At 68.8% G+C, this 56,106-nt stretch carries 54 protein-coding genes and 1 tRNA gene (2 of these 55 cut by a window edge); 35 read left to right on the forward strand and 20 right to left on the reverse strand.

Translation table 11 applies throughout. The annotated features are described in order from the left end of the window. The 4 genes from WJM96_RS15985 to WJM96_RS16000 form a co-directional block, all read right to left on the reverse strand. A protein-coding gene (locus WJM96_RS15985) for a MarR family winged helix-turn-helix transcriptional regulator (protein WP_424813514.1) crosses the window boundary here: on the reverse strand, window positions 1-256 show its start. Its footprint begins 365 nt before the window's first position; the window shows 256 of its 621 coding nt (coding positions 1-256); its start codon is at window positions 254-256; the stop codon falls past the left edge of the window. 239 nt (window positions 257-495) lie between these two features. Next, window positions 496-975, reverse strand: coding sequence for a hypothetical protein (locus WJM96_RS15990; protein WP_424813515.1), 480 nt, complete (start codon window positions 973-975; stop codon window positions 496-498). A gap of 81 nt (window positions 976-1,056) precedes the next feature. Further along, window positions 1,057-1,737, reverse strand: a complete 681-nt coding sequence (locus WJM96_RS15995; protein WP_424813516.1) for a DUF1223 domain-containing protein — start codon at window positions 1,735-1,737, stop codon at window positions 1,057-1,059. A gap of 55 nt (window positions 1,738-1,792) precedes the next feature. Beyond that, window positions 1,793-2,494, reverse strand: coding sequence for a glutathione S-transferase family protein (locus tag WJM96_RS16000; RefSeq protein WP_424813517.1), 702 nt, complete (start codon window positions 2,492-2,494; stop codon window positions 1,793-1,795). Between the two features lie 163 nt (window positions 2,495-2,657). On the opposite strand from WJM96_RS16000, the gene WJM96_RS16005 reads away from it, so the two are divergent. The 4 genes from WJM96_RS16005 (at window position 2,658) to WJM96_RS16020 (ending at window position 9,131) form a co-directional block, all read left to right on the forward strand. After that, entirely contained in the window at window positions 2,658-3,605 is a 948-nt protein-coding gene (locus WJM96_RS16005) for a Bug family tripartite tricarboxylate transporter substrate binding protein (protein ID WP_424813518.1), read from the forward strand. A gap of 1 nt (window position 3,606) precedes the next feature. Beyond that, window positions 3,607-5,640 carry a hydantoinase/oxoprolinase family protein gene (locus tag WJM96_RS16010; RefSeq protein WP_424813519.1) on the forward strand — a complete coding sequence of 678 codons (2,034 nt, stop codon included), beginning with the start codon at window positions 3,607-3,609 and terminating at the stop codon, window positions 5,638-5,640. Continuing rightward, a complete protein-coding gene (locus WJM96_RS16015) occupies window positions 5,637-7,199 on the forward strand; it encodes a hydantoinase B/oxoprolinase family protein (protein ID WP_424813520.1) in 1,563 nt (520 codons plus the stop codon). The genes WJM96_RS16010 and WJM96_RS16015 overlap by 4 nt, the downstream gene beginning before the upstream one ends. 231 nt (window positions 7,200-7,430) lie before the next feature. Continuing rightward, a complete protein-coding gene (locus tag WJM96_RS16020) occupies window positions 7,431-9,131 on the forward strand; it encodes a DEAD/DEAH box helicase (protein WP_424813521.1) in 1,701 nt (566 codons plus the stop codon). Window positions 9,132-9,212: 81 nt separating this feature from the next. Here WJM96_RS16020 and WJM96_RS16025 read toward each other — a convergent pair whose 3' ends face one another. Then, window positions 9,213-9,398 carry a hypothetical protein gene (locus WJM96_RS16025; RefSeq protein ID WP_424813522.1) on the reverse strand — a complete coding sequence of 62 codons (186 nt, stop codon included), beginning with the start codon at window positions 9,396-9,398 and terminating at the stop codon, window positions 9,213-9,215. Between the two features lie 238 nt (window positions 9,399-9,636). Between WJM96_RS16025 and WJM96_RS16030 the strand changes: the two genes are divergently transcribed. Further along, a complete protein-coding gene (locus tag WJM96_RS16030) occupies window positions 9,637-10,959 on the forward strand; it encodes a L,D-transpeptidase family protein (protein ID WP_424813523.1) in 1,323 nt (440 codons plus the stop codon). Between the two features lie 137 nt (window positions 10,960-11,096). Here WJM96_RS16030 and WJM96_RS16035 read toward each other — a convergent pair whose 3' ends face one another. From WJM96_RS16035 to WJM96_RS16045, 3 genes are all read right to left on the reverse strand, one after another. Then, window positions 11,097-12,611 (reverse strand): DegQ family serine endoprotease, encoded by a 1,515-nt coding sequence (locus WJM96_RS16035; protein WP_424813524.1) that lies wholly within the window; start codon window positions 12,609-12,611, stop codon window positions 11,097-11,099. A 100-nt stretch (window positions 12,612-12,711) separates the two neighbouring features. Beyond that, window positions 12,712-14,034, reverse strand: a complete 1,323-nt coding sequence (locus tag WJM96_RS16040; protein WP_424813525.1) for a sensor histidine kinase — start codon at window positions 14,032-14,034, stop codon at window positions 12,712-12,714. Next, the gene (locus WJM96_RS16045; protein ID WP_424813526.1) at window positions 14,031-14,723 is read right to left on the reverse strand and encodes a winged helix-turn-helix domain-containing protein; all 693 of its coding nucleotides are present in this window, start codon (window positions 14,721-14,723) and stop codon (window positions 14,031-14,033) included. The genes WJM96_RS16040 and WJM96_RS16045 overlap by 4 nt, the downstream gene beginning before the upstream one ends. Before the next feature lie 100 nt (window positions 14,724-14,823). Here WJM96_RS16045 and WJM96_RS16050 point away from each other — a divergent pair, with 100 nt between their 5' ends. From WJM96_RS16050 to wecB, 6 genes are all read left to right on the forward strand, one after another. Then, window positions 14,824-15,966, forward strand: coding sequence for an alpha/beta fold hydrolase (locus tag WJM96_RS16050; protein ID WP_424813527.1), 1,143 nt, complete (start codon window positions 14,824-14,826; stop codon window positions 15,964-15,966). Window positions 15,967-16,319: 353 nt separating this feature from the next. Further along, window positions 16,320-16,847, forward strand: a complete 528-nt coding sequence (locus WJM96_RS16055) for a hypothetical protein (protein ID WP_424813528.1) — start codon at window positions 16,320-16,322, stop codon at window positions 16,845-16,847. A 7-nt stretch (window positions 16,848-16,854) separates the two neighbouring features. Next, window positions 16,855-17,673, forward strand: coding sequence for a cellulose synthase operon protein YhjQ/BcsQ (locus WJM96_RS16060; RefSeq protein ID WP_424813529.1), 819 nt, complete (start codon window positions 16,855-16,857; stop codon window positions 17,671-17,673). Then, window positions 17,673-22,163, forward strand: coding sequence for a UDP-forming cellulose synthase catalytic subunit (bcsA, locus tag WJM96_RS16065; RefSeq protein ID WP_424813530.1), 4,491 nt, complete (start codon window positions 17,673-17,675; stop codon window positions 22,161-22,163). Before WJM96_RS16060 ends, bcsA begins: the two co-directional genes overlap by 1 nt. An 18-nt stretch (window positions 22,164-22,181) precedes the next feature. Then, the gene (locus tag WJM96_RS16070) at window positions 22,182-25,970 is read left to right on the forward strand and encodes a cellulose synthase subunit BcsC-related outer membrane protein (RefSeq protein ID WP_424813531.1); all 3,789 of its coding nucleotides are present in this window, start codon (window positions 22,182-22,184) and stop codon (window positions 25,968-25,970) included. Between the two features lie 109 nt (window positions 25,971-26,079). Then, window positions 26,080-27,225 carry a non-hydrolyzing UDP-N-acetylglucosamine 2-epimerase gene (wecB, locus tag WJM96_RS16075; RefSeq protein ID WP_424813532.1) on the forward strand — a complete coding sequence of 382 codons (1,146 nt, stop codon included), beginning with the start codon at window positions 26,080-26,082 and terminating at the stop codon, window positions 27,223-27,225. Between the two features lie 121 nt (window positions 27,226-27,346). Here wecB and WJM96_RS16080 read toward each other — a convergent pair whose 3' ends face one another. Both WJM96_RS16080 and WJM96_RS16085 read right to left on the reverse strand, forming a co-directional pair. Next, window positions 27,347-28,108, reverse strand: coding sequence for an NAD kinase (locus WJM96_RS16080; RefSeq protein ID WP_424813533.1), 762 nt, complete (start codon window positions 28,106-28,108; stop codon window positions 27,347-27,349). Continuing rightward, complete coding sequence (locus WJM96_RS16085) at window positions 28,105-28,938, reverse strand: carbon-nitrogen hydrolase family protein (protein WP_424813534.1); 834 nt, start codon at window positions 28,936-28,938, stop codon at window positions 28,105-28,107. The genes WJM96_RS16080 and WJM96_RS16085 overlap by 4 nt, the downstream gene beginning before the upstream one ends. A 67-nt stretch (window positions 28,939-29,005) precedes the next feature. Between WJM96_RS16085 and WJM96_RS16090 the strand changes: the two genes are divergently transcribed. The 5 genes from WJM96_RS16090 to WJM96_RS16110 all read left to right on the forward strand — a co-directional run bounded on the left by WJM96_RS16090 (window position 29,006) and on the right by WJM96_RS16110 (window position 32,878). Beyond that, a complete protein-coding gene (locus WJM96_RS16090) occupies window positions 29,006-30,316 on the forward strand; it encodes a class I SAM-dependent methyltransferase (RefSeq protein WP_424813535.1) in 1,311 nt (436 codons plus the stop codon). Window positions 30,317-30,362: 46 nt separating this feature from the next. Continuing rightward, window positions 30,363-30,439: transfer RNA gene (locus WJM96_RS16095), tRNA-Pro, on the forward strand. A 163-nt stretch (window positions 30,440-30,602) separates the two neighbouring features. Then, entirely contained in the window at window positions 30,603-32,012 is a 1,410-nt protein-coding gene (locus tag WJM96_RS16100; protein WP_424813536.1) for a site-specific integrase, read from the forward strand. Between the two features lie 308 nt (window positions 32,013-32,320). Next, window positions 32,321-32,599, forward strand: a complete 279-nt coding sequence (locus tag WJM96_RS16105; RefSeq protein WP_424813537.1) for a hypothetical protein — start codon at window positions 32,321-32,323, stop codon at window positions 32,597-32,599. Between the two features lie 90 nt (window positions 32,600-32,689). Continuing rightward, window positions 32,690-32,878, forward strand: coding sequence for a hypothetical protein (locus WJM96_RS16110; protein ID WP_424813538.1), 189 nt, complete (start codon window positions 32,690-32,692; stop codon window positions 32,876-32,878). 307 nt (window positions 32,879-33,185) lie between these two features. On the opposite strand, the gene WJM96_RS16115 is transcribed toward WJM96_RS16110, so the two are convergent. From WJM96_RS16115 to WJM96_RS16135, 5 genes are all read right to left on the reverse strand, one after another. After that, a complete protein-coding gene (locus WJM96_RS16115; protein ID WP_424813539.1) occupies window positions 33,186-33,683 on the reverse strand; it encodes a hypothetical protein in 498 nt (165 codons plus the stop codon). 88 nt (window positions 33,684-33,771) lie between these two features. Further along, window positions 33,772-34,227, reverse strand: a complete 456-nt coding sequence (locus WJM96_RS16120) for a DnaB-like helicase N-terminal domain-containing protein (RefSeq protein ID WP_424813540.1) — start codon at window positions 34,225-34,227, stop codon at window positions 33,772-33,774. Window positions 34,228-34,248: 21 nt separating this feature from the next. Beyond that, entirely contained in the window at window positions 34,249-34,671 is a 423-nt protein-coding gene (locus tag WJM96_RS16125; RefSeq protein ID WP_424813541.1) for a hypothetical protein, read from the reverse strand. Continuing rightward, a complete protein-coding gene (locus tag WJM96_RS16130; protein WP_424813542.1) occupies window positions 34,668-35,117 on the reverse strand; it encodes a hypothetical protein in 450 nt (149 codons plus the stop codon). Before WJM96_RS16130 ends, WJM96_RS16125 begins: the two co-directional genes overlap by 4 nt. Further along, window positions 35,114-35,623 carry a hypothetical protein gene (locus tag WJM96_RS16135; RefSeq protein WP_424813543.1) on the reverse strand — a complete coding sequence of 170 codons (510 nt, stop codon included), beginning with the start codon at window positions 35,621-35,623 and terminating at the stop codon, window positions 35,114-35,116. Before WJM96_RS16135 ends, WJM96_RS16130 begins: the two co-directional genes overlap by 4 nt. A gap of 35 nt (window positions 35,624-35,658) precedes the next feature. On the opposite strand from WJM96_RS16135, the gene WJM96_RS16140 reads away from it, so the two are divergent. Beyond that, a complete protein-coding gene (locus WJM96_RS16140; RefSeq protein ID WP_424813544.1) occupies window positions 35,659-36,756 on the forward strand; it encodes a hypothetical protein in 1,098 nt (365 codons plus the stop codon). A gap of 43 nt (window positions 36,757-36,799) precedes the next feature. Here WJM96_RS16140 and WJM96_RS16145 read toward each other — a convergent pair whose 3' ends face one another. Continuing rightward, complete coding sequence (locus WJM96_RS16145) at window positions 36,800-37,471, reverse strand: Arc family DNA-binding protein (protein ID WP_424813545.1); 672 nt, start codon at window positions 37,469-37,471, stop codon at window positions 36,800-36,802. A gap of 395 nt (window positions 37,472-37,866) precedes the next feature. On the opposite strand from WJM96_RS16145, the gene WJM96_RS16150 reads away from it, so the two are divergent. Continuing rightward, on the forward strand, window positions 37,867-38,268 hold the full coding sequence (locus WJM96_RS16150) for a hypothetical protein (protein ID WP_424813546.1): 402 nt from the start codon (window positions 37,867-37,869) through the stop codon (window positions 38,266-38,268). Between the two features lie 127 nt (window positions 38,269-38,395). Here WJM96_RS16150 and WJM96_RS16155 read toward each other — a convergent pair whose 3' ends face one another. After that, a complete protein-coding gene (locus WJM96_RS16155; RefSeq protein WP_424813547.1) occupies window positions 38,396-39,130 on the reverse strand; it encodes a S24 family peptidase in 735 nt (244 codons plus the stop codon). An 87-nt stretch (window positions 39,131-39,217) separates the two neighbouring features. On the opposite strand from WJM96_RS16155, the gene WJM96_RS16160 reads away from it, so the two are divergent. Beyond that, a complete protein-coding gene (locus tag WJM96_RS16160) occupies window positions 39,218-39,460 on the forward strand; it encodes a helix-turn-helix domain-containing protein (protein WP_424813548.1) in 243 nt (80 codons plus the stop codon). Window positions 39,461-39,644: 184 nt separating this feature from the next. Here WJM96_RS16160 and WJM96_RS16165 read toward each other — a convergent pair whose 3' ends face one another. Continuing rightward, window positions 39,645-39,905: a hypothetical protein gene (locus WJM96_RS16165; protein ID WP_424813549.1), complete on the reverse strand. Its 261-nt coding sequence runs from the start codon at window positions 39,903-39,905 to the stop codon at window positions 39,645-39,647. A 146-nt stretch (window positions 39,906-40,051) separates the two neighbouring features. Between WJM96_RS16165 and WJM96_RS16170 the strand changes: the two genes are divergently transcribed. Both WJM96_RS16170 and WJM96_RS16175 read left to right on the forward strand, forming a co-directional pair. Next, a complete protein-coding gene (locus tag WJM96_RS16170; protein ID WP_424813550.1) occupies window positions 40,052-41,359 on the forward strand; it encodes an ATP-dependent DNA helicase in 1,308 nt (435 codons plus the stop codon). A gap of 5 nt (window positions 41,360-41,364) precedes the next feature. Continuing rightward, window positions 41,365-43,836, forward strand: coding sequence for a topoisomerase (locus WJM96_RS16175; protein WP_424813551.1), 2,472 nt, complete (start codon window positions 41,365-41,367; stop codon window positions 43,834-43,836). Window positions 43,837-44,050: 214 nt separating this feature from the next. On the opposite strand, the gene WJM96_RS16180 is transcribed toward WJM96_RS16175, so the two are convergent. Together WJM96_RS16180 and WJM96_RS16185 are read right to left on the reverse strand one after the other, a co-directional pair. Next, window positions 44,051-44,479 (reverse strand): hypothetical protein, encoded by a 429-nt coding sequence (locus WJM96_RS16180; RefSeq protein WP_424813552.1) that lies wholly within the window; start codon window positions 44,477-44,479, stop codon window positions 44,051-44,053. A 3-nt stretch (window positions 44,480-44,482) separates the two neighbouring features. Continuing rightward, window positions 44,483-44,851: a hypothetical protein gene (locus tag WJM96_RS16185; protein ID WP_424813553.1), complete on the reverse strand. Its 369-nt coding sequence runs from the start codon at window positions 44,849-44,851 to the stop codon at window positions 44,483-44,485. Between WJM96_RS16185 and WJM96_RS16190 the strand changes: the two genes are divergently transcribed. The 14 genes from WJM96_RS16190 to WJM96_RS16255 all read left to right on the forward strand — a co-directional run. Continuing rightward, window positions 44,850-45,437: a hypothetical protein gene (locus tag WJM96_RS16190; RefSeq protein WP_424813554.1), complete on the forward strand. Its 588-nt coding sequence runs from the start codon at window positions 44,850-44,852 to the stop codon at window positions 45,435-45,437. The genes WJM96_RS16185 and WJM96_RS16190 overlap by 2 nt on opposite strands. A gap of 95 nt (window positions 45,438-45,532) precedes the next feature. Further along, entirely contained in the window at window positions 45,533-45,856 is a 324-nt protein-coding gene (locus WJM96_RS16195) for an HNH endonuclease (RefSeq protein WP_424813555.1), read from the forward strand. Between the two features lie 169 nt (window positions 45,857-46,025). Further along, on the forward strand, window positions 46,026-46,475 hold the full coding sequence (locus WJM96_RS16200) for a P27 family phage terminase small subunit (RefSeq protein ID WP_424813556.1): 450 nt from the start codon (window positions 46,026-46,028) through the stop codon (window positions 46,473-46,475). Beyond that, window positions 46,429-48,237: a terminase large subunit gene (locus tag WJM96_RS16205; protein WP_424813557.1), complete on the forward strand. Its 1,809-nt coding sequence runs from the start codon at window positions 46,429-46,431 to the stop codon at window positions 48,235-48,237. Before WJM96_RS16200 ends, WJM96_RS16205 begins: the two co-directional genes overlap by 47 nt. Window positions 48,238-48,248: 11 nt before the next feature. Next, window positions 48,249-50,156, forward strand: a complete 1,908-nt coding sequence (locus WJM96_RS16210; protein WP_424813558.1) for a phage major capsid protein — start codon at window positions 48,249-48,251, stop codon at window positions 50,154-50,156. Between the two features lie 62 nt (window positions 50,157-50,218). Then, window positions 50,219-50,446, forward strand: coding sequence for a hypothetical protein (locus WJM96_RS16215; protein ID WP_424813559.1), 228 nt, complete (start codon window positions 50,219-50,221; stop codon window positions 50,444-50,446). Between the two features lie 2 nt (window positions 50,447-50,448). Next, the gene (locus WJM96_RS16220; RefSeq protein ID WP_424813560.1) at window positions 50,449-51,825 is read left to right on the forward strand and encodes a phage portal protein; all 1,377 of its coding nucleotides are present in this window, start codon (window positions 50,449-50,451) and stop codon (window positions 51,823-51,825) included. Next, window positions 51,746-52,897: a hypothetical protein gene (locus WJM96_RS16225; RefSeq protein ID WP_424813561.1), complete on the forward strand. Its 1,152-nt coding sequence runs from the start codon at window positions 51,746-51,748 to the stop codon at window positions 52,895-52,897. The genes WJM96_RS16220 and WJM96_RS16225 overlap by 80 nt, the downstream gene beginning before the upstream one ends. A gap of 5 nt (window positions 52,898-52,902) precedes the next feature. Further along, window positions 52,903-53,517 carry a phage head-tail connector protein gene (locus WJM96_RS16230; protein WP_424813562.1) on the forward strand — a complete coding sequence of 205 codons (615 nt, stop codon included), beginning with the start codon at window positions 52,903-52,905 and terminating at the stop codon, window positions 53,515-53,517. A gap of 53 nt (window positions 53,518-53,570) precedes the next feature. Beyond that, window positions 53,571-53,825, forward strand: a complete 255-nt coding sequence (locus WJM96_RS16235) for a hypothetical protein (protein ID WP_424813563.1) — start codon at window positions 53,571-53,573, stop codon at window positions 53,823-53,825. 1 nt (window position 53,826) lies between these two features. Further along, window positions 53,827-54,063, forward strand: a complete 237-nt coding sequence (locus WJM96_RS16240; protein WP_424813564.1) for a hypothetical protein — start codon at window positions 53,827-53,829, stop codon at window positions 54,061-54,063. A 10-nt stretch (window positions 54,064-54,073) separates the two neighbouring features. After that, window positions 54,074-54,691, forward strand: a complete 618-nt coding sequence (locus WJM96_RS16245) for a hypothetical protein (RefSeq protein ID WP_424813565.1) — start codon at window positions 54,074-54,076, stop codon at window positions 54,689-54,691. Continuing rightward, window positions 54,691-55,182: a hypothetical protein gene (locus tag WJM96_RS16250; RefSeq protein ID WP_424813566.1), complete on the forward strand. Its 492-nt coding sequence runs from the start codon at window positions 54,691-54,693 to the stop codon at window positions 55,180-55,182. Before WJM96_RS16245 ends, WJM96_RS16250 begins: the two co-directional genes overlap by 1 nt. A gap of 75 nt (window positions 55,183-55,257) precedes the next feature. Continuing rightward, window positions 55,258-56,106, forward strand: partial view of a phage tail tube protein gene (locus WJM96_RS16255; RefSeq protein ID WP_424813567.1) — the 5' portion only. It continues 357 nt past the right edge of the window; only the first 849 of its 1,206 coding nucleotides appear in the window; its start codon is at window positions 55,258-55,260; the stop codon falls past the right edge of the window.

Raw genomic sequence — 56,106 nt, forward strand, 5'->3', positions numbered from 1 at the left:
CGGTCGAGAGATGGGCGATGGAGATGAGCACCGTGTATTCGATGCCGGCCAGGCCGATGAAGGCGCCATGGCCTTCACGGATCGCTTCGTGCCGGGCCAGGAACCCGAAGAGGTTGTGAACCAGCCGCCGGAAATCGCGGTCGGACCCGTTGGCGAGCAGGGCGGGGGAGCTCACGGTCAACTCGAATCCCTCGCCCAGCCCCGGCTTCACCTTGGGCTCTGCCTTGGGTTTCCTCACGGCGGTCGGCTTCTTCACAATGCGATCCTGCTTCGGTTCGTCCGTTGTCGATAGGAGGGTGGACGAGGCGGCGTCAACAATCCCCGCGTCATCGGAGCGGGCCCGAGATTGCATGGCCTCTGGCCGAGTCGGGAACGGAAAAGAGGAAATGTCGCTCATCTTCAAGGCATTAATAGCTTAGAGAAAGAGCTTTGCGCGGTCAGCCTCGCAACATGGGGGAGACCACGGCGGCCGGCTCGGGCGGCCGCTATTGCGGCTCAGACCGGGGCGAGCCGGCGGCTGGCGCGCGTCGCGCCGATGCCGAGCCCGATGAAGAGAACCAGCACGGCCAGCTGCGCGATGGCAAAGGGCGGCTCGGATTGAGTCGGCGCCAGGACGTGCAGGGCGGGCACCTTCGCGAAGGCCTGGGCTACCAGCACGAAGACCAGGAAATAGAGGCTCGCGACCATCCCTGCCGCGTCCACCTTCCGCCAGCCGCCACGCAGGCCGAACAGGTAGCGGGCCACCAGGACCACCGCGAGGACCACGAGCGCGATCGCGCCCACGATGTGCGAGGGCAGGAGGCCGTTGAAGGGAAAGAAATAGCCCGTCACGCTCGTCAGAATGGCGGTGAGGAGGAACAGCCCGGTCCAGAACGGCGAGGGCCCGCTGCGCAGCAGTTCATAGACCACCACGACGCCGGCGCCGATCGCGATGAAGCTGATGGCGGTGTGGATGGTCACGAGATCGAAGGCCATGAGCGGTCTCCCGTCGCGAGGCGCCGCGAATCGCGGCGCTACGAAGGCTCCAGCTTTTGGCGCCCGAAGGCTACCAAAATCTCAGACCCGGGCCGCCCCGAGGATCACGCCGTCCAGCCCTTGCAGCAGCACGGCCACATGCTCGCCGGCGGGCTTCGGCTCCTCCGCGCGAAGCGCCGCGCCGGACCAGGCGCCGATGCGCTCGATGCTGCGGACCACATTCACGTCCACCAGCCGGCGGCCGGCATTCTCGCCGCGCTGGACCTGGGTCTCGTGCCGCGCGTCGTAGCCGATGAGCCAGAGCGTCCCGAGGCCTTCGCCGGCCCCGGCCTGCGCGACGACCCGCCCCTGATGCAACGCGGCGCTGAGCGCCACGCGGGGCACCTCGACCGCCGAGAGCGCCGCCAGGACGGCCTCCCGGTCGGATCCCACGACGTCCCTCCGCCCCTGCACGACAAGCTGCGGGGTATAGAGCTGTCCGCGCCCGTAGGCGCCGCTCAGGGTCGCGGCATAGCGGCGCTGGCGGTCCGTCGCTTCGGGCAGGGAGAACGGATCCCGCCATCCCGCCCGGTCCCAGTAGGTGACGTGGAAGGCCAGGGCCAGCACGTCCGGGCGCGCCGCGATCTCGCCCAGCAGCGCATCCGCGGGCGGGCAGGAGGAGCAGGATTGAGACGTGAACAGCTCCGCCACCACCAGCGGTGTCGCGGCGAGGGCGGGTGCGACGAGCAATGTCGGGGCTGCGAGAAATGTCCGGCGGCGCATGCTGGGGAGCTCCCGTTCTGATCCAGCCCTCATTTCGTCCGGGCTCGGGGAATGGTTAGCCGGCGGCCCTCCGCGCGGGCATGCCACGCGCCAGGCCGCCATGGAGGTCGAGCATCCGGTCCATCCAGGCCTGGACCGGGTCGTCGGCCTCCAGAAGCACGAGCGGGCTTACCACACGCGGCCACATGAAGCTGCCGAAGATGATGTAATCCGCGTAATCCGGCGCGGCGCCGGCGATGAAGGCCTGCTCGCGCAGCACGGCGCGCAAGGGCTGCAGCAGGTGCCGGAATTCGGGCAGGCGCTCCTCGCGCCCAGCGGTGACCTGGGCGAGGGGCATGCCGAAGCGCTTTTCGCGGCTCTCGATGAAGTAGGGCTTCTCGCTCTCCCGCAGCAGGTCGGTGATGTCGGAGACGACCAGGCTCGCCAGGGCAGGCATCAGCACGCGGTCAGCCCAGGAGGCGATGAAGCGCAGGCTCCCGGGTTCGCGGCCGGGAAAGAGCGCGGGCCGGTCGGGATAGGTGGCTTCCAGATATTCCGCGATGGCGTAGCTGTCGGAGATCGTGCGCTCGCCATCCTGCAGCACCGGCACGGTGCGGGAGCCCGCGAAGGCGATGGCCTCGTTCTGGGTGAAGCGCCAGGGAACCGTCTCGGCCTCCAGCCCCTTATGCGCCAGCGCCATGCGGATGCGCCAGCAATAGGGGCTGAAGCGGATATCCGGATCCGCGCCGCAAAGTTCGAAGAGCCTGCGTTGAGCCATGCGTGTTCCTCGCCTTCATCTGGCTGGATCATGGCCCCTGCGCGCGAGCTTGCAAGCAGGCGCCGCGCGCCGCGTGGTTTTTCGCGTGCCAATGGCCAGCTGAGGCATTGCCGCCGCGCCGAGCCTGTTCCACCGTTCCAGCCTTCGCGACGGAGAGGCTGGCATGGCGATCGCACGGCGGACGGCACTGGGACTCTTTGCGGCACCCGCGCTGGCATCGGCGCAAACATGGCCCGCGCGGCCCATCCGCCTGATCGTGCCGTTTCCACCGGGCGGCGGCGTCGATCTCACGGCGCGCCTCCTGGCGGAGCCGCTGGGGCGCAACATCGGCCAATCCGTCGTGGTGGAGAACCGCGGCGGCGCGGGCGGCGTGATCGGTGTGGAGGCACTCTCGCACGCGGCGCCGGATGGCTACACGCTGTCGCTGACCGGTGCGGGCACGCTCACCGTCGGGCCGCATCTGCGCCAGCTTCCGTATGATCCTCTGGCGCTCGCCAACATCACGCGGTTGGTGCGGATGCCCTTCATCCTCGCCGTGCGGACGGACCTGCCGGCGCGCACGCTGCCGGAATTCATCGCCCTCGCGCGGCAGGGCAGGCTTCGCTATGCGAGCGGCGGCGCGGGCACGAGCCAGCACCTGACCGGCGAACTCTTCAACCAGATGGCGGGCGTGCGGATCGAGCACGTGCCGTATCGGGGCACGGGGCCGGCGCTGAACGACCTCGCGGCCAAGGTGGTGGATGCCTATTACGGCGATCCCGCGACGCTCACGCTCATCAATGGCGGGCAGGCGCGCGCCATGGCGGTGACGTCGCCCGCGCGCTGGCCGCTGCTGCCCGACACGCCCGCGGTGGCCGAGGCGGTGCCGGGTTACGTCTCCGAGAACTGGTACGGGCTCGTCGCGCCCGCCGGCACGCCGGAGGCGATCCAGGACCGCATCCACGCCGAGGTAATGCGGGTGCTGAACGACCCGGCCACCAAGCGCCGCTTCGACGAGGCGGGCCTCCACCCCGCGCCCATGCCACGGGCGGAGTACGTGGCCTTCCTCCGCGCCGATACCGAAGTCTGGGGGCGCGTCGTGCGCGCCGGCAACATCAGGATCAACGACTGAGATGCAGCACCGCCTGGCCGTCGACATCGGCGGCACCTTCACCGACCTCGTGCTCGAGACGCCGGGCCGGAGCTTCTCCCACAAGCTGCTGACCACGCCCGACGCGCCGGAGCGCGCGGTGATCGAGGGCACGCGCGTCCTGCTCGGCTCCGCGGGCGTGGAGCCCGCGTCGGTGGCCCTCGTCCTGCATGGCACGACGCTGGCGACCAATGCGCTGATCGAGCGCAAGGGCGCGAAGACGGCGCTGATCACGACCGAGGGCTTCCGCGACAGCGTCGAGATCGCTTACGAGCATCGCTTCGCGCAATACGACCTGACGATGGAGCGTCCCGCACCGCTGACGCCGCGCGCGCTGCGCTACACCGTGCCCGAGCGCATCGCGGCCGATGGCGGCGTGCTGCTGGAGCTGGACGAGGCCGCGCTGCGCGCCGTCTGCGCGCAGGCGAGGGCCGATGGCGTCACCGCCATCGCCGTCTGCTTCCTGCATTCCTTCACCAACGACGCGCATGAGCGCCGCGCAGGCGAGATCATCCAGCAGGAGCTGCCGGACGTCTCCCTCTCTCTCTCCTGCGAGGTCTGCCCCGAGGTGCGCGAGTACGACCGCGCCAGCACCACCATCGCCAATGCCTATGTGCGCCCGCTGATGGACGGCTACCTGGCCGGGATCGAGGAGGGGCTGCGTGGCCTCGGCGTCGGCGCGCCCGTGCTGATGATGATGTCCTCCGGCGGGCTCTGCACGGTGGAGGCCGCGCGGCGCTTCCCGGTGCGGCTGGTGGAGAGCGGGCCGGCGGGCGGCGCGATCCTGGCGCGCCACGTCGCCGCGCAGAACGCGCTCGACCGCGTGCTGGCCTTCGACATGGGCGGCACCACGGCGAAGCTCACGCTCATCGACCACGGCAAGTTCCACATGGCGCGCAGCTTCGAGGTGGCGCGCGCCTATCGCTTCGTGCAGGGCAGCGGCCTGCCCATCCGCATCCCCGTGATCGAGCTGGTGGAGATCGGTGCCGGCGGCGGCTCCATCGCGCGGCGCGATACCATGGGCCGCATCCAGATCGGTCCCGACAGCGCGGGCAGCAAGCCGGGTCCGGCCTGCTACGGCCTCGGCGGGACGATGCCGACGGTGACGGATGCGGACCTGTTGCTCGGCCGCCTCGACCCGAACCTCTTCGCGGGCGGCACGATGAAGCTCGATCCCGGGGCGTCGGCACAGGCCTTCGCCGCGATGGGCGACAACGCGCCGCTCGGCGTGGCGGAGATCGTGGACGAGACCATGGCCAGCGCGGCCCGCGTCCATGCCGTGGAGAATGGTGAGGATACGGCCGGCCGCACCATGATCGCCTTCGGCGGCGCCGCGCCGCTCCATGCCGCGCGCCTCGCGCAGAAGCTCGGCATCCGGCGCGTGCTCGTGCCGCGCGGCGCGGGCGTGGGCTCGGCGCACGGGTTCCTGCAGGCGCCCATCGGCTTCGAGGTCGTCCGCACGCGCTACACCCGGCTCGACGCGCTGGACGCCTCCGCGCTGGAAGCCATGTTCGCCGAGATGCGCGCGGAGGCCGAGGAGGTCGTCCTGCAGGCCGCGCCGCGCGAAGGGCTGGCCGAGACGCGCACCGCCTTCATGCGCTATCGCGGACAGGGGCACGAGATCGCGGTGCCCATAACCGGGCCCATCGGCGGGCAGGCGCTGCACGACGCCTTCGTCGCCGCCTACCGCGGGGTCTTCGGCCGCGCCATTCCGGGCCTGCAGCCGGAGGTGATGACCTGGGCGCTCTCCCTCTCGCGCCCCGTGGCGGAACCCGCCGTGCTCGTGGAACTGCCCGCAGCCGAACCGCCGGCGCACGAGCACGAACGCGACCTGACCGACCCCGCCACCGGCCGAACCGACGCCGCCGCCATCCATGTGCGCGATGCCCTGCCGCCCGGCGCCACGCTGCGCGGCCCCGCGCTCATCATCGAGGATGAGACCACGACCGTCGTGCCCGCCGGATGGTCCGCCCGCATCAATGCCGCCGAGCAGATCCTGCTGGAGATCCTGCCATGAGCCAGAACGACGACATCCGCTACCAGGTGATGTGGAACCGCCTGCTCTCGGTCGTCGAGGAGCAGGCGCGCACGCTGGTGCGGACCGCCTTCTCCACCTCGGCGCGCGAGGCGGGCGACATCTCGGCGGGCGTCTTCGACGTGGAGGGCCGCATGCTGGCCCAGGCCGTGACCGGCACGCCCGGCCACATCAACTCCATGGCGCGCAGCGTGCGCCATTTCCTGGACAAGATCCCGGCCTCCGAGATGAAGGAGGGCGACCACTACTTCACCAACGACCCGTGGCTCGGCACCGGTCATCTCTACGACATCGTCGTGACCTCGCCCGCCTTTCACAAGGGCAGGATGGTCGGCCTCTTCTCCTGCACGGTGCATGTCGTGGATATCGGCGGCATCGGCCTCGCGCCGGACGGGCGCCAGGTGTTCCACGAAGGCATCCGCATCCCCATCATGCCGCTGGCGCGCGAGGACGAGGTGGATCGCTGGATCGTGGACCTCGTTCGCGCCAATGTCCGCGAGCCGGTGCAGGTGGAGGGCGACATCTACGCGCTCATGGCCTGCAACGAGACCGGCGAGCGCCGCCTCTCCGCCATGCTGGAGGAGAACGGCCTCGACGACCTGGATCTCCTGGGCGAGCACATCATCTCGCGCTCGCGCGAGGCGATGCTGAAGGAGATCGCGGCCCTGCCCAAGGGCACGTGGAAGAGCCACATGCGGATCGACGGCATGGAGGCGCCGATCGACCTGCACGCGGCGCTGACCATCGCCGAGGACCATATCGCGGTGGATTACGCGGGCACCTCGGCCCAGAGCCATTTCGGCATCAACTGCCCGCTCTGCTACACGGATGCCTACACGGCCTTCGGCGTTCGCTGCATCGTCGGCCCCGACATCCCGAACAATGCCGGCTCGCTCGACATCATCAAGGTGACGGCGCCGGCGGGCAGTATCGCCAACGCGCTCTTCCCCGCGGCGGTGAATGCGCGCAGCACCATCGGGCACATGATGCCCGACGTGGTCTTCGGCGCGCTGGACCAGGCGCTGCCCGGCCGCGTGCCGGCGGAGGGGACCTCGAACCTCTGGAACCTCAAGCTCGGGGCTGGGCAGGGGCTGACGGGCGACACCAAGCGCCCCTTCATGGTGACGATGTTCCATTCCGGTGGCGCGGGCGCACGGCCCTCCCAGGACGGGCTCTCCGCCACGCCCTACCCCTCGGGCGTGAAGAACGTGCCGGTGGAGGTGACGGAGACCGTCGCGCCGCTGGTCGTCTGGCGGAAGGACCTGCGCGACGGGTCTGGCGGGGCGGGGAAGTATCGCGGCGGGGACGGGCAGATCATGGAGGTCTCCCACCGCCACGGCGAGGCCTTCGGCATCTTCGCGACCTTCGAGCGCGTGAAGTATCCCGCGCGCGGCCGGCACGGCGGCGCGAACGGCGCCCATGGCGTGGTGCGCCTGGCCTCGGGCGAGACGCTCAAGGCCAAGGGCTTCCAGGTCATCCCGGCGGGCGACCGGCTGATCGTGGAAATGCCCGGCGGGGGCGGGATGGGCGTGAAGGACTGATTCGCCGGGAGGAGGTGCTGGATCAGCATCGCCAGGCCGATCCGATCAGGAGGGCGGTCCAGACAAATTTATCAACATGTGAATAGCTGTTTGAATATTTGCGCTCTCCCGCCCAACGCATTGCTTAGATGTGCGATCCGCGCTTTGCGCCGGCCCCCGGCGCGCCTATCTCCCGCCCTTGAGTATGCGCGCTGAGGCCGATGTGGGCTCGCGCCCCGTCAGGATTTCATCATGCCCTTCCCCTCGCTCGCCGCGCCCATCGCGGCTGCCCTTGCCGAACGCGGCTATGCCGAGCCCACCGCCGTCCAGGCCGCGGTGCTGGAGGCCGAGACCGCCGGCCGCGACCTTCTCGTCTCAGCCCAGACCGGTTCCGGCAAGACCGTCGCCTATGGCCTCGCCATCTCCGCCGACCTGCTCGGCGAGGCGGAGCGCCTCCCCCATGCCGGCCTGCCGCTCGCCCTCGTCGTGGCGCCGACGCGCGAGCTCGCGCTGCAGGTGCAGGCCGAGCTCGACTGGCTCTATCGCAACGCCGGCGGCCGTGTCGTCTCCTGCGTCGGCGGCATGGACCCGCTGGCCGAGCGCCGGCGCCTCGCCCATGGCGCGCATATCGTGGTCGGCACGCCCGGCCGCCTGCGCGACCATATCGAGCGCGGCAACCTTCAGACCTCCGCCATGCGCGCCGTCGTGCTCGACGAGGCCGACGAGATGCTGGACCTCGGCTTCCGCGAGGATCTCGAGGCCATCCTCGACGCGCTGCCGGCCGAGCGCCGCACGCTGCTCTTCTCCGCCACCGTGCCGAGGCCCATCGCCCAGCTCGCCAAGAGCTACCAGCGCGACGCGCTCCGCATCGAGGCGGCGGGCGAGGGCAAGCAGCACAGCGACATCGAGTACCGGGCGCTCGCCGTGGCCCCGGGCGAGATCGAGCGCGCCGTGGTGAACACGCTGCGCTACCTCGACCCGCGCACCGCCATCGTCTTCTGCGCCACGCGCGCGGCGGTGGCCCGCCTGCACGGCAACCTGGTGGAGCGCGGCTTCTCGGCCGTGGCGCTCTCGGGCGAGCTGTCGCAGGCCGAGCGCAGCCGCGCCATGCAGGGCCTGCGCGACGGCCGCGCCCGCATCTGCGTCGCGACCGACGTGGCCGCCCGCGGCATCGACCTGCCGGATCTCGCGCTCGTCATCCATGCCGAGCTGCCGCACGACCCCGAGACGCTGCTCCATCGTTCCGGCCGCACGGGGCGGGCGGGCAAGAAGGGCGTCAGCGCCCTGATCGTCCCGCACAACCGCCGCCGCATCGCCGAGCGGCTGCTGATGGGCGCCAAGCTCAAGGCCGAATGGACGCCCGCGCCCTCGGCCGAGCAGATCCACGCCAAGGACGGCGAGCGCATCCTGGAATCCGCGACCGCCATGCTGGAGGAGATGCCCGAGGACGCGGACCTCGCCCTCGGCCAGCGCCTGCTGGAGGGCCGCAACCCCGAGCTCCTGGCGGCTGCCCTGGTGAAGCAGCTGCGTGCCCCGTTGCCCGCGCCCGAGGAGCTGGCCGAAGGCCGCCCGGCGCCGGCTCCGCGCCCCGAGCGCGGCCCCGATGCCGTTGGCGAGGGCGTGTGGTTCCGCATGAATGTGGGCCGCAACGGCCAGGCCGACCCGCGCTGGATCCTGCCCTTCCTCTGCCGCCGCGGCCATGTGACGCGCGACGTGATCGGCCGCATCCGCATCATGGACCGCGAAACGCGCTTCGAGGTCGCGCCCCATGCGGCGCAGCGATTCGCCCATGCCGCCTCGCGCCCCGGCGAGGATGACGCGCATATCGTGATCGAATCGTCGGTGCCGATGGGTCCGGCCCCGCGCGCGCCGCACCGGCCCGATACCAAAGGCAAGCCGCGCTCGCCCTATCACGCCGCGCGGGCCAAGGGGCAGCGTAGCCAGCGCCACTAAAAAAATCGCGGGGCACCGAGCGATTCGGTGCCCCGCGACGATATCGATCGGAGCCTGGGGCGCGGCGAGGCGCCCCGGCGATCAGCCGCGCGCGCGCGGAACGGGCGCGGGGGCCGGCGGCGGCGAGGCCGGGGCCATCACCGGCGTCGGCGGCGGCGGCGGATCCTGGGCGCAGCCCGCGAGGAAGGCGACGGGAAGCACGAAGGCGACCATCGCCGCCATGCGGGCGAGTTTGCGGCTAGCCACCATCTTCGAAACGGCGAACATCTGCTTCTCCTTGCGTCAGTGGTACATAGACAACGCCAGATTGTAGGGGCAATTCTTGGCGCGAAGTCAAACACCTAATTGGAGCGGTCGACAAAAATCGATCATGAGGCATCAAGTATGCATGCTGCATCGCAAGGCCGGAGCTGGTCGTTAAATGCTAACGATTCTCACTTCGACTGAACTGACCCGTCGTCAGACCCTGCTGCGTAGTGCTGCGACGCTTGCCGCCGCCTGCGGCGTGAGTGCCTGCGCCGGGCAGCCCGAGACGATTCCGGTGCTGGTGGACCGCGGGGGCAACGAACTTCAACAGCGGATCGCGGGCGGCGCCGAACTGGCCATCGGTGGCGAGGCGCTGAACACGGAGAGGCTGCGGCGCTTCTATGCCCGGCACGATTTCGAAATGATCTGGCCCAGCCGCGAGGAGCAGGCGACCTCGCTCATCGCCTCCGTGACGCGCGCGCGGGATCACGGGCTGGATCCTGCCCTCTTCCACGCGGACCTGTTGCGGCGCCGGACGACATTGGCCCCGCTCGATCGCGATCTGCTGATGTCCGACGCGTTCCTTTCCTATGCCGATGCCCTGGCGCACGGCGCCGTGCTCACCGATCGCCGCAGGGACAACGAGACGCTCGCGCCGGAACCGGTGGATGTCGTGGCCCGGCTGGACCAGGCGATCGGCAGCCCCGATCCGGGGGCGGCGATCGAGGCCCTGGCGCCCGCGACCACGGCCTATCGCGTGCTGCGTCAGTCGCTGCCCCGCTACAGGGCGGGCGCGGCGGCCGGCAACCGCGTCGCGCAGGCCCGCCTGCGCGCCATCGAGGTCAATCTCGAGAGGCTGCGGTGGCTGCCGCGGCCGCTTCCGGCGGATTTCGCCTGGGTCAACGTCGCCGATCAGCGCCTGGTCCTGTATCGGACCTATCGGCCGGTCTTCTCGACGCGCGTCGTCGTCGGCGACGATGCCGAGCGGAACCAGAGCCCGGAATTCCGCGCGGTGATCGAGGCGAGCTTCGTCAACCCACCCTGGGTGATTCCGCGCGACATCGTGGATGCGGAGATCCTGCCGAGGCTCAGCCGGGACCCGGACTACCTGACGCGAAACAACATGGTCCTGCACGTGAATGGCGAGATCGAGCAGGCGGCGGGTCCCGAGGCGGGGCTTGGCTTCATCATGTTCGACATGCCGAACCGCTTCGACGTCTACCTGCACGACACGCCGAACCGGCGCGTCTTCGCCCGCGACAACCGACGCATCAGCCACGGCTGCATCCGGGTGGAGAATCCCCGCGAATTCGCCGCCATGCTGATGCAGGAACCGATCGAGACGATCGATCAGTGGATCGCGACGGGCAGCACCACGCGCAACACCCTTCCCATTCCGGTGCCGGTCTTCGTGACCTACCAGACCGCCTTCGTGGACACGGAGGGCGCCGTGCAGTTCCGCCCGGATTTCTACAACCGCGATTCCGCCATCTGGCAGCTTCTGCAGCGCCGTCCCCAACCGGCTCCGGCTCCGGCTCCGACGCAGGTGGACAATCGCCCGGTATCGCCGGGGCCTGCGTAGCCCGCAAAAGAAAACACGCGGACCGTTTCCGGTCCGCGTGTTGGGCCCCCGGGCAAGTTTGGGGGGAAACCCGGAGGCCCGGCCGTCCCAGGGGCCGTGAGAGAGGCGGGGGATGGCCCCGGGGACGGGTCGTCGCGTCAGCCCTGGCCGGGCATCTGCACCGCGATGTAGGCGCTCTGCCCCTCGCGGACGATGCGCAGCGCCAAGGCGGAACCCGGCTGGCGGCCCGCGTCGCGGATCGCGCTGACGGCCTGGTTGACGTCGGCCACCTCGCGGTTGCCCACGCCCACGATCACGTCGCCCTCGCGCAGGCCGGCCTCGGCGGCCGGGCTGTCCGGCCGGATGGAGGCGATGACGGCACCGCCGCGCACGCTCTCCGGCAGGTTCAGCTGCTGGCGCACCTGGTCGTTCAGGGGCGCGAGGCCCACGCCGACCGCGCCGCCGCGCGAAGCCTCGCGCTGCTCCCGGCCCGGCTTGCCGCGCGCGCCGTCATTGTCGCGCAGCTCGGCCACCGTCACGCTCAGGTTCCGCGCCTGGCCCTCGCGCTGCACCGTCAGCTGCACCGTGCTGCCGGGGCGCGAGGCCGCGATCAGCCGGGCCAGGTCACGCGGGTTGGCGACATTCTCGTCGCCCACCTTCGTCACCACGTCGCCGGAGCGCAGGCCGGCGCGGGCCGCCGGGCTGTCCGGCTGCACCTCGCCCACCAGGGCGCCCTCGGGGCGGGGCAGCTGCATGGCGCGGGCCAGCGTCGGCGTCAGGTTCTGCGTGGTGGCGCCGAGGAAGCCGCGCTCCACATGGCCGTTCGCCTGGATCTGCGAGACCACCTGCCGGACCATGTTCGACGGGATGGCGAAGCCGATGCCGACCGACCCGCCGCTGGGCGAGAAGATCGCCGTATTCACGCCGATGACCGAGCCGTCCAGCCCGAAGAGCGGGCCGCCCGAATTGCCGCTGTTGATCGAGGCATCGATCTGCAGGAAGTCGTCATAGGGGCCCTGGCCGATGTTGCGGCCGCGCGCCGAGACGACGCCCGTGGTGACCGTGCCGCCCAGGCCGAAGGGGTTGCCCACGGCCACGACCCAGTCGCCGACGCGGGCGCGGTTGCTGTCGCCCAGCTCCAGGAAGGGCAGGGCCTGGCCGGCATCGACCTTCAGCAGCGCGATGTCCGTCCGCTCGTCGCGGCCGACCACGCGGGCGTTCAGCTCGCGGCCGTCCTCCAGCGTCACCTTCACGGAGCCCGCGTCGCGGACGACGTGGTTGTTGGTCACCACATGGCCCTCGGCATCGATGATGAAGCCCGAGCCCAGCGCGCGGCCACGGGGCTGCTGCTGCTGCTGCTGGCCGCGGTCACCGAAGAAGCGGCGGAACATCTGGTCCTGCTCGCTGCCCTCGGGGAAGGGCGAGCGGCCGGAGGCCTGGGCCACGCGCTCGGTCGCCGTGATGGTCACGACGGCGGGGCGCACGCGGTCCACGAGGTCGGCGAAGCCGGGCAGGGCCACGGCCTGGCGGGAGACCGCCGGCGGATTGATCGGGGCCGCGCTCTGCGCGCCGGCCGAACCCTCCCAGAAGGCCAGGCTGCCGAGGGCGGTGCCGGCCATGAGCACGGCGGCGAAGCCGGCGCGGCGGCGGCGGGTGGAGGGGGAAGTCGTCATGAAGCGTCTCCGTCTCATCAATTCGATGGGCGGAGCTTCCCCCTTGGACGCTGGAGGGGACCGGGAACGACCATGACAAGTTTGTCAGAGTCCGGGGAGGCTAGGCGGCGCCGAGCTCCAGCCTGGCCTTCAGGCCCAGCCCGCCGCTGCCGTCCAGGAGCACCAGCCGCCCCCCATGCGCCTTGGCCGCCGCCGCGACCAGCGCGAGGCCCAGGCCGGTGCCGGGGGTGGAGCGGCTGCGGTCCAGCCGGTGGAAGCGGCGGGTGGCGGCCTCGCGCTCCCCGGCGGGGATGCCGGGGCCGTCATCCTCCACCTCGATCGCGGGGCCGGGCAGAAGCCTGAGCGCGATGCGGGTGCCCCCGTGGCTCACCGCGTTCTCGATGAGGTTCACCACCGCCTGGCGCAGCAGGGCCGCGTCACCTTCCATCCGGATTCCGGGCGCAATCGCCATGTCGAAGCCCTTGCCCGCCTCCTCGGCCACGGGGGCGTAGATCTCGGCGCAGCTTTCCACCAGCGCGGAGAGGTCGAGCTCCGCGAAGCCCTGGCGCAGCACGCCGCTCTCGGCCCGCGCGATGCGCAGGAGGGCGGAGAAGCTGGCCAGCACCGCATCCAGCTCGGCCATCGCGCGTTCCAGCGTCTCGGCATCGGCGGCCGGGTCGCGCGGCCGGGCCAGCGCGCCCTCCAGCAATTGCCGCAGGCGCGACAGCGGCGAGCGCAGGTCGTGCGCGATGTCGTCCGTTACCTGCCGCTGCGCCACCATCAGCGCCTCGATGCGGCCGAGCAGGACGTTGAAGGTCTCGGTGAGGCGGTCGAACTCGTCGTCGCGACCGCTGAGCGGCAGGCGGCGGGTGAGGTCTCCCTCCATCACGTCGCGCGCGGCGTCCGAGGCCTGCGCGAGCCGCCGCTCCATGCGCGCCGCGCCGATGAGGCCCACCACCAGCGCCAGCAGCGCCGCCGCGCCGCCCGCCATGGGGGGCGTCCAGGCCAGGGCCATGGCGGCCTCGTCCACCGGGGTCAGGTCGGCCGCCACCAACAGCGTGGCGCCGCCGGGCAGGGTGCCGCCCAGCACGCGCAGCGCCGGGCGCTCACCCGTGCCGGGCAGGTTGGCGAAGCCGCGCAGCGGCGGCGGCGGCTGCGGCAGGCGTCCCGCGATCAGCCGGCCGTCCGGCGACAGCAGCGCCACGAAGAGCGGCCCGCGGCGCCGCGAATAGGCCTCCACCTCCGCCGCCAGGCCGCGCAGGCCGAAATCCTGGAACTCGCGCAGGAAACCCTCGGCCTCGGCCGCGATGGCGAGGTCGAGCTGCTGGCGCAGCGCCCCCTCCGCCCGCCACCAGCCCCAGTAGGAGCCGAGCAGCGAGAGCACGAGCATCACCGCCGCCGAAGCGGTCGCGACGCGGACCGCGAAGCTCGAGAGCGACCTCACACCTGCACCGGCTCGGGCGCCTCCAGCGCGTAGCCTGCGCCGCGCACCGTGCGGATCATCGGCGCCTCTCCCGGCAGGTCGAGCTTTCGGCGAAGGCGGCTCACATGCACGTCCACCACGTTGGTCGTGGGGTCGAAGGAGAAGTCCCACACCTTCTCCAGCAGCATGGTGCGCGTGATCACCTGGCCGGGATGGCGCATCAGGAATTCCAGCAGCCGCCATTCCGTGGGCAGCAGGTCCAGCTTGCGCGTGCCGCGCGTGGCGACCCGCTGCAGCAGGTCCATCCTCAGCTCGCCCAGGCTCAGCGTGGATTGCTCGGCCGGCGGGCCGGCGGGGCGGCGGGCCAGCGCGCGGATGCGCGCGCGCAGCTCGGCGAAGGCGAAGGGCTTGGCGAGGTAGTCGTCCGCCCCGGCCTCCAGCCCCTCCACCTTCTTCTCCACCTCGCCCAGCGCCGTCAGCATCAGCACGGGGGTCGTGATCTCCGCGAGGCGCAGCGCGCGCGTGATGGCGAGGCCGTCCGGCCCCGGCAGCATGCGGTCGGTCACGATGACGTCGAAGGGCTCGTTCATGGCGAGGAACATGCCGTCCCGGCCATTGGCGGCGTGGTCCACCACATGCCCCTCCTCGCGAAGGCCCTTGATGATGTAGCCCGCGGTGGTCTCGTCGTCCTCGATCAGGAGGATGCGCATGCCTTGCCCTTGTCCGTCATGGGCAGGCTGCCACGGATCGGGGGGCCAAGACAGGGTGGCGCGGCCCGCCTATCCTCCCACCGAACACGGAGGAAACACCATGACGGCACCGCTCGACGCGGCCCATCTGCCCGAGGGCGTCAGCGCCCGCATCGTCCGCAATGTGAACGGGCTCGACATGCACGTGCTGGAGGCGGGCGAGCCCGGCCGGCCGCTCCTGCTGCTGCTGCACGGCTTTCCGGAGCTCGCCTTTTCCTGGCGCCACATCATCCGCCCGCTGGCGGATGCCGGCTATCGCGTCGCGGCGCCGGACCAGCGCGGCTATGGCCGCACCACCGGATGGTCCGCGGATTATGACGGCGATCTCCGCAGCTTCGGCCCGCTGAGCTACGTGCGCGACGCGCTCGCGCTGGTGGCGGCGCTCGGATACGACGAGGCCGCGGCCGTCATCGGCCATGATTTCGGATCGCCTGTCGCCGGAAATTGCGCCGTCTCGCGGCCCGACGTGTTCCGCAAGGTCGCGATGATGAGCGCGCCCTGGCCCGGCCCGCGCCCCTATCCGAAGGGCGAGCAGGCGGAGGGCGTCACGGGCCTTGCCTCCGGCGGGATGAACGAGGCGCTGGGCCGTCTCGACCCGCCGCGCCAGCATTACCAATGGTACTACTCGACGCGCGGCGCCAACGAGAACATGTGGCGCGCGAAGCAGGGCCTCGCGAACTTCATCCGCGCCTACTACCACCACAAGAGCGCCGACTGGGCCGCGAACAAGCCCTATCGCCTCGCGGGCTGGGAGGCGTCCGAGCTCGCGAAGATGCCGACCTACTACATCATGCCCGCCGACCGCGGCATGGCGGAGACGGTGGCGCCCGAGATGCCGGGCCCCGCCGAGGTCGCGGCCAACCGCTGGCTCTCCGAGGCCGCGCTCGCCGTCTATGCCGAGGAGTATGGCCGCACCGGCTTCCAGGGCGGGCTGCAATCCTATCGCGTCACCACGACCGGCCTCGCGGAGGAGGAGATGCGCCTTTTCGCGGGCCGACGCATCGAGGTGCCCGCCTGCTTCATCGCCGGCGCATCTGACTGGGGCATCCACCAGAAGCCCGGTGCGCTGGAAGCGATGGAGCAGCGGGCCTGCGCGGATTTCCGCGGCATCCACCTCATCCCGGGTGCGGGCCATTGGGTGCAGCAGGAGCAGCCCGCGGAGGTGGTGCGGCTTCTGCTGGAGTTCCTGCGCGGCAGAGATTGAATCTTCATGCCGATACATACTTAAGGTGCAGGGCGGGACGACCTACCCTCCCGCGGGACGCGAGGGGGATCGGCATGGGGCGGCTGTCGGTCAGGTGTGAGGCGGCCCTGGCCGCATGGTCCTGCTGTTGTCGAGGCGCACGCCCCCGCCGAGCTGCGCGGCCCGGATTCCGAAGATGGGAATCCCGGCGGCTCGAACCTGCCGCGGCGCCGCTTCGGCCCGGATGGGCTGAACGGGCGCAAGCTTCCCAGTCGCGGAAACCCGCAAGACATTGCAGGCGTTTGTTGACTCGCGCGAATCCACCAAACCGGCAAAGGTACTGAGGGCGAGCCGAAAGAGGAGGTTTTTGGCGAGTGCAGCGCGAGATCGCCAACATCATGGCCGCCTGCCACATGGCCGGGATGCGCTACGTTTCGTTCCCGCCGGTGGATTTCGATGCGGTGCCCGCGCCGGTCGCCCCGGTCGCGGCCGAGGAGACCCTGCCCCCGGACCCGGCCGCCGAATTGGCGGCCGAGGAGACCGGACGAATCAATGCGCCTGAGCGCCAATTGCCCGTCTCGCTGCACGCCGATCCGCCGCTGCCGCAAATCGCGCCCGAGCCGCCTCCGCCCCCGCCGGCGCCGAGCATGCCCGCCGCGGCGCGGGCGCCTGCCGTGCCGCCGCTGCCACCCGCGCTGCCCGAGCCTTCCGCGGCACCCGTGGCCGCGCGCTCAGGCTCCGGCCACCCCGGCCTGCGCCGCCTCTCCGAACTCGCGCAGGAGCCGAGGGAGGCGCCGCGCGGCGGCCAGAGCTACGCCCTCCTGGACGAGATCCGGCGCGAGTTGCGCCCCCGCCGCGCGCGCACCGGCCGCGCCCCCTTCCGCGAAAGCGACCCGAGTTGAGAATGCCATGCCGCTGATCGCCTTCGCCTCGCCCAAGGGGGGCGTGGGCAAGACCACCGTCACCGCCCATATGGCCGCGCTCTTCGCGCGGCGCGGGCGCCGCGTGATCGCGATCGACCTCGACCCGCAGAACGCGCTGCGCCTGCATCTGGGCGTGCCGATGCGCGAGGAGGGGGGCTTCGTCACCAGCCTGCGCGAGGGGCGGCCCTGGCGCGAGTGCCTGCTGCCGACGCGCTTTGGCGTGGAGATGCTGCCCTTCGGAGCGGCCGACCCGCTGCGCGTCATGGAACTGTCGCACGAATTGCTGACCCAGCCCGCCCGCATCGCCGATCCCGTGCGCGAGATGTTGGCCGAGCCGGACACCATCGTGGTGGTGGACAGCCCGCCGGGGCCGAGCGGGCCGCTTGCCGCGCTGACGCCGCTGGTGGACCTGATGGTCCTGGTGCTGCTCGCCGATGGCGGGAGCGCCGCCATCATCCCGCACGTCGCGGGCAACCGCTTCCTGGGCCGCGGCACGCTGGCCTCCCGCATGGCGGATCGCGCGGTGGTCGTGCTGAACCAGCTCGACGAGGCCGAGCCGCTTTCGGATGCCGTGTGGAACATGGCGCAGCAGGCGCTGGGCAAGCGCCTCGTCGGCGCCGTCTGCCGCGACCAGGCGATCGCCGAGGCGTTGGCCGACAAGCGCCTCCTGCTGGAGGAGGACGCCGGCGCGGCGGAGGACCTGCAGGTCCTGGCCGACACGCTGCTGCGCCTGCTGCCCGAGCCCCGGCAGGACAAGCCGCGCGGCGGGCGCAATTTCTCCGCGCTGAACGACTGGGGGGGCTGATGCGGGTCGAGCGTTTCACCGTCCGGCAGACCTTCCCGGGCGAGGCCACGCCATGGCGCAAGGCGCAGCGCGCGGCTTCCGTGCTGCTGGGCCTGCTCTTCGCGGTCTTTTTCATCACGACGCCCCTGCAGGGCGAGGACCAGGCCTGGCTGACGCTGGGCGGCGTCGCGATGTTCCTCATCATCAACCGCAACCCGTCGCGGCTGGCGGGCATCGCGCTGGCCGCGATCTCCATCATGGTGACGAGCCGCTACCTCTTCTGGCGGGCCACCGAGACGCTGGGCTTCGAGACCGCGCTGCAGACCATCCTCGGCCTCGGCCTCTTCGCGGCGGAGCTCTTCGCCGGGCTCCTGATGGCGCTTTCCTACGTTCAGACCGTCTATCCGCTGAACCGCAAGCCGGTGCCGCTGCCCGCCGACCCCGAGGAATGGCCGACGGTGGACGTCTACGTCCCGTCCTACAACGAGAGCCTCGACCTCGTGCGCCCGACGGTGCTGGCCGCGATGAACATGGACTACCCGCGCGAGAAGCTGAGCGTCTGGATCCTGGATGACGGCCGCCGCCCGGAATTCCGCGAGTTCGCCGAGCAGGCGGGCTGCGGCTACATCATCCGGCCCGACAACAAGGGTGCCAAGGCGGGCAACCTCAACCACGCGCTGCAGCACACGACCGGCCAGTACATCGCCATCTTCGACTGCGACCATGCGCCCACCCGCGCCTTCCTGCAGATGACCCTCGGCTGGCTGGAACGCGACAAGCGGATCGGCATGGTGCAGACGCCGCACTACTTCTATTCGCCCGATCCCTTCGAGCGGAACCTCGTGCGCCAGCACCAGGTGCCGAACGAGGGCCTTCTCTTCTACGGCGTGATCCAGCCGGGCAACGACCTGTGGAACGCCGCCTTCTTCTGCGGCTCCTGCGCCGTGCTCCGGCGGGAGGCGCTGGAAGAGGTGGGCGGCGTGCCGCACACCACCGTCACCGAGGATTGCCACTGCTCGCTCAAGATGCAGCAGCGCGGCTGGCACACGGCCTATATCCGCATCCCGCTCGCCGCCGGCCTGGCGACGGAGCGGCTGGCGCTGCATATCGGCCAGCGGCTGCGCTGGGCGCGCGGCATGCTGCAGATCATGCGCGTCGAGAACACGCCGCTCGCCGAGAATCTGAGCTGGCCGCAGCGCTTCTGCTACTTCATCGCGGGGTTCGGCTTCCTTTTCGCCCTGCCGCGCATCGTCTTCCTGACCTCGCCGCTCGCCTTCCTCTTCTTCGGCGTCAGCGTGATCGCGGCCTCGCCCCTGGCCATCGCGGCCTATGCCGGGTCGCATATCATCCATGCCATCGCGACGACCGCGCGGCTGAACGGGCCGCACCGCCATTCCTTCTGGTCGGAGATCTACGAGGCCTCGCTCGCCGTGCCGCTCACGCCCGTCACCGTGCTGACGCTGCTCGACCCCAGCAAGGGCAAGTTCAACGTGACCGACAAGGGCGGCATCCTGGAATCGGGCTATCTCGATTTCCGCGCGGTGCTGCCGAACCTCATCATGCTCGGGCTCATGACGATCGGCGTCGTCATCGGCATCTGGGGCATCAGCGTGCACGAATGGGGCACGATCGAGTCCAACGCCTATTTGCTGAACACGGTCTGGGCGGCGCAGTGCCTGATCTCGCTCTCCGCCTCCGTCGCCGTGGGTCGCGAGCGGGAGCAGTCCCGCACCCGCGCCCGCGTTGAGGCCGACCTTCCCGCCTATGTCGTCCTGCCCAATGGCGACCGGCTGGAGGCGCACAGCGCGAACCTCTCGCTGTCGGGCGCGCGCATGGTGCTGGCCGGCGCCGTCGGCGTGGCCGAGGGCGACCACGTGACCGTCGCCTTCGAGACGGGCGATGAGGTCCTCACCCTCAAGGCGGAGGTGATCCGCTGGGAAGGGCAGGAGGCCTATCTGCAATTCGTCATCGAGAAGATCGCCGACGAGGCCGCGATTGTCCGCGCCTTCTTCGGCCGGCCGGATGCCTGGCTGCACTGGGACCATTTTCCAAAGGACCGCCCCCTGCGCTCGCTTGCCAACGTCCTCGCCTGCACGCGGGATGCCGTCTTCCGCAAGTACCGCTTCGGCCTGCTGCGGCCCGCCGCGCGGCCCATCGCGGCCGCGCCCGCCGCCCAGGCGCCGCGCGTCTCCGACGTGGTGGCGCCGCGCCGTCTTCCTGCCGCCCGCGTCAAGGAGGTGGCGGCGCTGCTGCTGGCCGCAGGGCTCGCCTTCGCCGCGCCCGCCGCTGCCCAGACGCCCGCCGCGCCGGCGATGTCCCCGCCCGCCGCCGCGCCGACGGCCGACGCCTTGCCCCCGGGCGCGCGCATCGTCACGCGCAACCTCCGTGAGCTCGGCATCACGGGGCCCATGCAGCTCCGCGGCATCTCGGACCTTCAGGGCGTCGTGTTCGGCCTGCGCGCCGATGAGGTGGTGACGCAGGCGCGCATCAACATCTCGGGCGCATCCTCGCCCGCGCTGATTCCGAACCTCAGCCAGATCGCGATCACGCTGAACGATCAGCCGGTGGGCACCATCCCCATGGATCCGGCGCGGCAGAGCTTCGGACCGCTCGAATTCCCCCTGGACCCGCTCTATTTCAGCGAGATCAACCGGCTGAACTTCCGCTTCAGCGGGCGCTACGCCGTCGAGTGCAACGACCCGCTCTCGGGCCTGCTCTGGGCCACCATCACGGATCTCTCGACGGTGGAGCTGCGGATCGAGCGGCTGCCGCCGCAGCGCGACCTAGCCCGGCTCCCGGAGCCGATCTTCGACCGCCGCGTGCTGCGGACCGCGGCGACGATCCCGGCGGTGCTGCCCGAGGCGCTGGGGCCGCAGGGGCTGCGCGCGGCGGCCATCGTCGCCTCATGGTTCGCCGTGCAGGCGGATTATCGCGGCGCGACCTTCCCGGTCTCGCGCGCCGTGCCCGAGCAGGGTGACGCGATCGTGATCGCGGCCGGCGTGGACGCGGTGCCCGGCCTCGCCCTGCCGCGCATCGATGGCCCGACGCTCAGCCTCGTCGCCAATCCGTCCGATCCCTTCGGCACGCTGCTGGTCATCGCCGGCCGGAGCGAGGCCGAGGCGGTGACGGCCGCCCAGGCGCTGGTCGCGGGGCGCGGCACGCTCTCGGGCGAAACCGCGCGCGTCGTGCCGCCCACGCTGGCGGCGCGCGAGCCTTATGACGCGCCGCGCTGGATCCGCACGGATCGCCCGGTCCAGATCGGCAGCCTGATCCCGCGCGAGGAGCTGACCTCGGAGGGGTATTCGCCCGGCGCCATCCGCGTGCCGCTGCGCACCGCGCCGGACATCCTGACCTGGCGCCATCGGGGATTCCCGGTGAGCCTGCGCTACCGCTCGCCGCCGGGGCCGGTCGTGGATGTCTCGACCTCGCGGCTCGATGTCTCGGTGTCCGATGTCTATCTGCGGAGCTTCCGCCTGGCGGATCCCGAATATTTCCCGCTGTTGTCCTCGGCGGCGGAATGGGTCTGGGATCGCATCGGCTTGCAGACCGGCTTCCGCAGCGGCCGCGCCATCATCCCATCCTACCTCGTGCAGGGGCGTGACGAGCTGCAGCTGCGCTTCGACATGCGGCCGATGGCACGCGGCGAATGCGTGGCCGTCCCGGCCGAGCTGCGCGCGACCATCGACCCGGACAGCACCGTGGACCTCCGGCGCGCGCACCGCTACGCGCGGCTGCCCAATCTCGGCTACTTCGCTTCCTCCGGCTTTCCCTTCACCCGGCTCGCGGATCTCTCCAACACCGCCTTCGTCCTCCCCGAGCGCCCGAGCACGGTGGAGCTGACCTCCTTCCTCGACCTCGTGGGCCAGATGGCCGCCATCGTGGGCCTGCCCGCGACGGGCGTGCAGGTGGCGTCACCGGGCGCGGTGCCGACGGTGGCGGGCAAGGATCTGATCGTCATGGGCGCGCTTGGCCGCAACCCGGCGTTGCCCGGGCTGGTGCGGGAGAGCCCGGTGAAGCTGGAGGGTAACCGCGTCACCCTCGCTTTGCCGGACATGCTCCAGGACGTGCGCGGCCTCTTCGTGTCGGTGCCGGCCGCATCGGAGGTCACGCGCGCCAGCGCCTATCTCGCGGACCATACCGGCGAGGGCTTCGCGGCGCTGCTCGGCGCGCAGAGCCCGCTCGATTCGTCGCGCTCCATCGTCGCGTTCACGGGCGCCACGCCCGTGGCTGTGCAGCGGCTGGTGGCATCGCTGCGCGATCCCGAGCTCGCGCCCCGCATCCAGGGCGACGTCGCGATCTTGTCGGAAGGGAGGATGTCGGGCTTCCGCGTGGGAACGACCTATGGCGTCGGGCGGCTGCCGCTCTGGCTGGCACCGCAGGTCTGGCTGGATGCGCGGCCGGAGCGGCTTCTCATCCTGCTCGGCGCCGCGGGCTTCCTGATCGGCGCGCCGATCTTCTGGATCCTGCGACGCCGCGCGCTTTCGCGGTTGCGCGCCCGCATGCGGACGTGAGATTCTGCATGCCGGGGGATGACTGACATGCGTGCCGTGCCCGTGGTTCTGCTGATCGGCGGCGCCGCGCTGGGAACACACCCGGCGGGCGCGCAGCCGCCTGTGCCCAGCAGCCAGCTTCCGCCGGCTGCCGTCGCCCAGGGCTTGCTGGGCCAGACCCCGGCCGCGGCGCCCGCCGCGCCGGCGCCCACGGTGACGGCCCAGGCCGGCAACAACCGTGCCGTGGATGTCTTGATCCGCCAGGCCGAGCGGTGGCTGGCGATGGAACGCTACGACCTCGCGGCCTCCTCCATCGAACGCGCGCTGGCGGCCGAGCCGCGCAACGTGCAGGCGCTCACGCTCGGCGCGCGCATCGCGGCTGCGCAGAACAACCGCACTGCCGCCCAGAGCTACGCGACGCGCTTGCGCGAGGCCGGCGGCACGCCCGCCGAGACCCAGGCGGTGACCGAGGCCCTGCGGGGCGCCGCCATCGACCGTAATGCGCTGGAGGAAGCCCGCAGCCTTGCCCGCGCCGGCCGCGCCGACGAGGCCGCGCAGCGCTATCGCGCCATCTTCGGCAGCCAGGGTCCGACGCCCCAATACGCCCAGGAATACTACGCGGCGCTCGCCGCCTCGCGGACTGCCGGCGCACAGGGCAGGGCGGGTCTGGAGCGCCTCGCCGACGAGCCCGGCGCGACCTCGCGCGCGCGGCTCGTCTTCGCCCAGAACCAGACCTACCAGCCCGAGACGCGCGCCGACGGCATCCGCCGCCTCCAGGCCCTGACCGGCGACCGCGAGGTCGGCATCGAGGCGCGTGCCGCACTGCGCCAGGCGCTGGCCTGGAGCATCGGCGACCCCGCCTATGCCGCCGCGACGCAGGCCTTCATCGACCGCTACGGCGCGGATGAGGAGCTGAGCCGCGGCCTCGCCGCCACGCGCCAGGCGACCGGCCCCGCCGCCGTGGCCCGGCAGGAAGGCTTCGCCGCTCTCGAGGCCGGCGGCCTGCAACGCAGCGCCCAGCAGTTCGAGGCCGCGCTGGCCGCCAATCCGAACGACGCGGATGCGCTGGGCGGCCTCGGCATCGTGCGCCTGCGGCAGAACCGCCCGGCGGATGCGCGCCAGCTTCTCGAGCGCGCCATCGCGGCCGATCCATCCAAGGCCCAGAACTGGCAGCAGGCGCTGGATGCCGCGATCTACCCCGCCGAGATCGCCGAGGGTCGCGCGGCGCTCCGCCGCAACGACATCGAGGCCGCCGATCGCATCGCCCGCTCTGCCGCCCGGCGCGCCGTGCAGGACCAGACGGATTCCGAGGTCCTGCTGGGCGAGATCGCGCTCCGCCGCGGCGACGCGCCGGCGGCGGAGCAGCGCTTCCGTACGGCGCTCGCCCGCCGCCCCGGCTTCGGGCTGGCGCGCGACGGCTTGGCCCAGGCCCTGCGCGCGCAGGGCCGGCTGTCGGAGCTGCCGCGACTCGCGGGCCCCGCGCCCTCCGGCGGCGGCGCGACGACCGGCCCGGGCTCGCAGCTCCGCGCCGAGGCCGACCGGTCGGGTGACCCCGTGGTGGCCGAGGCGCTGTTGCGCCAGGCCATGGCCCAGGCGCCGGGCGACCCCTGGATCCGGCTCGACCTCGCGCGGGCCCTGCGCCGGCAGGGCCGCGCCCAGGAAGGCCGCGCTCTCGTCGAGGAAGGAGCCGCGCGCGGCGGGCGGGACGGCACCTATGCCGCCGCCCTCTTCGCCGACGAGGACGGCCGCTACGCCGATGCCGAGGCCTATCTGAACCAGATCCCGCCCGGCAGCCGCACCGCCGACATGTCGCGCCTGCAGTCGCGGCTGCGCGTGCAGCGGGACGTGTCGGCCGCGGCCGCCATGCTCCGCAGCAGCCCGGCCGTGGGCCGCACGCAGCTCCTGACCATCGCGGCCCGGCCGGACCCCACGGGCGCGACCGCCGCCGCCGTCATCCGTGCCTTCGGCGAGGCCGACGACCGCTTCGGCGCCGCGGAGGCCGCGCGCGTGGGCGCAGCCGCCAACCGCGTCTCCGGCACGCCGGCGCGGCTCGCCATCGCGGGCGCGCTGCTCGGCGCGGGGCTGGATGCCGAGGCGCTGGCCATCGCCGATCAGGCCGAGGCGGGGAACCCGACGCCCGAGCAGCGACGCGACATCGCCTCGTTGCGCTCGGGTGCCGCGATTCGCGCCGCCGACCGGCTGAACCAGGACGGCCGCCAGGCCCAAGCCTTCGAGCGGCTGCGCCCCGCCCTGGAGCGTAATCCGGACGACCCCGACGCCAACCTCGCCCTCGCGCGGCTCTACCAGGGCGCGCGCCAGCCCGAGGAGGCGCAGCGCGTGGCCGAGGGCATGCTGGCGCGCAACCCGCGCAGCTTCGAGGCACGGCAGGGCGCCATCGACGCGGCCATTGCGCTGCGCCAGCGTGCCCGCGCCGAGGCGCTGCTGGCGGAGGCGCGCGAGCTCTTCCCGCGCGACAGCCGCGTCTCGCTGCTCGATGCACGGGTGGCGCGCGCCTTCAACGACGATGCCCGCGCCCGCCGCTCGCTGGAGACGGCGGCGGCGCAGCGCGCGGCCGAGGTCGGCCAGCTCGCCGGCCGCCCGGGCGGCGTGGCGGCCGAGCCGCGCCTGGCCAATCCCTTCGTGCGCCCCGGCGCGGCCCAGCCGTTGCCAAGCGTGGACGGCGTGCCCGTCGCGGGCGACCGCGTCTCGCGCGAGATCGCGCAGGAGCTCGCCGCGCTGGAGCGCAATACCGGCCCGCGCCTCGCGGCCCAGCCGGGGCTGCGGCTGCGTTCCGGCAGCTCGGGCCTGGACCGCTTGCAGGAGGTCAATGCGACCGCCGAGGGCGAGATCTCCCCGGCCGCGATCGGCGGGCGCCTGATGGCCACCGTGACCGGCGTGACGCTGGAGACCGGGCGCCTCGCCTCGGACGCCAATTCGCTGCAGCGCTTCGGCACCAACGCGGCCTATGGAACGCGCGCCCAGCCGCGCACCACAGCCTCCGGCGCCATTCTCGGACTGAGCTACACGCGGGGCGACAGCTTCCGCGCGGATATCGGCTCCTCGCCGCTCGGCTTCCCGACGACGACCGTCATTGGCGGGCTGGAGATCGCGCCGCAGATCGGCGGCATTCGCCTGCGCCTGACGGGCGAGCGGCGCACGGTGAACGACAGCCTGCTCTCCTGGGCCGGGCAACGCGATCCGGTCACCCAGCGGAGCTGGGGCGCGGTGACGCGGGCCGGCGGGCGCGCGCAGGTCGAGCTGCCCCTCGGCCCCGGCTACGCCTATGCCGGCGGCGGCTACTACATGTTCGAGGGCGAGAACGTTCGCGACAATGCGCGTATCGAGGCGGGGGCGGGTTTCTCCTATCCGTTCTGGCGCCGGCCGGATGGCGAGCTCTCGGTAGGCACCGACCTTGTCTACTTCGCCTATGACCGGAACCTGCGGTACTTCACCCTCGGCCATGGCGGCTACTACAGCCCGCAATCCTTCGTGGCGCTCAACGTGCCGGTGGATTACCGCGGCCGGACGGGCGATTTCAGCTACCGGCTGGGCGGCACGGCGGGCTACGCGGTCTGGCGCGAGCAGACGGCGCCGCTCTACCCCAACGACTCCAACCTGCAGGCCCTGGCCCAGGCGCGGGCGGCGGCAGACCCGACCGCGATGGCCTTCTACCCCGGCCAGAACAAGCAGAACTTCGTGGGCGGCGTGCGCGGCGACATCGACTACGCCGTAACCCCGAACCTGAACCTGAGCGCCGGCTTCCGCTACGACGTCTCGGCGAACTGGGACGAGATGCGCGCCTTCCTGCGGCTCAACGGCCGCTTCTGACCGCGGGAAATAAATTCATTATTTTCTGAGGCATAGGCCGGTCGATTTATCGCTGGTGCACGCAGAAGTTGCGTGACGCGGCGCGAAAGCTCGCCTTTAACTTGTGCCCATGCGCGTCACCTGCGTGCTCGGCACGCGTCCCGAGGCCATCAAATTGGCGCCCGTCATTCTCGCGCTCCGCGCGGCCGGGGCGGGATGCCGCATCGTGTCCACGGGCCAGCACCGGGACCTGCTGGGCCCGGCGCTGGAGGGGTTTGGGCTGGCGGCGGACCAAGACCTCGGCCTCATGCGGCCGGGGCAGGGCATGGCGGAGCGGCTGGCCGGGATGCTGATGGGCCTCGCCCCCCTGCTGCGCGAGGCGCCGCCGGACTGGGTGCTGGTCCAGGGCGATACGGTCAGCGCCGTCGCGGGGGCGCTGGCGGGCTTCTATGGCGGGGTGCCGGTCGCGCATGTCGAGGCCGGGCTGCGGAGCGGCAATCCCCTGGCGCCCTGGCCGGAGGAGGCGCATCGCGGCCTCATCGCCCGGGTCGCCGCGCGCCATTTCGCGCCCACCCCCGCGGCGGCGGCGCAGCTCCGGCGCGAGGGGGTGGAGGACGCCCGCATCGAGGTCACCGGCAATACCGGCATCGACGCGCTGCACATGACGGCGCGGCGCGGCGAGGGCGACGTGGCGCTCGCCTGTCGCTTCGCCTTCCTGGATCCCGCACGGCGGCTGGTTCTGGTCACGGGGCATCGGCGCGAAAGCTTCGATGGAGGGCTGGATCGCGTGGCGGGCGCCGTCGCGCGGCTGGCGCGTCGGGCGGATGTGCAGGTGGTCTTCGCCCTGCATCTCAACCCGCAGGCGGAAGTACCTGCGCGGGCGGCTCTCGGGCATCTGCCGAACGTGCATCTGCTGCCGCCGCAGGATCATGCGGGCTTCGTCTGGCTGATGCGGCGGGCCTATCTCGTCGTGACCGACAGCGGCGGCGTGCAGGAGGAGGCACCGAGCCTGGGCCGCCCCGTGCTGGTGACGCGGGAGGAAAGCGACCGGCCCGAGGCGATCGAGGCCGGGACCGCCCGGCTGGTGGGCACGGACGGGGAGGGGCTGCTGCGCGCGGCCGAGGAACTGCTGGACGACGAGGGCGCCTGGCGTGCCATGGCCCGCGCCGGATGCCCCTATGGCGACGGCCGCGCCGCGCCGCGCATCGTCCGCTCGTTGATGGGCGAGGTGGCTCCGAGCCTCGGAACGCTTGAATTTGAAGGACAAATTTCCTAGTATCGGGTCGCCAACAGCCGTGCTGCGCCCTGAGCAACGGCCGGTAAGATAGTAAGATAGTAAGATAGTAAGGCGCGCCTCGGCCCGGCCGGAGGGTGGCACCCGGCGCCTGAGGGACGAATCAAACCGTAAACTGCTCCTTGATGATGCGCTCGGACAGGTTGTGGTCCGGGTCGAAGAGCATGGTCATGGTGATGCTGCGGTCCTCGCGCACCTCCACGCGGCGAACGTCGCGGACCTCGGTGTAGTCCGCGGTGGCGGACACGGGGCGCTTCTCGGCCTCCAGCACCTCGAACACCACCTTGGCGGCGGAGGGCAGCAGGGCCCCTCGCCAGCGGCGCGGCCTGAAGGCGGAAATGGGGGTGAGGGGCAGGAGGTTCGCGTCCAGCGGCACGATGGGCCCGTGGGCCGAGAGATTATAGGCGGTGCTGCCCGCCGGGGTGGAGACCAGGATACCGTCGCAGATCAGCTCCGGCAGGCGTTCCTTCCCATCCACGATGATGCGGAGCTTGGCGGCCTGGCGCGTTTGCCGCAGCAGTGAGACCTCGTTGATGGCGAGCGTGGCGTGGGTCTTGCCGTCATGGGAATGCGCCCGCATCCGCAGCGGGTGCAGCGCCGAGCCCTGGGCGGCCGCCAGCCGGGCCGGCAGGTCCTCCTCGCGGTAGTCGTTCATGAGGAAGCCGACGCTGCCCCGGTTCATCCCGTAGATCTGGGCGTTGCGGCCCAGGAAGCGGTGCTGGGTCTCCAGCATCACCCCGTCGCCGCCGAGCACCACGATGAACTCCGCCTCCTGCGGCGCGGCATCGCCATACATGGCGGCGAGCCGGTCGCGCGCGGTCTGCGCGACCTCGGTGGTGGCCGCGATGAAGGCGATGCGCGTCAAGCGAGGCGCCGGTGCTCGAGCACGGGCATGTCGCGCCGGACGCGGGCCGTGACGGCCGGGTCGATGCGCGCGGTGGCCCAGCCGGTGCCGTCGCTTGCCTTGGCGACGACATGGCCCCAGGGGTCGGCGATCAGCGAATGGCCATAGACCTGCCGCATGGCCCCGCGCTCCTCATAGGAGCCGTGGGAGGCGGCGGCGACGATCCAGCACTGGGTCTCGATGGCGCGCGCGCGCAGCAACACCTCCCAATGGTCCTTGCCGGTCATCAGCGTGAAGTTGGACGGCACGAAGATGACCTCGGCGCCGGCGCGGCGAAGCGCCAGATACTGCTCCGGGAAGCGCATGTCGTAGCAGATGGTGCAGCCGAAGGTGGTGTCACCGGCCCGGAAGGTCACGATGTCGCTGCCGCCGCCATAGAGGGCGCTCTCGCGGTAGCCGGTGCCGTCGGGCCCCGTGATGTCGAAGAGGTGGATCTTGCGGTAGCGCGCGATCTCGGCGCCTGTCGGGTCGAAGACCACGGTGGTGTTGAAGAGCTTTTCCTCGCCCTTCTCGATGATCGAGCCGCCATGGATGTGGATGCCCGCGCCGCGCGCGATCTCGCGCATCATCTCGTAGGCCGGGCCGCCGGCCTCGTTGGAGCCGACGGGCGGGAGGATCTCGGCCGCGTTCATGCGCGAATCGCGGCCGCCGCCGAGGTTGGTCCATGTCTCGGGCAGGGTGACGATGTGCGGGCGGTCGGCCGCCAGCGCGCCTTCGATGAGGCGGCGGGCCTGGCCGAGATTGGCGGGCTTGTCGCTGCCCTGGTTCATCTGGATGGCGGAAACTCGCATGGCGCGCATCAAGCCACAGAATGCCCGGGCCTGGGAGGGGCCGCGTTCCTGGCTTAGGTTCCGATCCATGCAGACCGATTCACGCCTCGCGCGGCTCCGGGACCTCATCGCGGGGGTGGCGCCGAAACTGGACCTCGACCTCGCGCTCCGCCTCTGGGATGGGCAGGCGATTCCCCTGGGCCCGCGCTGGAGCGGCGACCTCGCGATCGCGGTGCATGACCCGCAGGTGGTCACGCGCCTGCTGCGCCGGCCGCGCCTGCCCACGCTGATCGACCTGCTGGCCGAGGGGCTGGTGGAGATCGAGGGCGGCACGCTGCTGGACCTCGCGGCCCGGCGTGGTGAGAAGGGCACGCGGGGCCTGGCGCGCTCGGTGAACAAGCTGGCGGCGGCGCGGGCCGTGCTGCCCTTCCTCTTCGGCCCGGGCGCGGCGGATCCGAGCCACGCCTATGCCGGCGCGCAGAAGGCGAGGGCGGAGGAGGGGCGGGACGACAAGTCCCAGGTGCAGTTCCACTACGACCTGTCCAACGCCTTCTACTCGCTCTTCCTCGACCCGGAGATGGTCTACTCCTGCGCGTATTTCCCCGATTGGGAGGCCGACCTCGCGACGGCGCAGAAGGCCAAGCTGGAGATGATCTGCCGCAAGCTGCGGCTGGCCCCCGGCGAGCGGTTCCTGGACATCGGCTGCGGCTGGGGCGGGCTGGTCTGCCATGCCGCCCAGCATCATGGCGTGAAGGCCCACGGCGTGACGCTGAGCCAGGCGCAGTTCGACTTCGCGCAGGAAAAGGTGAAGCGCCTAGGCCTGCAGGACCGCGTGACGCTGGAATTGCGGGATTTCCGCAGCCTGGACATGGAGTTCGACAAGATCGCCTCCATCGGCATGTTCGAGCATGTGGGGCTCGACAACCGGGACGGCTATTTCCGTCATATCCGCTCCCTGCTGCGGCCGCGGGGGATCTACCTGCACCACGCCATCGCGCGGCCGATGAAGAAGGACGAGCGGGAGTTCCGGAAGAAGCGGCCGGAATTCGCGGCGCTGGTGAACTACATCTTTCCGGGCGGGGAGCTGGACCATATCGGCGGCACCACCGACGCCATGGAGCGCAACGGCTTCGAGATCCACGATACCGAGGGCTGGCGGGAGCATTACGGCCGCACCTGCCGCCTCTGGACCGAGCGCCTCCACGCGAATCGGGCGGCGGCCGAGGCCGAGGTGGGTCCGGCCAAGACGCGAATCTGGCTGATCTACCTGGCCGGCTGCGCCCTGGCCTTCGAACGCGGCAGCGTGGGCATCTTCCAGACGGTCGCGACGAAGAAGGCCCGGGGCGGCGCCGGACTGCCGCCAACGAGGGGCGACCTCTATGCAACCCCGATTGTCTGAGGCACCCCTTTGACATCCGCGCCGCCGGTGGTAAGGCAGCGCCCGTCGGAGTGTAGCGCAGCCTGGTAGCGCATCAGTCTGGGGGACTGGGGGTCGTGGGTTCGAATCCCGCCACTCCGACCATTATTCGGCGGATAACCGCCATTTCTGCCCCAATTCATCCCCCTCCATAGCCTGCGATAGTCGAGGAAGATCGCGCATTGTTCGCGGTGGTTTGGTAGCCATGTGGTAGCCCGATGGTCCCGTTTCGTTCTATGTTCTCCCCGAATGCAAGGCGGAGGGCCGCGTGCGAATCAACAAGCGGGCCATCGAGGATCTGGATCGGCAGCCTCTGCCGGAAACGCGACAGGTCTTCTGGGACGACAAGCTGGCAGGCTTCGGTCTCCGCCGCACGCCCAAGGGCAAAATCGCCTACGTGCTGAAATACCGCGTCCGTGGCGACGTGCGGCAGCGCTTCGAGACCTTGGGCGACTGGCCAGCCATGTTGCCGGACGATGCGCGGGCCGAGGCCGAGGAATTTCGCAGCGCCGCTTCGCGAGGGCGCGACCTCGCAGCAGAGCGCGATGCGGCTGCGAAGGCAGAGCGGCAGGCCGCCCTCGATGAATCGCGCCGGGCCATCCCAATCACCGAGCTGCTGGACGGGTGGCGGGCCGCAACCCAGGCGGCCCTCGCGTCTCGCATCGCGGCAGAGCAGACAGGGAGCTATGAGCGCGAGCTGCTGCGCCTTGAGGCGCAGATCCTACGCCCCTCCATTGGCGCCACGACGGTCGGCGCGTTCGACCCGGCGCAGTTCAAGACCCTGCTCGCCAGCCAGGCGTCCGCGAGCACGGCCGGCAACCTGCGATCCCTCATTCTCCGCTTCTCGGCTCATGTGTCCGAGGAGATGGATCGGCGGGGCATGCCGATCAGCTGGCCGGACAGCTACAAGCTCAAGAAGGGACGGGGCCAGCGCTGGCAGCGCTACACCCTCGACGAGATCGCCCGCCTCTTCATAGCGGCAGGCGCATTCGGGCGGCGTGGCGCCCTGCTGCGCTTCATGATCCTGACGGCCTGCCGGAAGAGCGAGGGCGTGCGGGCGAAGCGCTCCCGGATTGTCCTAGATGACGCAGTGGTGGGTCCGTACTGGCTCCAGATCGGTGGCACGACCAAGAACAGGCAGGAACACCGCGTGCCCCTCTCCCCGGCCGCTGTGGCGCTTCTGCGCTGGCTCCCGGATCGCTCCACCCGCACTACGCCGGAAACCGATCTGATCTTCTCCGGCCGGGGCGGAAAGGTCATGTCTAGCTGGTCCGATCTGGCGACCTCGGTTTTCTCGGCGGCGGGGATCGCTGGCCGGACCTTCCATGACTTCCGTCGCACAGTCGTGTCGGTGCTGGGCGATCACGGCTTCGATGCGGTGGTTACCGACAAGCTCCTGAACCACGCCGCCTCGAGCTCCATGACGGGTGTAATGGCCGTCTACCAGCGCGCAGAGATGCTGGCGCTGCAGCGGCAGGCAATTGAGCGCTGGGCGGAGCTGCTGTTTGCGGAGATCGACCGCCAGGGAGCGGCAAATGGAAAGCCCCAGATCTCGCGAGAGACCTGGGGCTTTGACGTGCCGTTCGAGGAAGCGCGGATCAGGCGGCTCGTGCAGCCCCGCCGCGCCGTCGCCGCGGCTCCGCGCTCCTCAGGATCTCGGCGGCGAGCCACGTCTTAAGCTCGTCCTGCTTGTAGTAGACGTACTTGCCGACCCGGAAATACTTGGGCCCCTTCCCACGCGCGGCGAGCGCTTCCAGGTGCTCGTTGCTGATGTGCTCGTAGCCCTGGGCGGCGAACCAGTCCGCTGCCGCTGAACGCGAAAGGTTCGGTCGATTGAGCCTCTCGTCCATCAGTAGCCGTTCCATCGAGTTCCGGGCGACTCCACGCCTGAGAGGTAATCGGCGTAGCCGGGCTGTGGAGTCATGCCCCGTCCCCTCTTGAACCGCCGGCCATGCGACTGCACATGCGCGCCCGAGAGGGAAGGGCATGATGGCTGATCCGCGGACCCAGATCGTCTACGCGCCAGGCGGCAAGGTGGAGTTGCTCCTCCGAGAGGAGGAGAAGAACCGCAGCATTCCGATCGACATGACTGATGCACCCTGGGAGGCCTCGACCCTGGCCGACCCATCGGTTAGCGCTGCCGTCGAAGAGTGGGTCTTCTCCCACGACTTGCCCGCGACCCTCGACTGGAAGCAGCTGCAGGCCATCCTGCTGAGGTGCGACGTGGACCTGCATCGCGTCGCTGCGAAGCGCCCGAAGGGCTGAAGCTCGCCTACGAAGACGCTCCAGGCCATCCCGCCACGCGACCCGCGAAGATCGCGCCTCGTTCAGACGCTGTGTTTTTCGGAGCGCCAGATGTCGGACACCATTCCCCGGTTCTCCGCCGCCCTGTTCGAGGCCAGGGAAGAGCTGCGCGCCAAGCTGGATCGTGAGGCGGTCCGCCGTCAGTGGTGCGACTACTTGCATGGCCCGCTGAGAGAACGGCTCAGCGAGATTTTGGAGGTCGCGAAGCCGACGCTTGCAGATATGGCCGTGCAAATGTAGCTCGGGCCTAGGGCCACCGGGCGCGACAGCCCTTCCGCCGATCTCGCCACCTTCGCGAAGTCCGAAGGACAGACCTGGGAATTCGCCATTCAGATGAGCGACGCTGGGTTCAATCTCGTCAGACGGCCGGGGTTCGAACCGGTTAGCACCGTGCCCTTCGACATGGACGGCAAAGGCTGGCCCACCCTCTTGGCGAGCTGCGCGGCGTTCGCGTACCGCAAGGTGCAGGGCTTGGTGCAGTAAGTCTCCGGCCGCATCGCGTGGCGGATCGGATCGGCGCATGCCGCGACATACCCGCAGCGGCGTCTCAGTTTTGATCTGAAGCACCGGCTTGGCCCCTCTCCTTGATATAGTGAGCCAGCACTTCCCGCTTCGCCTCGTCGAGCGTCTTGTAGTCACCGCGCTCCTGCGCGAACCAAGTGCCATCGGGCTTCGCGAGAAACACATGCTGGTTCGAGCAAGGCGTGTCCGCGAATATTGGCTCGATGCCGAAGGCCGGCCCATAGTTGGTGTCGATGCCCCACGCGATAATCTTGACGTGCTGCTCCCACACATCGGCGATCGCTGGGCTTTCCTTGTCCTCGTCGACCGAGAGGAAGCAGGCCACGTCGCCGGGTGTCGCTGGGACAAACCTCTGACACAGCCGCTCTAGCGCATGCTCGGAGAGGAAGACGGGCACCTCCGGACCATCGTCCGGGACCGCGTAGTGCGTTGTCGAGCCATCGGGTCGGGCTTCCTGGCGGAAGCGTCGGACAAAGCGCAGGTTGAGGGCGCCAAGAGCTGTTCGAATGAAGGTTTCGGTCACTTGAGGCGTTCCTCCGTGCTAGCGCGATCCGTTGGACGGGCGGCCACGTGGCTCAACTGAGGGCTGTTGCCGGCGGCCGACCGCAGCATTAGTGCACCGCCCCCGAAGGTGAGGCTGGCAGACCTCCCATTGGATCTGCCGGCGGTGCCAGGAGGCCCGTCAGCAGGCGTTCAACCCATAGGTCATGGACCGCACGGGCGAAGCCCATAGCTGCGGTCAGCGGCAGGTCGACCGCAGTGGCCATGAGGTCGTCCAGGTAGGACGTGCCGACAGCCTTGATCTCGCCGCTGCGTTCGAAATACGCCTTGAGCATTCCGACATCCCGCGACTTGAAGCTCTCCATCGTGGCGTAGATCGTGCCATGCACCTGATCGACGAAGTGCTGCTCCCCGAGGAAGTCAGGGCAGGGAGCCCCGCGCAGGACGAGGCCGAGGTACATCTGCTCGATCGTGGCAGCGCCTCGTGTGGATTTGCTGCGGCGGTCGGGGGCCGGCGTGGACTGCTTCACGGAAGCGGCGATCTCGGGGCGCGTGGCCTTGTTCATATTCGTGGGCCTTGCTTGAGGTCAGGCGATTACGGCTTGCAGGTTGGCGACCTGCCCGCGGAAGTCGCGTTCAAGGGCATCGAGCACCTCGTCCACGACCACTTCGGAAACGTCCTGACTGCGGAGGCGCCCAAGGAGGTAGGTGACCTTCGCGTCGTACTCCTGAGGACCGTTCGGCGAGCGTGCCGCGATCCGCGACGTGATTTCGTCGTCGAAGCTGGCCAGCACTTCCATCTCATGGTCCCGGGTCTCGTTCGGGACGTCCGGGTCTTCGGGGCGGCTGTTGACGACCGCAACATATAGGCGCCCGAGCGTGACAAGTTCACTCATGCTGGCCGCGTCAACGATGGACGCAGCCCTGGAGGGGGCGGTCCCATATTCCTCCGGAGCGGCCGGCGTCATCGCCTCCGTTGCTTCGGCAGCGGGCAGGGTAGTGTCGTTCATGGAGTGCTCTCCTTCTTGGTGTTCAAGCCGAGGGCGAGCAATGCGTCGGGGTAGAAGTAGCTCCACGCCCCCAGTGGCACGATGTTGACACTCAGCAGCAGCGCCAGCGCGACGGTGGTTCGCTCCAACTGACCACCGATCGTCGCGAGGCGAGCGGGCGTTTTGGGGTCCGCATCCTCACTCGCCATGCGGATCTGATTGACGAGCAGCACCAGCTGCGCCAGGCAGTCGCTGACTTTCGTGGGCTCACCAGCGAGGACGACGTCCTCGAGCGCGTATGATGTCTGGAGAGCACGATCGTCCTGGGTGCGCCGATCCGGGGTCATCCCGCATGGCGAGCGATTTCCCACTTCCTTGACGATGCATTGTGCCTCCGCGGCAAGCGCGGTCAGGTCGATGGTGCTGGCGGCCAGGTTCAGCTCACAGATGGGCGAACGGGCGTTCACAGCGGCACCTCCGGATTGGTCGGCCGCGGTGCGTAGGTTGAACGCAGCACCGCCCGACCCAGCGTCTCTATGAAGCCGATCAGCAGGTGGGGCTGACGCTGGGCCTCGTCCTGACGTGAAATCGCGAGAAGCACTGAGTTGAGGATGTGACGGTCGGAGTGAAGCTGGATGTGCTCGATCAGCAGATCCGCGTAGGCAGCGCCGCGCCGTTCGTCATCGAGACACATGACCATCGTGTATTCGCCGGGAGGCCGCGGCCCTGGCGACCAGAAGTTTATCGCGGATACGCGCGGCTTTCTGAGCCTCTTGGCCTCAGCCATCTCCTTGCGGCTGCGCAGGCGGACGAATGGGAGAGCAAGGAAGCTGGACTGCTTCGGAGACATCTTGGGGTCGGCGCTCTCCAGCGGACCACGGCGGTGCTTCCTCTTCGGATCGGGGGGCGCCGCGTCTCGCGCATTCGCAGACAAGTTCGCCTCGGCCGGGACGGGAAAGGTGATCTGGTTCATGGGCCTCACCTGCTCAGTGTCTTGCGGGCCACCGGATGGGCGGCGCAGATACCAAAATGCCGAACCGGTATCATTACGTCAATACCAAAACGGGATTTGGTATCGATGCCAGCTTGGTGCTCGCAGCCGCGGCGCCGCCACGCATACTAGTGGCCGAGCATTGGAAGGCGGTCATGGCAAAGACGGCGTCGTTGAGGAGGGGTCGTAATCGACAGGTCAAGCTGCTGCCGCTTGGTCCGCACGCCCGCTTCAATGAGGCCTATGCCGCGCTGGCGGTTGCCATGTCGCAGGCCGGGCTAGCGCCTGAGGATCTCAGCCGAGCACAAATCCATACCTTTTGGGATCTTCGCGAGCCGTATCACGAGCACGCGATCGGGGGTCTGCACCACTGGTGGAACTATGACCAGGCACGGCTGATGGGTCGCTCGCGGCGCAGCGGGGCGGACAATCCGCGGATTCTGCTCAAGGCGTTCATCTCGCGCCCGGGAAATCTCGCGGTGGAATGGGAGCCGCAGCGGGTCGGCGGAAGTGACTGGAGCGAGTTCCATCGGCTCTCCGCATATGGTCCCTACCGGCCGTCGAACGAGCTGATGTTCATCCGCGGTGTGAAGCGCTTGAACCCGGCGGTGGATGGGCGGGATTTACAACAGAACCGGAGGATCGACGCCCACTTGCTGGCATGCATCGGCGCCGCCATCGAGTGCCTCGAGACGCGTTTGGCGATCTGCTTCGATATCCGGTGGGAGTCGTCGTTCCAACTCGACTGGGCGCCGCAGCCCAAGGACCGCTGGATCCCCAAGGAAGGCCTGGAGCTCCTCGGGTGGCATATCGAGGACGTCGTGGCGAGGACGCAGCGTCAGGAGCGGGATGAGTTGGCGGCGCTGCTGGAACTTACGCAGCGCGATGCGGCCGGCTTTATTCAGTTGCTGACAGAAATCGAGCCTGAGCTGAAGCTCGACCATCTCCGGGACGAGGCGTCACTTGTTCGCGTGCAGAAAAGGCTTCGTCAGCATGAAATCAATATGACGCCGGCGCTCCTCGGCAGGATGGTGCAGCTCCTGGAGGGGCACCATGCCGAGCTGCTGAGACCACTTTGGCGGGCGGTGGGCGGCGGGTTGAAGGTAGTGAAGTAGCCACGGGGCCGAAGTCGGCTTGGCATCCGCCGAGCAGAAAAGATCAAACTTTTAAGTGGCTCTTCCGGGTTGATGCGGCAGACTTTGACGGCGTGTATATATTTCGGAGGTTCGCCGCCAACTCCGGATCTTGCTCCGCTTCGTCGAGAAGGAGAGCAACGCCCTCAAAGATCATCTCGTCGATGTCGAAAATGGTGAGTCCAGCAGGCATGTCTCGTTTCGTCATGCGAGATCGGAGGATCCGCTGGATACGCGAATCCAGTTCTCGCCCCGGGGGGGCTGAACTTCCAACAGACCTCTCACCAAGCTCGCGCGTAGCTGCGCGATAAATGGTCTCAATCTCCTGCGGCGCCAATTTATCTTTGCCCACCATCCTGCGGATGCGGTCCTCGACCTCTGGAGTCGCCGGCTCTCCTGTAGCTGCCTTGATCTCGTCCAGTAGCTCCGCGACGGCTTCTTCAGGGCTTTTGAAATAGTCGGGGAGCAACTGGGCTTGCATCCGGTCCATGGCTTCCTCGATGTTAGTTAGACGGGCTGCCATCTTGGTCAGCACGGCCACCACGACTGACAGGTCAGCCGCCTCAAAGCTCCTTTCGAGCCTATTGAGCATCTCGGAATTCACGCTCCGTCCCGCGTGCCCCGCGGCTTGGACGATCTTCTGATGAAGATCGTCGCTCAGTCGGAGGCTGAATCTCATCTGTCCGTCATCGCTCATGGCATCACGATAGCATCACTTCCGAAAATCCCTTGACGTCTTTATGATGCCAGGTGCTATGCTTCGTGGCATCATAATGGAGCCAGGAGATCCCAATGTCCCGCGCCCCGGGCTACACCGCCGACCGAACCGGAACCGCGAAGGTGACGGTCCCTCTGACGCCCGAGGTCATCAGGCAGATCGACGAATGGGGCGTCCCGGCCGGAATGGCGAGTCGAACTTCTGCCATTCGCGCTCTCTTAATCAGGGGGCTGGAGGCCACTCGAGGCGATGGCAACCGGGCGGCCGAGAGCGCGTCGCAGGTATTACCTTCCTGAGAAATCCCGTTCTCGGCTTGGCACGCGCGTGTCAGTCACGATGGCGCTCGCGCCAAACTGTGGAGAAAAGGGGCGCTAATGTTCCTCACCCGTCGCGACATTCTCCTCGCAGTGCCGCTGGGGCCGGCCCTGCCACTGCCGGGCAAGCCGGCGAGCGCTCCACTCACCCTCGCGCAGATGGTCCAGCGGCTCGAGGATCTGTCCGCCGAGAGCGATGCTCTGACGGAGCGACACGCTTTACCCATCAAGGGCGGCTATACGGCCGGCGGTCACGCATATCTCGCAGCGCTGGAAGCGCTGGACAGCGAAGCCGGCCTGGTCCTGCAGCAACTGATCGGCACGCGGGCCGTAAGCGACGCTGAGATCCGGCTTAAGGCGAAGGTGGTAGCTCAGTACAACGTGTTCGTGACGCCCGCCGATCTGTGCCCGGCGGACGCCCTCCTTCGTAGCTTGCTTCAGGATTTGGGTGCTGTCGCGTAGCCGCCCGTGGCGCCGCCAAGCTCGCGGCGGACGGTCGCGCAGGCAAGCCTCAGCGGACGCGCTCGATCGGTGGGGCTTCGGCCGGGAAGGGGTAAGTCATTCTTCCGTCGGAACCGAGGGAAGAAGTTCACCCCACCCCCATCAGTTCCGCCAGGGTCAGAAGCCGGTGCATCGAGCCGGGCACGATTCGCGACACAGGGAACACCAATACCTTGGACGGGTTGTGCTGGCGCAAGTGAAGCTGGGTAGTGGTCAGTTTCACAAATTCCTTCACGAAAGCCATCGGCTCCGCATGCTCCTTGTCTCCCTGGAGCACGATAACCACCACATTGTCCCCGGGGCGAACCTTTTTCGTCGGATCGGCGACCACGAAAGCGCCATGGTCGAATGCCGGTACCATGCTCTGGCCTTCGACGTAGAGCCCGTACGCCTTGGCATTGCCCTGCAGGCTTGGCGGTCGATAGGCCCGGTCAACGACGTCCCCGAAGTTGAGGAAGAACGCGCCTTCACCCTCGCTTCCGGCGGCCGTGCCGTAGATTGGCAAATCCCGGCTCATGGACCCAATCGTCGGCACGTTCACCTCTCCCGCAAGCCGCGCGTTCGACTTGGCTGGCGGCTCCGACGCGACGGGGCGCGCTTGCAGGGCAACGGCGATGTTGGGATCGATCAACGCTTCCACGCTGACCTCGAGGGCCCGAGCCAAGGCCTGCGCCTGGTCGTACTTCAACCTGCGCTCGCCGGTCTCAAGCCGCGTAACCGTCGGGCCAGCCATCCCGCCGGCGAGCTGGCCGAGATGACTGGCCGACCAGCCGCGTTGAAGGCGGAACTCGCGTATTCGGTTCGGAAAGTGGTTCGACGACATCTTAATACCAATACGGGATGGATCGCTCGGGGGTCTCGCTCCGTTTCGGTATTGCATTGCCAGATACCATAGTGGTATCAGTGGGGCATGGAGCTTTCCGCCTGGATGGCCGCTGAGGGCCTTACGAACGTCGCCTTGGCTGCCCGCTTGGGGGTTGCGGAGAACACCGTGAACCGTTGGCGGAACAAGTGGCGCCGGCCCCGACAGAAGGACATGACGACGATCCTCCACATGTCGGGTGGCCAGGTCACGCCGAACGACTTCTTCATCGTCGCGCCGCCGGTCGATCAAGGCCGAGGCAGGCCAACGCGCTGCGAGGCGGGGCAATGAACGTGCCGACAGCCGACATCAAATATGGGCAGATCCGAGCCGGAAGGCCGTGGCGAATTGCCCAAGAAGTGGCTCAGGAGGAGGGCGCAGACGGCGGCAACCGCTGCGCCCTGTATCAAATCCGGTCGGGTGAGAGTGAGCGCCTCCATGCCCCTTCTTCGCATGGAGCGACGACATGAGGTTGTCAGAGCTGGCCACGAACGTGGCGCATTCCACCCAAGCCGCTGTCAGAGAATGGACGAACGAGTACGGCCGCGAGCGGGGCCTGCTCCTCTTTGCCCGTCGCGTCGGCATCACGGAACGTCGGGCCCGCAGCCTCGCCGAGGGCACCGCCGGCCGTATCGACGCTGCCGAGTACATCGCCGCGCAGCAGGCGCGCGCGGAAATCCTTCGCGCCCGGATCGCCCGCGCGCAGCAGCACCTTCACGAAATCGAGGACGCGCATGGTATGGGTCTGGAGCCGCCTCGGCGCGGCGCTGCTGAAGCTGTCATCAACGGCTCTGAACGGCAGCGAACGCTTGGCAGCGGCCGGCCGATGGTGCCTCGAACAGGCTGAGCGCCTTCAAGACCGCGCGCCGATGAGCCCACGAAATGACTAGCGGTCTCACGGAAGATCAGCGGCGCGCTCATGACGAAATCCTCGCCGCAACCGGCCGGGGCGAGCGCTATCTCCTGACCGGCTACGCCGGCTCCGGCAAGACCTTCCTGATGCAGAGGTTGACGCATTCCTGGCGAATGCGCGGCTTGCGCGTCGCGCTGACAGCGCCGACGCACAAGGCGGTCGCCGTGCTCAAGCGCAAGCTGCAGGAAGCGAAAATCGAGGAGGTGCCCTGCCTGACTGTCTTCTCGCTCCTAGGCCTGCGGCCGAAAATCCAGGCCGACCGCGAGGTCTACGTCCGGGACAAAAGGGCGCAAGCCGTCACGACGGACGTGGTCGTGATCGATGAATGCAGCATGCTGGGCGAAGACCTGATGGCCCATATCAGGCGTCACCTTCCGCTCAGCTTCGTGCTGTTCGTCGGCGACCCCGCGCAGCTGCCGCCCGTCGGAGAAGCGGCCTCCCAGGCCTTTGAGGTCAAGCGGCGCAGCCACCTCAGCACCATCGTCCGGCAATCCGCCGAAAACCCGCTGCTGGCTGCCGCTCACGCGATCCGTGAGGGGCAGGGAAAGCCAGTGGACTGGTCGTGGTGCAGGTCGGCCGCCGTGCCCCCGCTCGGTGTCTACCTACCAGGCGCCGCCGCCGACGATTGGATGAGGCAGGGCTTTCTTTCCCCGGCCTTCGAGGAAAACCCCGACAACTTCCGTTATCTAGCCTGGACGAACGCGCGCGTGCACGAAGTCAATCAGAAGATTCGGCGATGGCGCTACGGTGACCGCGCGCTCGTACCGTTCGTGCCCGGCGAATTCGCCCTGATCCGCAAGCCTATCCTGCTCGACAAGACCGTCCTCTTCAGCACGAACGAGGAGGCAGAGGTCAACGGCATCGAGCGAAGCTCCATCGAGCACTACATCTGCAAATCGGGTGACTGCGCTGGCTGGATGGCGACGGTTCCGACCTGGCGCGTCACGCTCCTGCGGAAGGACTTCGGCCCGGTCCCCGTCGAGATGGTGGCCGATGCGGCAGCCTATCAACGGGTTATCGCCCGCATCACGGACGAAGCGACCGCCGGTTGTCGTGATCGCTGGGAGCATCTGTTCGAATTCAAGGAATCCCTGGCGAACCTGCAGTCCATCTACGCCATGACCGTCCACACGTCCCAGGGCAGCACGTTCCGCAATGCCTTCGTGGATATCCCCGATATCCGCCGCCGGGCCGCCAGCAATCCGCTGGAAATGCAGCAGATGCTCTACGTCGCGGCGACCCGGCCCAGCCGGGCTCTCGTCCTTGTAGGGGCGTGAGAGGAATGCGCGACGACATCAACTTCCCTGGCCTCATCGAGCCCGTGGCCCGGCGCCTCCTGGGCGAGCCCAACTCCGAACTATCCGACAGGAACACTTTACGTTTTGGTGGGCGCGGCAGCGTGGCGGTCGAGATTGCTGGCGACAAGGCCGGCACCTGGTACGACCATGAAGCCGGCGAGGGCGGCGGCGTGCTGGACCTCATCAGGTCGCGCACGGGCCTGGTGAACGGCGCGGCCATTGACTGGCTGGCCAGCAACATCGACTCCTCGATCGGCGTGAAACGGTCCGACAGCGGGCAGACGTCGAGGCCTCGTCTGGGACCCATCGTCGCGATCTACGACTACCTCGACCAGACCGGCGAGCTCGTCTTCCAGGTCACGCGGCATAAGGACCCAAAGGACTTCCGGCAGCGGCAGCCGGATGGTCGGGGCGGATGGACGTGGCGGGTTAAGGGCCTGCCCAAGCTGCCGTACAGGCTTCCGGAACTGCTCGCTTCCGGCGCCGATACCGTCGTCTTCGTCGCCGAGGGCGAAAAGGACATCGACCGGCTACGTGGCCTCGGCCTGACTGCCACCTGCAACGCCGGCGGTGCCGGGAAATGGCGCGCAGAACATGCCTGGTGGCTGAAGGACCGCCACGTCGTGATCCTGCCGGATAATGACCCCCAGGCGAAGGACCCGGAGGGCAATCCGCGCTTTCACCCTGACGGCCGGCCGGTGCTGCCCGGACAGGATCATGCCGCTGAGGTGGCCCGCAGCCTTCGCGGCGTCGCAGCCAGCCTGAAGATTCTAATGCTGCCCGATCTGCCGCTGAAAGGTGACGTGTCGGACTGGATCGAGGCAGGCGGCACGGCTGAACAGCTACTGGCGATGGCAGCCGACGCTCCCGCGGCCGAAGGATTGAGTTCGCGCAGCGATGACGACCTGCAGCAGCGCTACGGCACTGCCGACGTTCCCACTATTCGTGTCCGCGGCGGAGACCTGCACCTCGAGGCATCGGCCGGCGAGGCAGCGCTAATCCGTGCCGGCAAGAACATCTTTCAGCGCGGAAAGAAGCTCGTGCGGCCGGCCGCCCAGGAGGTGACCGCTGCGCGTGGACGCACGGCGCTCTCGGCTTGCCTGATCGAGATCACCCAGGCTGGAATGGTGGACAATCTATGCAGCTCGGCAGTCTGGGAGCGCTTCGACGGCCGGAGCGAATCCTGGGTCCAGATCAATCCGCCAAAATCGGTTGCGGAAACCATCCTGGCCCGCTCGGGGCAATGGACCTTCCCCCGTATCGCCGGCGTCATCACCACCCCCACCCTACGCGCCGACGGAAGTATCCTTGCCGAGCCGGGGTACGACGAGGCGACCCGGCTATTCCTCGTTCCAGATCCGAACCTCGCGCTCCATCCTGGCGTCGCCAATCCGACGCGCGAGCTCGCGGAGCGGGCACTGGCCGCCCTCAACAGCCTGCTCGACGAGTTTCCCTTCATCGACGCCGTCAGCAGGTCCGTGGCCCTGTCTGGGCTGATCACCCCGGTGGCGCGCGGCGCCATGCCTGTTGCCCCCATGCATGCCATTAAGGCGCACACGGCCGGCACCGGCAAAAGCTACATGGCTGACACGGTCAGCGCGATCTGTACCGGCCAGCCTTGCCCTGTGACCAGCGCGGCGCCTGACGACGAGGGGGAGACGGAGAAGCGGCTCGTAGGCCTGCTCATGGGCGGCTACCCTATATGCTCTCTCGACAACGTGAATGGGGAGCTCGGCGGCGATCTGCTCTGCCAGGCGATTGAGCGGCCCATTATCCGCATCCGGCTTCTCGGCAAGTCGGACATCTTCGAGGTCGAGAGTCGTGCCACTTTCTTCGCCACAGGGAACAACCTGCGTGTCCGCGGTGACATGGTGCGACGAACGGTCGTGTGTTCTCTTGACGCCAACATGGAGCGCCCGGAGCTAAGGGAGTTCAAAGGAGATCCTGTTCGCGAAGTTCTGGGCAACAGGGGGCGGTACGTCAGCGCGTGCCTGATCATCGTGCGGGCCTACATCGAGGCCGGTCGGCCCGGCCTGTTGAAGCCGATTGCATCGTTCGAGGATTGGTCCAACACCGTCCGCTCGGCGCTCGTTTGGCTGGGCTGCTCGGACCCGGCCGACTCTATGGAGGAGGCGAGGAAGGACGATCCGGAGACGAGCGAGCTGAGTGAAATGCTGTCCGTTTGGCACCAGGCGTTGGGCGAACAAGCTCTGACAGTCCAGCAGATCATCAAGGCGGTCAACGAAAAGCACGACATGAACCCAGCGGAATATCGGCATCCCGCACTACGCGAGCTTCTTCGCGCGGCATTTGAGGAGCGCGGAGAGATCAACACACGACGATTTGGGAATGCCCTGAAGAAGTACGAAGGCGTGATCGTCGCCAAGCGACGGTTCAAGCGAGCCGACACCAAAGGAACGGGCGGCTTGGTCCGATGGCAGGTGGCCTATGGCTGAAGGTCGGACGGGCTTTCGAACGGCTGTCCAGGTTAGGGGACTGGAACTGCCAGAGCCCTGGCGTGGTGGGTTTGGTGGGTTTCGAGGGGTTGGAAAACCCTACGCGCGGAAACTGTCAGACCCATTTTTTGGCACTGACAGTTATTGGAGTCTGAGTGCAGCGGACCCACGAAGCCCACCAAACCCACTAGGTGCAAATCCGGCCGCTGAAACCTCAGCGTCGTCGGCTGAAGATACGGACCAGCTGCTCCGCGATGATGCCGCCAAGCATATAGGCCGAACCGCGATCACCGATGGCCGCGCTCAGCCACTCACTGGGAGGCTGCTGGCGCAGGCGCAGCAGCGAAGCCCGGCGGATGTACTCCGCCTCCTTCGCAACCGGGTCGGTGCGGCCGCGAGCGAGGAAAAGCAGGAGCAGGGCGATTGCCAGATCGAGACCGCCTACGCCAAGCGTGGCCGTCAGAGGCCCTTCGGCGCGTCTGAGCCATATCCAGGCTGCGCCGTGCAGAAAGCCGATGGCTGCGAAGCCGAAGATGCCGGCGCCGATCAGAAAGATGGTGCGCCGGGCCGTGCTTACAGCCTCGCGCTTAAGCCGGAGGACCTCCGCTTCAGCCGCGACGCGCAGCAACTCCACGCTGCGCATGGGTCAGCGCCGACACAGATGCGCCAGGACGAAGCCTGTGGCTACGGCGATACCGAGGGCCGTCAGCGGCTTCTCCGTCGTGTAGCTGACGACGCGGTCCCTGCATTCCTCGACCTGGTTCCGCGCACTCCGGGCTATGGCTTCCGCCTGGCCGGCCATGGCGCCGACCGCCGGCGCGACCTGCTCCTTCATCAGCGCTTCGACACGACCCTTCAGGTAGGCGATTTCCTCGTGCGGGTCGTCTTTGGGGGAAAGCGGCTCGCTCATCTTCTTTTTCCTTTCGGGGCAGCCTCCCATGAACGGCGGCTCAGCGTCGCGGTTTCGGGCGACGCCCTCTGCGGCAGATTTTTCCTGAGACAGGGTGGTCATCATGACGGACTTGTCGAGCAAGGCGCGCCGAGCCGCGAAGCAGTTGGCTGAGGCGATGAGGTCGAAGCCTGAGAAGACCGGGACGGCAAACGATCTCGGGCCGAAGATCGTCGACCGCAAGGGCCGGCCCCGCCTCCATCCATCGCGCGTCATAGAGACGGCCGCGGATCCCGCTCACCCAAACCGGACCATCCGCCGCGCGCGGGTGCAGTGGCTGCCGGATGTGTGGCTGTCCAAAGGTGCCATCGAGCAGGGGCACCACGACGCTGCGACGCGCTTCCTCACCGCCTACGAGCGGGGCGTGCTGGGCGCGAAGGATCGGCATCTCACGCGCATCTCATTCAACCGCGCCGCGCCGACTGGCCTGCCCATCGCGCAGCTGGGATGCTTGTCCGATTACCGTGCCGCAGAGCAGGCCGTTGGCATCATGCTCTCAGGCGCCTTGGCGTGGTGCGTGCTCTCCACCGGGACCGTCGAGGGCTGGGCCGAATGCAAGGGCTGGCATCGTGATCGGGCATCGGGATACCTGATGGCCGCCCTGGACCGCCTCGCCGAGCACTACGGCTACCCCGTCAAGAATGCCGCTTGACACGGCGCGGCACGTAAGACCACAAATCCCCATCGTCGATTGCTGCGCCCGGAGCCGAACAGGCCGCCGGGCGTTTTCATTTGGGGGCTCCGCTCATGCCGGGTGATCCCTTCTACCGCTCGGCCGCCTGGCTCGACGCTCGCGCGGGATACCTCACCCGGCATCCCCGCTGCGAAGTCCTGTCCTGCGGCGAGCCCGCAACTCACGTCGATCACAAGGTCCCACGGCGCCGCGGTGGAGCGGCGCTGGATCCCCGGAACTTCCAGGCGCTTTGCCACTCCCATCATTCGGAGAAGACGGCCCGCAAGGATGGCGGCTTCGGTCGCCGTCCAGGCGAAGTGACCTTCAAGGGCTGCGAGGCATCGGGCCGGCCGATCGATCCAGGCCATCCCTGGCGGCGCGCCAGAGCTGCGACATGACGGCATACCTCAACGATCAGGCCACGCGATGGTCACATGCATGCGCGGCTGGCATGGGGGAGGGGGGGTCTCAATCCCTGGCCGCATGGGGTGCAGACCGTTCGGGGAGCTCCAATTTCAGCGCCACGCAAAACCAGAGGGGGGGTAAGGGCCCCTCTGGTGGCGGTCGATGAGCCTGAACGTCCTCAACGGTCCGGGGGCAGACGTCGAGGAGCCGGACTGGAAGCTGCTGATCCCGGTTCGTGAGGACAAGCGCCATGGCACGCTGCGTGCCATGGCGCACACGGAGTGGGTTCGGGTCACGAGCGAGCTCCGCGAAGCCGGTACGCTGGCCGCGGTGAATCGCCACACGATCCAGCGTCTCGTGCTCGCCTACGTCCGCTACGACGTCGCTGCGATGATGGTGATGGCCGAGGGCGCGGTCGTGAAGTCGAAAACCGGCGTGTCGATGCTGAGCCTCTGGCAAGTCGAGATGCGGCAGGCCGATGGCGACGCCACGACCCAGGAGATGGAACTTTGCCTGAACCCGCGCCGGCGCGCGGCGGCCGGCAAGGCGCAGCGGAAGGTGAAGCGTGCGACGGCGGCAGACACCTACCTCAAGCCCGTCGCGCGCGGCTGACCCCACAACGGCCTGGGCGCAGGATGTCGTCTCCGGGCTCATCATCGCGGGCGAGTTGGTTCGGCACGCGGCAGAGCGCCATCTGAAGGATCTGCGCGACGGCCCAGCTCGCGGCCTGCACTGGCGTCCGGAGCTGGCGCAGCGAGCCATCGACTTTTTCCCGGCCGTGTTCACCATCACGGCGGGCGAGTTGGAGGGGAAGCCCTTCCATCTGCTGCCTTGGCATCTCTTCACGGTCGGAAATCTCTTCGGCTGGCGTCTCGATAGCGGGCTTTGCCGGTTCCGGACGGCCTACCTCGAAACCGGCAAAGGCCAGGCCAAGAGTCCGCTGATGGCGGGGCTGGGTCTCTACAAGATGGGCTTCTGCGGCATCCGCCGCGCCGAGGTCTACGCGATCGCCGGCACCAAGCAGCAGGCAAACGTGCTGTTCAAAGATGCCGTCGGCATGTGCCGGGCGCAGATCCCCGGCGAGGAGGAGGGGGACACCCTCGAGGGGCGCGGCGAGGTATTGATCCGCGGTACGGGCGAGATGGCCTGGAAGATCGAGCACCCGGAGACCGGATCATCCTTCACGGCGCTCGCGGATGGCGACAGCGTGTCAGGCCCGCGACCGGTCATGGTGGCGGCGGACGAGATCCACGAGTTCAAGACGGCCGACGCCATCAACCTCTGGGAAGAGGCAATCACGAAGATGCCGGGCGATCCGCTGATGTGCCTCGGCACCAACACGCCGGCCGCCGACCAGCTCGTCGGCACTGAGTTCAGTGAGCAGTACCAGAACGTCGTCAAGGGCACCTTCAAGGACGACACGAGCTTCGCTTTCATCGCCAGGACCGACCCTGGCGACGACCCATTCGCGGACGAGTCTTGCTGGCAGAAATCACTTCCGGCCCTTGGCATCACCTTTCCGATCGAGAACGTCAGGGCGCGGGTAAACAAGGCAGCCGGCATGGCTTCGGCGCGCAACTCCGTCCTGAGGCTGTTCTTCGGCGTGCCGGTCGGGTCGTCCGAATACTGGATCGAGGAGGATCTCTGGGACGCCACGCTGTCGGACGTCGACCCCGAGGAGATGCGTGGCTACCCGTGCTGGCTCGGCATTGATCCGTCCCGGCGCAACGACCTCACGGCCCTGGCCGCGGTATGGAAGCTTCCAGACGGCCAGTTCCGAGCCAAGGTCTTCTACTGGAAGCCTCGCGCCACGCTCGCTGCTGCCACGGCAGAGGACAAGGCGCCCTACCTTAGCTGGGCGACCGATGGTGCGCTCAACGCGATCCCGGGGCAGACCATTCGGATGGGGTTCATCGTCGGTGCCGTCCGCGATCTCGTGGCGAAGCACGATGTGAAAGCCCTGGCCTTCGACCTGGCGCATTTCCAGGACTTCCGCGACGCGGCGGAGGAGGCGAGTTTTCCGTGCTGGGAGTTCAAGGGGCCGAATGAGCCTGCCGGCTCGGGCCTGATGATGATCCGGCACGCTCAAGGGGCGAGGGGGCTGTTCTCTGACCGGCAGCTCTGGATGCCGCGATCGGTCCAGGCGCTCGAGGACCAGATATCAGACGGCAGTATCAAGATCGACGACAGCCCGGTCACCCGCTGGTGCTCGGCCAACTCGATGCTGAACAGCGATGGCCAGGGCAACCGCTGGTTCGACAAGAAGCGCAGCCGCGGTCGCATCGACGGAATGGTCGCCATTGCCATGGCGCTGGGCGCTGCAACGGCTGGTGAGATGGCCCTGACGGTCGACACAGCCGCGATGATCGCCTGAACGGAGGCACCATGGAACTTGAGCATCGTGCCTCGGTCTCCGAGGGCAAGGGCCTGGACTTCGTCCTGTCGGATGGAAGCCTCGACCGGCATGGGACGCGGATCAACCCGGACGGCTGGGAGCTGTCCGCCTTCAACCGCAACCCGATCGCCCTTTTTGGGCATTCCAGCCGCGATCCGATCGGTCGCTGGGAGAACGTCCGCGCCGAGGGCGGTAAGCTGCTGGGGCGGCTGGTCCTCGCGAAAAAGGGCACCAGCCAGCGCATCGACGAACTGGTGGCGCTGGTCGAGCAGGGCATCCTCCGCGCCGTGTCGGTCGGCTTTTCCGTTCTGGAATACGGCGTCCCCGGCAAGAGCGAGTTCGACTTCGAGCGTCAGGAACTGATGGAGTGTTCCCTGGTCTCGGTCGGCTCCAACACCAATGCGCTCGCCCTCGCGCGAAGCCTCAACATCTCACCCGAAACGCTGTCCCTGGCCTTTGGCGAGCATGCCGAAGGAGGCCAGGGCCGCGCGGCCAGTGGCGGGCACGCCAATCCCTTGCCTTCCAACCTGAAAGCCAAATCCATGAAGACCCTCTCCCAGCGCATCGAGGATGCGCAGCAGGACCTGAACGCGAAGCGCGACAAGCTCGCCGAGCTCAGCGGCGCCGACACGCTTGACGTCGACGCCGTCGAGGCGCTCAACAGCGACGTCGAGGCGGCGGAGCGCACGCTCAATGCGCTGAAGGCATCCGAAGCGCGGCTAGCGACGACCGTGGAGGCTCGCGCCCCCGGGGGCGAAGCCGGCGGCCCGCGGCGGCCCCTGACGGTGCCTGCCGCGCCGAAGGCCTCGCCCAAGTTCCTCGCCTACAGGGCGGCCACCTTGCGCGTGCTGGCTCATGTGACGCGACGTCCAATCGATGAACTTCGGCAGGAGCGCTACGGCGACGACGAGCCGACGAAGATCATCACGGAGGTGCTGACCCGGGCCGCTAGCGCTCCGGCGACCACGACCACTTCCGGTTGGGCATCGCAGCTCGTGGAGACGGTGAATGCCGACTTCATGCAGGACCTGATGCCGGCCTCGGTGTACCCGGGCCTGGCCTCGCGCGGCCTTCGCTTGAATTTCGGCCGGGCGGGCGTGGTAAGCATCCCGTCGCGAAGCGCCACGCCGACGATCGCCGGCTCGTTCGTCGGGGAGGGGGCTGCCATCCCCGTGCGCCAGGGTGCATTCACCTCGCAGAGCCTGACGCCCAAGAAGATGGCGGTGATCTCAACCTTCACGCGAGAGATCGCCGAACATTCGACGCCTGCCATCGAGGGCCTCATCCGCGATGCGATGCAGGAGGATACCGCGGTCGCCATCGACACGGTCCTGCTCGATGCCACGGCCGCCAGCTCCATCCGGCCCGCCGGCATCCGCAATGGCATCGCGGCCATCACCGCGACGTCGGGCGGTGGCTTCGCGGCCCTGGTCGGCGACATCAAGGCGCTGGTGGGCGCCCTGATCACCGCCACCAACGGCAACATGCGGGCGCCCGTCTGGATCATGAATCCGGTTCAGGCGGTCGCCATCAGCCTGACGCAGAATGCCGGCGGAGATTTCCCCTTCCAGGCGGAACTCGGCCGGGGAACGCTGCAGGGCTACCCGGTGATCCAGTCGCCGACGGTGACGGCGGGGATGGTTTTCCTGGTGGACGCCGCGGATTTTGTCAGCGTGACCGGGGATGAGCCACGCTTCGACGTGTCGGACCAGGCGACCCTGCACATGGAGGATACCACCCCGCTCGCCATCAGCGCGACCGGCACGCCCAACACCGTCGCTGCGCCGATCAGGTCGCTCTTCCAGACGGACACCCTGGCCATTCGCATGATCCTGCCGATGAACTGGGCCCTCCGGCGCAGCGGCGTGGTCGCGTGGACGCAGTCCGTGACCTGGTGATGAACCGGGAGGGGCCGGGTAGCCGACCCCTCCCATATCCGCCCCGGAAGGAGGACAATGCCATGGCGAAGAAGCCGACGAACACCGATGCCTCTGAAGCGCAGGACGAGGATCTGACCCCGTACCCGACCCAGGCGCAGAACGATGCGGCGAAGCTGGGCGGCCGCAAGCCCCATGAGCCCGAGGGCGAGCTGGAGGCGGACGACAGCGATGGCAATGGACATCCCGGGGCTGAAGAGGACAGCCGCGAGATGAAGGCCGCCGGCGGCGCCGAGTACAAGACCCGCTGACCATGGCGAACTGGCTCACGCGCACCTACAGGGCGTTGACCCGCTCTCGCGAGGGCCAATACCGTCCGGGGCCCTATGTCCTTTCCGACGGCCTAATCTCGGCCTCCGCCGGACGGTTCCTGAACTTCTGGCAGATGGGCCACTCGCTGCAGCCCTATGGCGAGCGAAGCGCTATGGTGGAGGCCTGCGTCTCAGCCTACGCGCAGACGGTGGCCATGTGCCCCGGCGACCACTGGCGGAAGCTGCCGAACGGCGGCCGCGAGCGCGTACCGGGTTCCGCGTTGAGCCGGGTGATCCGCCGGCCGAACGATTACCAGTCGATCAGCGACTGGCTGCTGAATCTGACCCGCCGCCTCTACAGCCACGGCGAAGCTTTCGCGCTGGCGGTTCGGAACAATCGAGGCGAGATCGCCGAACTCCACCTGATGCGCACCGGATATGCCCTCGTCGCCGAGGACGGCTCGATCTTCTATGACCTCGGCGGCAATGAGGTGGTGGAGCGGCGGTTCGACCTGTCCGCGCCGATCCCGGCGCGCGACGTCCTGCATGTCCGCCTTCACACGCCCCGGCACCCACTCAAGGGGCTGAGTCCCATCCTATCGACCACGCTGGACCTGGAGCTCGCCGGAGCGGCGTTGAGCCAGCAGGTGACCTACTATCTCAACCAGGCGCGCCCGAGCTTCATGCTGGAGACAGACCAGCAGCTGACCGGCCAGCAGACCCGTGAGCTTCGCGAGCGTTGGAACGAGCAGACCCGTGGCGAGAATGCCGGTGGGACGCCGATCCTGGCCTGGGGCCTGAAGGCGAAGCCTGTCACCGGCAACGCGGATGACGGTCAGCTTGCCGAGATGCTGAAGATGAGCGAGCAGAATGTCGCGCTCGCCTTCCGCATTCCACTACAGATCCTCGGCATCGGCAGCACGCCCTTTGCCTCGACCGAAGCCCTCATGTCGTCCTGGAAGGCGTCGGGACTGGGCTTTGCGCTCAACCACATCGAAGAGGCGTTCGGATTGCTCTTCCGCCTGCAGGGCATGCCGGATGAGTACCTTGAGTTTGATACGAAGGCGCTGCTCCGCAGCAATTTCAAGGAGCAGATCGAGGGGCTCGCGCGCAGCGTCATCAGCGGCATGCACTCTTCGGACGAGGCACGTAACGAGCTCGATTTGCCCGTGACACCGGGCGGCCATGGAGCCATGCCGCGCGTGCAGCAGCAAGTCGTGCCGCTGAGCTTCGGAACCGAGATGAAGCCGACGCAGCCCGCCCCAGCGCCGGCGTCGTCTGGCCAGGAGGAGAACGGCGATGCAGACGATGATCGAGGCATCGACGCAGCAGACCTCCTCCGCGCGGCAGATGAAATCGAGCGCCGTGTCCCCGCTTGATGCCCTAAGGGATGCTTTAGGCCATGTGATCGCCGGACAGCGCCGAGAGTGGCGCCGCGAGCGCGAGCTGATGGCGGCGCAATCCCGTGCTGCCATCGCGGAGCTGCGGGCCGAGAATGTCGCCCTGGTCGCTCGGATGGAGGAGATGGTTCGCGAGCGGCTGGCGGGCTTGCGGGATGGCCGAGACGGGGTGGACGGCGCGGCAGGCCGCGATGGTCGGGACGGCACGGATGGCCGGGATGCTGAGGCGGTCTCCGATGCCCAACTAGACGAGGCCGTCGCTCGCTACCTGTCCGTCCATCCGCCAGCACCTGGCAGGGACGGCGCTCCTGGGGAGCCCGGGCCTCGAGGTGAGCAGGGGGAGCCTGGCCGCGATGGTCAGGACGCGCCTGTCATCACGGAGGATCAGGTTGCCGCAGCAGCGGCCCGCTGGCTGGAAGCCAACCCTCCCGCTCCGGGGCGCGATGGTCGCGATGGCCAGGACGGAATTGATGGCCGCGACGGGATTGATGGAGTGCCTGGCCGGGACGGAGTCGATGGCCAGGACGGCGCCCCAGGCCGCGAGGGCGAGCGCGGGCCGGAAGGCCCCGCCGGCAAGCTGCCTCTGGTGCGAGCATGGTCCGATCGCATCCACTACGAGGGCGCGGTCGTCGCCCACGACGGCGGTACGTGGCAGGCGCAGCGCGACACAGCGCGCGCGCCTCCGCACGAGGACTGGATCTGCATCGCGGCGCCCGGCGCGAACGGTCAGGATGGCGGATCCTTCTCGGTGCGCGGGACCTGGGGCGAGGCCGAGAGCTATGAGCGGCTGGACGTTGTCGCGCTCAACGGAGCTGCCTTCGTGGCGCGCCGTGATAATCCGGGACCGTGCCCCGGCGATGGCTGGCAGATGATTGCCGCTCAGGGCAAGCGCGGGCAGCCCGGCGAGCGCGGGCTGCCAGGACAGCGGGGCGAGCCGGGGCCGTCTGTCATAGCCTTGGACATCGACAGGGAGGGGTTGATGACGCTCAGCCACGCAGATGGCTCGACCGTGACGGCCGATCTCTACCCGCTTCTAAGCAAGCTCGGCTGACGACGGTGGCGTACCAGTCGCATTCGCTCACCGTGGTGGCGCCGGCAGCGAGCAAGCTGCTCTGCACGCTGGACGACGTGAAGGTGGAACTCGGACTGTCCGGATCGGCTGATGATGCCGCCCTCACGGCGCGCATCGGCCAGGCGAGCGACGCTATCGCCGCTTCCTGCGATCGAGTCTTTGCGCGGGAAACCGTGCAGGAGACGTTCCGAGGCCTCTCGTGCCAGGGGCCGCTTCGGCTGGAGCGGCAGCCGGTGGCGAGCATCGTTAGCGTCGCCGTGGATGGTCAGGCGTTTAGCGCCGGGGACTATGAGGTGGACGCGGACGGCCGACTCTGGAGGCTGTCTGGCGACGCCCTTGCCGGTTGGGCCGGCTCCAAGGTCGTGGTCACCTATGCAGGCGGCTACTTGCTGCCCGAAGACGCGTCACCGACCCTTCCGCTTGAGCTCCGGCGAGCCTGCATCGACCGCGTGGTCAGGGGATGGTCGAGCGTCGGTCGAGACCCCTGGATCCGGAGCGAGAGCACCGAGGGCGTGGACAGCATCAGCTTCTTCGACCCGGACAAACTTTCGGCGGAGGACGACGGGGTGTTCGCGAAATACCGTCGAGTGCTGGTGTGACCACCGTCTCCCGCTCCCTCGCACGCCGCGGCCAGGCCGTAATCCTCCGGCGCATGCCGAGTACGGATGTGACCTGCATGGGCTTCCTGCGCGACTTCACCTCCGCTCCGGTCGTGGGCGGTAACCCTCAGGGCTGGAGCGAGCTGCGCATCAGCAACGACGAGATTGCGGCGGCGGGCTGGCCTGGTCCGCCCAGGAAGTCAGATCGCGTGATCGCGGACGGCGGGACGCGCATGGTCGAGAGCTGCGAGACGCGACGGAAGGGCGAGGCCGTCGCCATACATGTCATTCGATTGAGCGGAGGCTAAAATGAGAGTGAGCATCGTAGAAGGCGATCCCGGCTACATGCCGCCGGGCGCAACCATCGGCTTCAAGATCCTGTTGGATGGCGAAGAGCAGAATGCATGCGTCACCGCAGACGAAGAGCAGGGCCTGATTGTGCGCTACAAGCGCGGCGAGGGGGGGAAGCTCCTCGCCGTTGCGCTGGATGGCGACCTGATCCGCGAAGAGGTCCGCGGCAAGGTCGAGATCATCCGCGCCGCCTGACATGGCCCGCATGGCCAGTCCGAAGGCGTTCGAGACGGTCATCAAGCTGTCCATCGCGAAGGCGCAGCCGCCCGAGGTTCAGAAGCTGCACGCACGCATCGCCCGGCAGGGACTGGCCGAGCATCTGGCGCGCCGGAGCGACAAGCCGCGCGTCACCACCATCGTGGACGGACGGCGCGGCGCGTCCGAGAACAGCGTTCGCCCCTATGGCGTGATCCGCTACGAGTTCGACAACCTTCGGGATGCCGCGATCTTCGCGAAAGAGCAGCTCGAGGAGCTCTCTCCCAAGCTGACCGGGCATTACGCGGGCCGCTGGTTCTTCATGGTGGATGGCTCTGAGGTCTTGGCCGACGCGATTCCGCCGACCGCTCGCATGATCATCGTCACTAACGACGAGCCCTACTCGCGGCGCCTGGTGGTCGGCAAGCGCGCCGATGGCCGCCCGTTCAGCCTGCAGAATCCGCCTCCCGGCTTCCTGGTGCTCGCCCGCCGCGCCGTGCTGGCGCGCTTCGGCAACTCGGTCGAGGTCGGGATGCCCTTCATCCTGCTGAATGAGAAGCCCGCCGCCACGCCGCGCGCCAGGAGGGAGCAGATGACCTATCCCAGCCTCGCGCTCCATGCCCGCTGATGGCCACGTGGCTTGATGCGGCCGCGCTGATCGAGGATCGCCTACGGGCCGCCTGGACCGCCACGCCGCCCGACCGGCTGCGCTTCGAGAATGATGCCTACGTGGACATGACGAACCTCGCGCCCTTCTGCCAGGTCGAGGTCACGGCCGGTCCGGAGCGGCCCTACATTGGCAATCCCTCGAACCGGCTCTCGCGGGTCGAAGGCGTGCTCATGCTGCACATGATGACGCCGCTCGCCGAGGGGCGAACCGCTGCCCGCGCCATGCTGGCGAACGCCCGAAGCGCCATCGCGAACGCGACCTGGAAACGCACCTCCGACACCTCCCAGTTGGAGTGGGAGGATGACGACTGGTGGGTCGGGCGCGACCACATCTGGATCTACATGCAGGGTGCCGGAAGCCTCCCGCGCGGCGCGTCGGCTGAGGACGGCTCCTATTGGGGCATGACGGCCGCCGTCCCGTTCACGGCCCTCTACCTCGACACCCCCTGACATTCCGCCGGGATCCGGCGGCCACCACGCCAGCCGCTCGACGGCGGCGACCCCTGACAATGAGGAGTTTTGGCGATGGGTCTCTACCAGAGCGGCCGCAACGTCGTTGTGGCCTATAAGGCGAATGCCGGCGTTTACGGCACGCCGGCGACCTCGGGTGCGGGTGCCTCGGGACTGCGCTTCAACACGGGCGGACTGAACCTCACCAAGCAGCTGATCGAGAGCGGCGAGAACCGCCGCGACGGCATGAGCACGCGCGGTCGTCACGGCCTCCGCTCGGTGGCCGGCAGCTACGCGGCGGAGCTCCAGGTCGGCGCCTTCGATGCGCTGTTCGAAGCTGCGCTGCGCAGCACCTGGGTCGCCTCGGCGACGGTCACCCAGGCGACCATGTCCTCGGCCACGCTCTCGGTCGCGGCCGATGGTTATGTGGCCTCCACGGGCTCCTGGATCACCGCCGGCCTGCGCGTCGGCGATGAGATCCAGTTCACTGCCGGCGTGACGGTCGCGAACCGCGTCCGCACCCGCATCGTGGGTCTCACCGCGACCAAGATCACCGTGGCCGAGCCTCTGACGGTCGAGGCGGGTCCCATCGCCACTTGGTCGGTGACCCGCGCCAAGAAGCTGATCCAGGCGTCCTCGCCTGTGGATCGCGACTTCTCGTGGGAGGAATACGCCGTCGATATCGACCAGAGCATTCGCTACGACGGCGTGCGGGTGACCGGGTTCCAGCTCTCCATGCAGCCCAACGGGATGGTCATGGTGACCTTCAACCTGATGGGTCAGGACGGCGTGCCCCTGTCCACGGCCGCTTCGCCCTATTTCACAAGCCCGACCTTCCCGACGAACGGGCCGCTCTGCTCGGTCGAGGCGGCGATCAACTTCGGCGGCGAGAACCTGATCGACGCCACGGCCTGGGAGCTGAAT

The organism is Roseococcus sp. YIM B11640, assembly GCF_049727625.1.
Lineage (GTDB): Bacteria > Pseudomonadota > Alphaproteobacteria > Acetobacterales > Acetobacteraceae > Roseococcus.

Bases quoted from the DNA above. Each gene is read 5' to 3' on its own strand.
- WJM96_RS16190 (WP_424813554.1), top strand. From the start codon at position 44,850: ATGACGGACTTGTCGAGCAAGGCGCGCCGAGCCGCGAAGCAGTTGGCT.
- WJM96_RS16045 (WP_424813526.1), bottom strand. From the start codon at position 14,723: ATGCGCATCCTCCTGATCGAGGACGACGAGACCACCGCGGGCTACATC.
- WJM96_RS16025 (WP_424813522.1), bottom strand. From the start codon at position 9,398: ATGTTCGCCGTTTCGAAGATGGTGGCTAGCCGCAAACTCGCCCGCATG.
- WJM96_RS16050 (WP_424813527.1), top strand. From the start codon at position 14,824: ATGACGGCACCGCTCGACGCGGCCCATCTGCCCGAGGGCGTCAGCGCC.
- WJM96_RS16220 (WP_424813560.1), top strand. From the start codon at position 50,449: ATGGCGAACTGGCTCACGCGCACCTACAGGGCGTTGACCCGCTCTCGC.
- WJM96_RS16060 (WP_424813529.1), top strand. From the start codon at position 16,855: ATGCCGCTGATCGCCTTCGCCTCGCCCAAGGGGGGCGTGGGCAAGACC.
- WJM96_RS16035 (WP_424813524.1), bottom strand. From the start codon at position 12,611: ATGACGACTTCCCCCTCCACCCGCCGCCGCCGCGCCGGCTTCGCCGCC.
- WJM96_RS16185 (WP_424813553.1), bottom strand. From the start codon at position 44,851: ATGATGACCACCCTGTCTCAGGAAAAATCTGCCGCAGAGGGCGTCGCC.
- WJM96_RS16155 (WP_424813547.1), bottom strand. From the start codon at position 39,130: ATGTCGTCGAACCACTTTCCGAACCGAATACGCGAGTTCCGCCTTCAA.
- WJM96_RS16175 (WP_424813551.1), top strand. From the start codon at position 41,365: ATGCGCGACGACATCAACTTCCCTGGCCTCATCGAGCCCGTGGCCCGG.
- WJM96_RS16015 (WP_424813520.1), top strand. From the start codon at position 5,637: ATGAGCCAGAACGACGACATCCGCTACCAGGTGATGTGGAACCGCCTG.
- WJM96_RS16160 (WP_424813548.1), top strand. From the start codon at position 39,218: ATGGAGCTTTCCGCCTGGATGGCCGCTGAGGGCCTTACGAACGTCGCC.
- WJM96_RS16010 (WP_424813519.1), top strand. From the start codon at position 3,607: ATGCAGCACCGCCTGGCCGTCGACATCGGCGGCACCTTCACCGACCTC.
- WJM96_RS16070 (WP_424813531.1), top strand. From the start codon at position 22,182: ATGACTGACATGCGTGCCGTGCCCGTGGTTCTGCTGATCGGCGGCGCC.
- WJM96_RS16240 (WP_424813564.1), top strand. From the start codon at position 53,827: ATGAGAGTGAGCATCGTAGAAGGCGATCCCGGCTACATGCCGCCGGGC.
- WJM96_RS16140 (WP_424813544.1), top strand. From the start codon at position 35,659: ATGGGCGGCGCAGATACCAAAATGCCGAACCGGTATCATTACGTCAAT.
- WJM96_RS16005 (WP_424813518.1), top strand. From the start codon at position 2,658: ATGGCGATCGCACGGCGGACGGCACTGGGACTCTTTGCGGCACCCGCG.
- WJM96_RS16085 (WP_424813534.1), bottom strand. From the start codon at position 28,938: ATGCGAGTTTCCGCCATCCAGATGAACCAGGGCAGCGACAAGCCCGCC.
- WJM96_RS16110 (WP_424813538.1), top strand. From the start codon at position 32,690: ATGTCGGACACCATTCCCCGGTTCTCCGCCGCCCTGTTCGAGGCCAGG.
- WJM96_RS16120 (WP_424813540.1), bottom strand. From the start codon at position 34,227: ATGAACAAGGCCACGCGCCCCGAGATCGCCGCTTCCGTGAAGCAGTCC.
- WJM96_RS16150 (WP_424813546.1), top strand. From the start codon at position 37,867: ATGTTCCTCACCCGTCGCGACATTCTCCTCGCAGTGCCGCTGGGGCCG.
- WJM96_RS16020 (WP_424813521.1), top strand. From the start codon at position 7,431: ATGCCCTTCCCCTCGCTCGCCGCGCCCATCGCGGCTGCCCTTGCCGAA.
- WJM96_RS15995 (WP_424813516.1), bottom strand. From the start codon at position 1,737: ATGCGCCGCCGGACATTTCTCGCAGCCCCGACATTGCTCGTCGCACCC.
- WJM96_RS16165 (WP_424813549.1), bottom strand. From the start codon at position 39,905: ATGCGCGTCCTCGATTTCGTGAAGGTGCTGCTGCGCGCGGGCGATCCG.
- WJM96_RS16195 (WP_424813555.1), top strand. From the start codon at position 45,533: ATGCCGGGTGATCCCTTCTACCGCTCGGCCGCCTGGCTCGACGCTCGC.
- WJM96_RS16215 (WP_424813559.1), top strand. From the start codon at position 50,219: ATGGCGAAGAAGCCGACGAACACCGATGCCTCTGAAGCGCAGGACGAG.
- WJM96_RS16245 (WP_424813565.1), top strand. From the start codon at position 54,074: ATGGCCAGTCCGAAGGCGTTCGAGACGGTCATCAAGCTGTCCATCGCG.
- WJM96_RS16200 (WP_424813556.1), top strand. From the start codon at position 46,026: ATGAGCCTGAACGTCCTCAACGGTCCGGGGGCAGACGTCGAGGAGCCG.
- WJM96_RS16235 (WP_424813563.1), top strand. From the start codon at position 53,571: ATGCCGAGTACGGATGTGACCTGCATGGGCTTCCTGCGCGACTTCACC.
- WJM96_RS16145 (WP_424813545.1), bottom strand. From the start codon at position 37,471: ATGAGCGATGACGGACAGATGAGATTCAGCCTCCGACTGAGCGACGAT.
- WJM96_RS16105 (WP_424813537.1), top strand. From the start codon at position 32,321: ATGATGGCTGATCCGCGGACCCAGATCGTCTACGCGCCAGGCGGCAAG.
- WJM96_RS16090 (WP_424813535.1), top strand. From the start codon at position 29,006: ATGCAGACCGATTCACGCCTCGCGCGGCTCCGGGACCTCATCGCGGGG.
- WJM96_RS15990 (WP_424813515.1), bottom strand. From the start codon at position 975: ATGGCCTTCGATCTCGTGACCATCCACACCGCCATCAGCTTCATCGCG.
- WJM96_RS16000 (WP_424813517.1), bottom strand. From the start codon at position 2,494: ATGGCTCAACGCAGGCTCTTCGAACTTTGCGGCGCGGATCCGGATATC.
- bcsA (WP_424813530.1), top strand. From the start codon at position 17,673: ATGCGGGTCGAGCGTTTCACCGTCCGGCAGACCTTCCCGGGCGAGGCC.
- WJM96_RS16135 (WP_424813543.1), bottom strand. From the start codon at position 35,623: ATGAACCAGATCACCTTTCCCGTCCCGGCCGAGGCGAACTTGTCTGCG.
- WJM96_RS16180 (WP_424813552.1), bottom strand. From the start codon at position 44,479: ATGCGCAGCGTGGAGTTGCTGCGCGTCGCGGCTGAAGCGGAGGTCCTC.
- WJM96_RS16210 (WP_424813558.1), top strand. From the start codon at position 48,249: ATGGAACTTGAGCATCGTGCCTCGGTCTCCGAGGGCAAGGGCCTGGAC.
- WJM96_RS16225 (WP_424813561.1), top strand. From the start codon at position 51,746: ATGCAGACGATGATCGAGGCATCGACGCAGCAGACCTCCTCCGCGCGG.
- wecB (WP_424813532.1), top strand. From the start codon at position 26,080: ATGCGCGTCACCTGCGTGCTCGGCACGCGTCCCGAGGCCATCAAATTG.
- WJM96_RS16125 (WP_424813541.1), bottom strand. From the start codon at position 34,671: ATGAACGACACTACCCTGCCCGCTGCCGAAGCAACGGAGGCGATGACG.
- WJM96_RS16250 (WP_424813566.1), top strand. From the start codon at position 54,691: ATGGCCACGTGGCTTGATGCGGCCGCGCTGATCGAGGATCGCCTACGG.
- WJM96_RS16170 (WP_424813550.1), top strand. From the start codon at position 40,052: ATGACTAGCGGTCTCACGGAAGATCAGCGGCGCGCTCATGACGAAATC.